This window comes from Pseudomonas sp. Y5-11, assembly GCF_022368695.1.
GTDB classification, from domain to species: domain Bacteria; phylum Pseudomonadota; class Gammaproteobacteria; order Pseudomonadales; family Pseudomonadaceae; genus Aquipseudomonas; species Aquipseudomonas parakoreensis.
In genome coordinates, this window is record NZ_CP058974.1 from 1,058,087 (window position 1) to 1,115,757 (window position 57,671).

The 57,671-nt window shown below is 62.4% G+C and carries 45 protein-coding genes (2 of these 45 running past the window's edge); 38 read left to right on the forward strand and 7 right to left on the reverse strand.

What is annotated here, in order from left to right; all coding sequences use genetic code 11:
* Together HXW87_RS29580 and HXW87_RS29585 are read right to left on the reverse strand one after the other, a co-directional pair.
* Positions 1-335: the 5' portion of an immunoglobulin-like domain-containing protein gene (locus HXW87_RS29580; RefSeq protein ID WP_345773069.1), read on the reverse strand. It extends 31 nt beyond the left edge of the window; 335 of the gene's 366 nt are visible here — the first part of the coding sequence; the start codon lies at positions 333-335; the stop codon falls past the left edge of the window.
* Positions 332-2,959: a retention module-containing protein gene (locus HXW87_RS29585; protein WP_345773070.1), complete on the reverse strand. Its 2,628-nt coding sequence runs from the start codon at positions 2,957-2,959 to the stop codon at positions 332-334. Before HXW87_RS29585 ends, HXW87_RS29580 begins: the two co-directional genes overlap by 4 nt.
* A gap of 357 nt (positions 2,960-3,316) precedes the next feature.
* On the opposite strand from HXW87_RS29585, the gene HXW87_RS04740 reads away from it, so the two are divergent.
* The 15 genes from HXW87_RS04740 (at position 3,317) to HXW87_RS04810 (ending at position 22,567) form a co-directional block, all read left to right on the forward strand.
* The gene (locus HXW87_RS04740; RefSeq protein WP_041070916.1) at positions 3,317-4,669 is read left to right on the forward strand and encodes a TolC family outer membrane protein; all 1,353 of its coding nucleotides are present in this window, start codon (positions 3,317-3,319) and stop codon (positions 4,667-4,669) included.
* Between the two features lie 42 nt (positions 4,670-4,711).
* On the forward strand, positions 4,712-6,868 hold the full coding sequence (locus HXW87_RS04745) for a type I secretion system permease/ATPase (RefSeq protein ID WP_239778489.1): 2,157 nt from the start codon (positions 4,712-4,714) through the stop codon (positions 6,866-6,868).
* Positions 6,858-8,225, forward strand: a complete 1,368-nt coding sequence (locus HXW87_RS04750) for an HlyD family type I secretion periplasmic adaptor subunit (protein ID WP_095667875.1) — start codon at positions 6,858-6,860, stop codon at positions 8,223-8,225. Before HXW87_RS04745 ends, HXW87_RS04750 begins: the two co-directional genes overlap by 11 nt.
* Positions 8,226-8,595: 370 nt before the next feature.
* Positions 8,596-9,492: a TauD/TfdA family dioxygenase gene (locus HXW87_RS04755; protein WP_239778490.1), complete on the forward strand. Its 897-nt coding sequence runs from the start codon at positions 8,596-8,598 to the stop codon at positions 9,490-9,492.
* An 18-nt stretch (positions 9,493-9,510) separates the two neighbouring features.
* Complete coding sequence (locus HXW87_RS04760) at positions 9,511-10,536, forward strand: ABC transporter substrate-binding protein (RefSeq protein ID WP_182403309.1); 1,026 nt, start codon at positions 9,511-9,513, stop codon at positions 10,534-10,536.
* 5 nt (positions 10,537-10,541) lie between these two features.
* Positions 10,542-11,402, forward strand: a complete 861-nt coding sequence (locus HXW87_RS04765; protein WP_239778491.1) for an ABC transporter ATP-binding protein — start codon at positions 10,542-10,544, stop codon at positions 11,400-11,402.
* A 20-nt stretch (positions 11,403-11,422) separates the two neighbouring features.
* On the forward strand, positions 11,423-12,289 hold the full coding sequence (locus HXW87_RS04770; protein ID WP_047290719.1) for an ABC transporter permease: 867 nt from the start codon (positions 11,423-11,425) through the stop codon (positions 12,287-12,289).
* A 197-nt stretch (positions 12,290-12,486) separates the two neighbouring features.
* A complete protein-coding gene (locus HXW87_RS04775) occupies positions 12,487-13,404 on the forward strand; it encodes a LysR family transcriptional regulator (RefSeq protein WP_007961495.1) in 918 nt (305 codons plus the stop codon).
* 189 nt (positions 13,405-13,593) lie between these two features.
* Positions 13,594-15,132: an MFS transporter gene (locus HXW87_RS04780; RefSeq protein WP_131670829.1), complete on the forward strand. Its 1,539-nt coding sequence runs from the start codon at positions 13,594-13,596 to the stop codon at positions 15,130-15,132.
* A gap of 26 nt (positions 15,133-15,158) precedes the next feature.
* A complete protein-coding gene (locus HXW87_RS04785; protein ID WP_239778492.1) occupies positions 15,159-16,229 on the forward strand; it encodes an HlyD family secretion protein in 1,071 nt (356 codons plus the stop codon).
* Positions 16,226-17,785, forward strand: a complete 1,560-nt coding sequence (locus HXW87_RS04790; protein ID WP_239778493.1) for an efflux transporter outer membrane subunit — start codon at positions 16,226-16,228, stop codon at positions 17,783-17,785. The genes HXW87_RS04785 and HXW87_RS04790 overlap by 4 nt, the downstream gene beginning before the upstream one ends.
* 83 nt (positions 17,786-17,868) lie before the next feature.
* Complete coding sequence (locus HXW87_RS04795) at positions 17,869-18,648, forward strand: efflux RND transporter periplasmic adaptor subunit (RefSeq protein WP_047290724.1); 780 nt, start codon at positions 17,869-17,871, stop codon at positions 18,646-18,648.
* Positions 18,645-19,964, forward strand: a complete 1,320-nt coding sequence (locus HXW87_RS04800) for an HlyD family efflux transporter periplasmic adaptor subunit (RefSeq protein WP_239778494.1) — start codon at positions 18,645-18,647, stop codon at positions 19,962-19,964. The genes HXW87_RS04795 and HXW87_RS04800 overlap by 4 nt, the downstream gene beginning before the upstream one ends.
* Complete coding sequence (locus tag HXW87_RS04805) at positions 19,965-22,061, forward strand: biotin/lipoyl-binding protein (RefSeq protein ID WP_239778495.1); 2,097 nt, start codon at positions 19,965-19,967, stop codon at positions 22,059-22,061.
* An 11-nt stretch (positions 22,062-22,072) separates the two neighbouring features.
* A complete protein-coding gene (locus HXW87_RS04810; RefSeq protein ID WP_121183004.1) occupies positions 22,073-22,567 on the forward strand; it encodes a GNAT family N-acetyltransferase in 495 nt (164 codons plus the stop codon).
* Between the two features lie 9 nt (positions 22,568-22,576).
* On the opposite strand, the gene HXW87_RS04815 is transcribed toward HXW87_RS04810, so the two are convergent.
* Together HXW87_RS04815 and HXW87_RS04820 are read right to left on the reverse strand one after the other, a co-directional pair.
* On the reverse strand, positions 22,577-22,888 hold the full coding sequence (locus HXW87_RS04815; RefSeq protein WP_047290728.1) for a hypothetical protein: 312 nt from the start codon (positions 22,886-22,888) through the stop codon (positions 22,577-22,579).
* Positions 22,889-22,944: 56 nt separating this feature from the next.
* Positions 22,945-23,532 (reverse strand): tail fiber protein, encoded by a 588-nt coding sequence (locus HXW87_RS04820; RefSeq protein WP_047290729.1) that lies wholly within the window; start codon positions 23,530-23,532, stop codon positions 22,945-22,947.
* A gap of 241 nt (positions 23,533-23,773) precedes the next feature.
* On the opposite strand from HXW87_RS04820, the gene HXW87_RS04825 reads away from it, so the two are divergent.
* From HXW87_RS04825 to HXW87_RS04855, 7 genes are all read left to right on the forward strand, one after another.
* Positions 23,774-25,369, forward strand: coding sequence for a glycosyltransferase family 39 protein (locus HXW87_RS04825; protein WP_047290730.1), 1,596 nt, complete (start codon positions 23,774-23,776; stop codon positions 25,367-25,369).
* Positions 25,370-25,507: 138 nt separating this feature from the next.
* A complete protein-coding gene (locus HXW87_RS04830; RefSeq protein ID WP_047290731.1) occupies positions 25,508-26,353 on the forward strand; it encodes a sulfotransferase in 846 nt (281 codons plus the stop codon).
* 53 nt (positions 26,354-26,406) lie between these two features.
* Positions 26,407-32,799 carry an Ig-like domain-containing protein gene (locus HXW87_RS04835; protein ID WP_239778496.1) on the forward strand — a complete coding sequence of 2,131 codons (6,393 nt, stop codon included), beginning with the start codon at positions 26,407-26,409 and terminating at the stop codon, positions 32,797-32,799.
* A 47-nt stretch (positions 32,800-32,846) separates the two neighbouring features.
* Positions 32,847-34,364 carry a TolC family protein gene (locus HXW87_RS04840; RefSeq protein WP_047290735.1) on the forward strand — a complete coding sequence of 506 codons (1,518 nt, stop codon included), beginning with the start codon at positions 32,847-32,849 and terminating at the stop codon, positions 34,362-34,364.
* Positions 34,348-34,953 (forward strand): adenylyl-sulfate kinase, encoded by a 606-nt coding sequence (gene cysC / locus HXW87_RS04845; RefSeq protein ID WP_239778497.1) that lies wholly within the window; start codon positions 34,348-34,350, stop codon positions 34,951-34,953. Before HXW87_RS04840 ends, cysC begins: the two co-directional genes overlap by 17 nt.
* A complete protein-coding gene (locus HXW87_RS04850; RefSeq protein WP_239778498.1) occupies positions 34,950-35,735 on the forward strand; it encodes an aspartyl/asparaginyl beta-hydroxylase domain-containing protein in 786 nt (261 codons plus the stop codon). Before cysC ends, HXW87_RS04850 begins: the two co-directional genes overlap by 4 nt.
* Complete coding sequence (locus HXW87_RS04855) at positions 35,723-36,667, forward strand: sulfotransferase family protein (protein ID WP_239778499.1); 945 nt, start codon at positions 35,723-35,725, stop codon at positions 36,665-36,667. Before HXW87_RS04850 ends, HXW87_RS04855 begins: the two co-directional genes overlap by 13 nt.
* Positions 36,668-36,747: 80 nt before the next feature.
* On the opposite strand, the gene HXW87_RS04860 is transcribed toward HXW87_RS04855, so the two are convergent.
* Both HXW87_RS04860 and HXW87_RS04865 read right to left on the reverse strand, forming a co-directional pair.
* The gene (locus tag HXW87_RS04860; RefSeq protein WP_041070974.1) at positions 36,748-37,506 is read right to left on the reverse strand and encodes a slipin family protein; all 759 of its coding nucleotides are present in this window, start codon (positions 37,504-37,506) and stop codon (positions 36,748-36,750) included.
* Positions 37,507-37,508: 2 nt separating this feature from the next.
* Positions 37,509-38,039 (reverse strand): NfeD family protein, encoded by a 531-nt coding sequence (locus tag HXW87_RS04865; protein ID WP_239778500.1) that lies wholly within the window; start codon positions 38,037-38,039, stop codon positions 37,509-37,511.
* Between the two features lie 174 nt (positions 38,040-38,213).
* Between HXW87_RS04865 and HXW87_RS04870 the strand changes: the two genes are divergently transcribed.
* From HXW87_RS04870 to pgaD, 13 genes are all read left to right on the forward strand, one after another.
* Complete coding sequence (locus HXW87_RS04870) at positions 38,214-38,675, forward strand: YbaK/EbsC family protein (RefSeq protein WP_121183014.1); 462 nt, start codon at positions 38,214-38,216, stop codon at positions 38,673-38,675.
* A 113-nt stretch (positions 38,676-38,788) separates the two neighbouring features.
* Entirely contained in the window at positions 38,789-39,034 is a 246-nt protein-coding gene (locus HXW87_RS04875) for a DUF2789 domain-containing protein (RefSeq protein WP_131670839.1), read from the forward strand.
* Positions 39,035-39,171: 137 nt separating this feature from the next.
* Positions 39,172-39,600 (forward strand): MarR family transcriptional regulator, encoded by a 429-nt coding sequence (locus tag HXW87_RS04880; protein WP_047290742.1) that lies wholly within the window; start codon positions 39,172-39,174, stop codon positions 39,598-39,600.
* Positions 39,597-41,660 (forward strand): FUSC family protein, encoded by a 2,064-nt coding sequence (locus tag HXW87_RS04885; protein WP_121183020.1) that lies wholly within the window; start codon positions 39,597-39,599, stop codon positions 41,658-41,660. The genes HXW87_RS04880 and HXW87_RS04885 overlap by 4 nt, the downstream gene beginning before the upstream one ends.
* A complete protein-coding gene (locus tag HXW87_RS04890; protein WP_007957657.1) occupies positions 41,657-41,866 on the forward strand; it encodes a DUF1656 domain-containing protein in 210 nt (69 codons plus the stop codon). Before HXW87_RS04885 ends, HXW87_RS04890 begins: the two co-directional genes overlap by 4 nt.
* Entirely contained in the window at positions 41,863-42,750 is an 888-nt protein-coding gene (locus HXW87_RS04895; protein WP_047290744.1) for an HlyD family secretion protein, read from the forward strand. Before HXW87_RS04890 ends, HXW87_RS04895 begins: the two co-directional genes overlap by 4 nt.
* Entirely contained in the window at positions 42,747-44,189 is a 1,443-nt protein-coding gene (locus HXW87_RS04900) for an efflux transporter outer membrane subunit (RefSeq protein ID WP_239778501.1), read from the forward strand. The genes HXW87_RS04895 and HXW87_RS04900 overlap by 4 nt, the downstream gene beginning before the upstream one ends.
* Before the next feature lie 93 nt (positions 44,190-44,282).
* Positions 44,283-44,918 (forward strand): hypothetical protein, encoded by a 636-nt coding sequence (locus HXW87_RS04905; protein ID WP_025113416.1) that lies wholly within the window; start codon positions 44,283-44,285, stop codon positions 44,916-44,918.
* 247 nt (positions 44,919-45,165) lie between these two features.
* Positions 45,166-46,671: a YdgA family protein gene (locus HXW87_RS04910; RefSeq protein WP_239778502.1), complete on the forward strand. Its 1,506-nt coding sequence runs from the start codon at positions 45,166-45,168 to the stop codon at positions 46,669-46,671.
* A gap of 248 nt (positions 46,672-46,919) precedes the next feature.
* Positions 46,920-49,400 (forward strand): poly-beta-1,6 N-acetyl-D-glucosamine export porin PgaA, encoded by a 2,481-nt coding sequence (pgaA, locus tag HXW87_RS04915; protein ID WP_239778503.1) that lies wholly within the window; start codon positions 46,920-46,922, stop codon positions 49,398-49,400.
* 12 nt (positions 49,401-49,412) lie between these two features.
* Positions 49,413-51,410 carry a poly-beta-1,6-N-acetyl-D-glucosamine N-deacetylase PgaB gene (gene pgaB, locus HXW87_RS04920; protein WP_239778504.1) on the forward strand — a complete coding sequence of 666 codons (1,998 nt, stop codon included), beginning with the start codon at positions 49,413-49,415 and terminating at the stop codon, positions 51,408-51,410.
* A gap of 1 nt (position 51,411) precedes the next feature.
* Positions 51,412-52,767 carry a poly-beta-1,6-N-acetyl-D-glucosamine synthase gene (pgaC, locus tag HXW87_RS04925; RefSeq protein ID WP_095667856.1) on the forward strand — a complete coding sequence of 452 codons (1,356 nt, stop codon included), beginning with the start codon at positions 51,412-51,414 and terminating at the stop codon, positions 52,765-52,767.
* Positions 52,764-53,297, forward strand: coding sequence for a poly-beta-1,6-N-acetyl-D-glucosamine biosynthesis protein PgaD (pgaD, locus tag HXW87_RS04930; RefSeq protein ID WP_047290751.1), 534 nt, complete (start codon positions 52,764-52,766; stop codon positions 53,295-53,297). Before pgaC ends, pgaD begins: the two co-directional genes overlap by 4 nt.
* Positions 53,298-53,435: 138 nt before the next feature.
* On the opposite strand, the gene HXW87_RS04935 is transcribed toward pgaD, so the two are convergent.
* Entirely contained in the window at positions 53,436-54,959 is a 1,524-nt protein-coding gene (locus tag HXW87_RS04935) for an FAD-dependent oxidoreductase (protein WP_182403340.1), read from the reverse strand.
* A gap of 139 nt (positions 54,960-55,098) precedes the next feature.
* On the opposite strand from HXW87_RS04935, the gene HXW87_RS04940 reads away from it, so the two are divergent.
* The 3 genes from HXW87_RS04940 to HXW87_RS04950 all read left to right on the forward strand — a co-directional run.
* The gene (locus HXW87_RS04940) at positions 55,099-55,659 is read left to right on the forward strand and encodes a YbhB/YbcL family Raf kinase inhibitor-like protein (RefSeq protein WP_047290754.1); all 561 of its coding nucleotides are present in this window, start codon (positions 55,099-55,101) and stop codon (positions 55,657-55,659) included.
* Between the two features lie 89 nt (positions 55,660-55,748).
* Positions 55,749-57,434, forward strand: a complete 1,686-nt coding sequence (locus HXW87_RS04945; protein ID WP_239778505.1) for a VWA domain-containing protein — start codon at positions 55,749-55,751, stop codon at positions 57,432-57,434.
* Between the two features lie 29 nt (positions 57,435-57,463).
* On the forward strand, positions 57,464-57,671 hold the start of the coding sequence (locus HXW87_RS04950; RefSeq protein WP_230679351.1) for an RNA polymerase sigma factor. 374 nt of this gene lie beyond the right edge of the window; only the first 208 of its 582 coding nucleotides appear in the window; it begins with the start codon at positions 57,464-57,466; its stop codon lies off the right edge, out of view.

Below are 57,671 nucleotides of genomic sequence, written 5' to 3' on the forward strand. Positions count from 1 at the left end.
TCTTTATAGACGTCATCGGCAGGCGCCGGAACGGTCACGGTACCGGTGGTTTTGCCGGCTTCGATGGTAATGACAGAGCCGTTGCTCAACGTCACGGTCACCGGGGTGCCGGCCGGATTGGTCAACGTTGCGGTGTAAACGATCGAACCGCCTTCAGCGACGGAGCCAGTGGCACTCAGCGACAGGTTGGTGGTGTCAACGGTGTCGGTAACGGTGGTCGAAACCGGGGTTTTGTCGGCGACGAGGTTTTCGTAGTTGCCACCGCTCACGCCAGTGATCGAGTTGCTCAGCGGTGCCTGACCGTTCAACGCATCGTTCGGCGCGGTGGTGGTCACGGTGCCNCAACGGTGTCGGTAACGGTGGTCGAAACCGGGGTTTTGTCGGCGACGAGGTTTTCGTAGTTGCCACCGCTCACGCCAGTGATCGAGTTGCTCAGCGGTGCCTGACCGTTCAACGCATCGTTCGGCGCGGTGGTGGTCACGGTGCCGGTGGTCTTGCCGACTTCGATGGTGATGGACTGACCGTTGGCCAGAGTCACGATAACCGGCGAACCGGTCACGGGTGCACCAACCGTAGCGATGTAAGTCACCGTGCCGCCCTCGGCGACCGAAGTGTCAGCGGACAGTTTGACGGTCGAAGTATCGATGGTGTCGGTCACTTCGGTGACGGCCGGCACGGTGCTCGGAACGAGGTTCTCGAAATTGCCACCGCTGGTTCCGGTAATGCTGACTTCCACTTTGCCTGCGTCTTTATAGACGTCATCGGCAGGCGCCGGAACGGTCACGGTGCCGGTAGTTTTACCGGCCTCGATGGTGATCACGGCGCCGTTGCTCAGGGTCACGGTGACCGGCGAACCGGCAGCGTTGGTCAGGGTCGCGGTGTAGACGATCGAACCACCCTCGGCGACGGTACCGGTGGCGCTCAGCGACAGATTGGTGGTGTCGACGGTATCGGTAACGGTGGTCGAAACCGGAGTTTTGTCGGCGACGAGGTTTTCGTAGTTACCGCCAGTGACGTCGGTGATGGCATTGGTCAGCGGCGGGTTGCCGGTCAGCGCATCGTTCGGTGCGGTGGTGGTCACGGTGCCGGTGGTTTTGCCGACTTCGATGGTGATGGTCTGACCGTTGGTCAGGGTCACGGTCACTGGCGAACCGGTGACCGGTGCGCCGACGGTGGCGGTGTAAGTGACGGTGCCGCCTTCAGCAACCGAGGTGTCGGCGGTCAGTTTGACCGTCGAAGTGTCGATGGTGTCGGTGACTTCGGTGACGGCTGGAACGGTACTTGGTACCAGGTTCTCGAAATTGCCACCGCTGGTGCCGGTGATGCTGACTTCGACTTTGCCGGCATCTTTGTAGACGTCATCCGCAGGGGCTGGAACGGTTACGGTGCCAGTGGTTTTGCCGGCTTCGATGGTGATGATGGAGCCGTTGCTCAGCGTCACGGTCACCGGGGTGCCCGCCGGATTGGTCAGGGTTGCGGTGTAAACGATCGAACCGCCTTCGGCCACGGTGCCAGTGGCACTCAGCGACAGGTTGGTGGTGTCGATGGAGTCAGTGACAGTGGTGGTCGCTGGTGTCGTGTTTGGCACCAGGTTCTCGAAGTTGCCGCCGGTAGCACCGGTAATCGTGGTGCTGACGGTGCCGCCGTTGTTATAGACATCGTTTGGCGCAGTCGGCACGTTGACGGTGCCCGTGGTCTGGCCGGCTTCGATGGTGATGGTCGAGCCATTGGACAGGGTGACGGTGACCGGCGTCTGCGCCGGGTTGGTCAGGGTCGCGGTGTAGGTGATCTGGCCACCTTCAACCACGCTGCCGGTAGCGGTCAGGATCAGGCCGGTGGTGTCGCGCGAATCAACGATGTTCGTCACGGCTGGCGTCGTGTTCGGCACCAGGTTCTCGAAGTTGCCACCAGTGGCACCAGTGATGGTGGTGCTGACGGTGCTGCCGTTGTTGTAGACGTCATTCGGCGCGGTTGGCACGTTGACAGTGCCCGTGGTCTGGCCGGCTTCGATGGTGATGGTCGAACCGTTGGACAGGGTGACGGTGACCGGCGTCTGTGCCGGGTTGGTCAGGGTCGCGGTGTAGGTGATCTGACCACCTTCGGTGACGCTGCTGCCAGCGGTCAGGGTGACGGTGGTGGTGTCGATGGTGTCGGTGACCTGGGTCGTGGCCGGAGTGGTCGGCGGGGTCACGGTGATGCCGTTGCCGCCGGTGGTGCCGGTGACGGTCACGTCGATCTGGGTCGGGTCGTTATAAACGGTGTCGTTCGGCGCCAGCGGCACGTTGACGGTGCCGGTGGTGGAGCCGGCGGGAATCACGATCACCGAGCCGTTGGACAGGGTGATGGTCAGGTCGGTCAGCGGCGCCTGGGTCAGGGTCGCGGTGTACACCAGCACGCCGCCGGCTTCAGTGATGGTCGGCGTGGCGCTGAGGCTCAGGGTCGACTCACGCAGGGCGTTGGCGGTGGTATCGGTGGTCTGGCCACCGGTGATGTTCTGCGCCGCTTGCGCACCGGCGTTGATGCCCGCGGTCGGGAAGCCGATGGTCGGGTCGACGCGGCCAGCAGTGGCGTCGAGCATCACGAAGCTGTGACCGCCGCCTGCCGCGCCGCCAGTCCCTGCGGCGGTCGCGCCGGCAGCGGTGGCTTCAAGAGCGGTGGTCGGGTCGGCGCCGGCGGCGATGGCCTGCTGCAATTCGGCTACAGAAGGTGCGGCCTGCGCGGTGGCTTCGGCCAGGTCCGTACTGGAGTCGGGCGCGTTGGCGCTCCACTGGGTTTCGCGACCCAGGTCCAGGGTGCGGCCATCCGCCAGTTCCAGCGATACAGCGCCGGAGAGGCCAGTATCGATCTGGTCGCCGACGAACAGGCGATCGCCTTCAACGAGCACGCGGCGTACACCCTCGGGGGATACCACGAATACCTGACCGACAATGCTTTTGACGATGGCAACAACACTGCTCATTGAAGACTCTCCGGGTGTTACGTTCAGTTGACTTCCATTGCCTGATGGCTTCGGCGCCGATTCAGTCTGGACGTACTTTTAAAATTTGCGAATCAAGTTTGACGCTTCTTTTCGTCAATATTTTGGCTAGATTCTTTCGCTATTAACTTTATGCCAAACTATTGACCTTCTGGGTGCCATCCTAAACAATCGCCCCACTAATGTCACATTGATATTTCCGCGGCGACCTGTCCCTCAGCGTGTGATCCAGTTCCTATTTTGAACTTTCCGACATACGGTCATTCCGGTTGCCAATCATCCGACGCAGCAGCACGTTTTGCTGTGATTCAAGACAAGAAGTCCTGGGAAATCTTTACCATGCGTTTGCACTTGTTCAAGGCTCTACCCTTCGCTCTGGCCGCCTCTTTCGCCCATGCACAATCCTTACCGGAAGCCATGCAACAGGCACTGGATGTCCATCCGGAAATCCAGGCAGGGGTCAATAGTCGTCTGGCGGCGGATTATCAGTTAAAGGCTGCGAAAGGTGGATACCTGCCCAAGGTCGACCTGCTGGGTGGTTATGGCCGTGAGGGCACCGACAGCGTGACCACGCGCGCCAACGGTGGCGGCAACCACTGGGAGACGCTGAACCGCAGTGAGTCAAGTTTACGTCTCTCGCAAATGGTCTTTGACGGTTTTGCGACGTCGAGCGAAGTCGGGCGTCAACAAGCCACCGTCAACTCCCGCGCCTACTCCCTGCTGGGGACTTCCGAGCGCACCGCGCTGACCGTCGCCCAGGTGTACCTGGACGTGTTGACCCGCCGCGAATTCGTGCGTCTGGCCGAAGAAAACCTCAAGAGCCACCAGCGCATCTACGACCAGATTCAGCTGCGCACCCAGCGCGGCGTCGGCAGTGGTGCCGACCTCGATCAGGCCGAAGCGCGGATGGCCCAGGCGCGCAATAACCTGATCACCGAGCAGACCAACCTCGCCGACTCCGAGACCAACTTCCTCAGTGCCGTCGGCCAGATGCCTGACCAGCTGGAGCGTCCGGCGCCGTTCATGGCGATGATGCCGGCCAACCTCAATGAAGCGCGGCAGCAGATGCTGGAAAACAGCCCGATCCTGCGCTCGGCCGAGTCCGATATCGCTGCTGCCGAGAAGCAGTACGAAACCGCCAAGTCGACCTTCTACCCACGTTTCGACGCCGAGCTGGGTCGCACCGCCGACAACGATCTCGACGGTCAGAACGGCCACAACAACGAGTGGCAGGCCATGCTGCGCATGCGCTTCAACCTGTACTCCGGCGGCAGCAACAAGGCCGATCTGGAATCCAAGTCGTACCTGTCCAACCAGGCGCTGGACATCCGCAACAACGCTCTGCGTCAATTGAATGAAGAACTGGGTCTGGCCTGGAATGCCCTGAACAACGCCAATGCGCAGGTGCCGATCGCTCAGCAGTACGTTGATCACAGTACCGCCGTGCGTACCGCCTACCAGCGTCAGTTCAGCCTCGGCGAGCGCACTCTGCTCGATTTGCTCGACAGCGAAAACGAGTTGTTCACCGCTTCGCGCCGTCTGGCCGAAATCAAGAACATTCAGTTATTTACTCAGTATCGAATCAAGGCGACCATGGGCGAGTTGCTCAAGAGCCAGGGAGTGGTCGCACCGTTGGCATCCGTCGTGCAGAACGATGTGAAGCCGAAGGTCCAACTGCCCGGTATGAATTGAGCAGAACCTTCATTGTTCAATTGTTAGCCAAGAGTGCCGAGCGTGGAATCAGAAGTCAGTCGAGTTCAACTCATTCATGATCCGCGCGCGATGCACGACGATCCGTTGCTGGATGGTCTGCTCGCTCTGTGCATGCTGCACCAGAAACCCGCCAGTGCGGCGATGCTCACCACCGGTCTGCCGCTGCCCAAGCAGCGCCTGAGCGTCGAGTTGCTGCCCCGCGCAGCGGCTCGCGCCGGGCTGCAGGGTCGGGTGCTGCAACGCAAGCTGGAAGAGATTCCGGCGATTGCCATGCCGGCGCTGTTGCTGCTCAAGGATGGCCGCAGCGCGGTCCTGCTCGGCTGGCAAGGTGACAACGAAGCCCGGGTGCTGCTCAGCGAAAGCGACGGCGGCGAATCGGTGGTCAGCCGCGAACTGCTGGCCGACGACTACACCGGCAAAGTGTTCTTCGCCCAGCCGCAGCACAAATTCGACGTCAACCACGGCACGCTGATCCCGCGTGCACGCTCGTGGTTTCGCGACACCCTCAAGCGTTCGCGCTGGCTGTACGCCGATGCGATCGCCGCGAGTTTCCTGATCAACATCATCGCCATGGCCGCGCCGCTGTTCGTGATGAACGTCTACGACCGCGTGGTGCCGAACCAGGCCGAAGCGACCCTGTGGGTGCTGGCGCTGGGCATCACCGGTGCCTACATTTTCGATCTGATTCTCAAGAGCCTGCGCAGTCTGTGCCTGGATCTGGCCGGCAAGAAAACCGACCTGATCATCTCCGCGACGCTGTTCGAGCGCATCGTCGGCATGGCCATGAAGTACCGCCCGGCGCGGGTCGGCAGTTTTGCGCAGAACATCCATGAGTTTCAGAGCCTGCGCGACTTTCTCGCCTCGCTGACCCTGACCAGCCTGATCGACCTGCCGTTCACCCTCCTGATCTTCATCGTTATCGCGATTCTCGGCGGGCATCTGGTGTGGATTCCGGTGCTGGCGTTCCCGATTGCCTTGTTGATCGGTTACGCGCTGCAGAAACCGCTGGTCGCGACCATGGAGCGCACCATGGCCCTCGGCGCCGAGCGGCAGTCGAGCCTGATCGAAACCCTCGCCGGCCTCGACGCGGTCAAGGTCAACAACGCCGAAAGCGAACGCCAGTATCAGTGGGAACAGACCATCGGCACCCTCAGCCGCCTCGAGCTGCGGGTGAAAATGCTCTCCGGTCTGGCGATGAACATCACCCTGCTGATTCAGCAACTGGCCGGGGTGATCATGATCGTCTTCGGGGTGTACCAGATCATCGCCGGCAACCTGAGCATGGGCGGTCTGATTGCCTGCTACATGCTCAGCGGCCGCGCGCTCAGCCCGCTGGCCTCGCTGTCCGGTTTGCTGACGCGTTATCAGCAGGCGCGGGTGACCATGACCTCGGTTGACCAGATGATGGAGCTGCCGCAGGAGCGCAATTTCGAAGAGCGTCCGCTGAGCCGCAAGGTCTTGCAGGGCGCGATCGAGTGCCGTCAGCTGAGCTTCACCTACCCGGAACAGCAGAACCCGGCGCTGAAGAACATCAACCTGGTCATTCGTCCCGGCGAGAAGATCGGCATCATCGGCCGCAGCGGTTCGGGCAAGAGTTCGCTGGCGAAACTGCTGGTCGGCTTGTACCAACCGGATGACGGCGCGCTGCTGGTAGATGGCGTCGACATCCGCCAGATCGACGTCAGCGAGCTGCGCTACAACATCGGCTACGTGCCGCAGGACATCCAGTTACTGGCCGGCACCCTGCGTGACAACCTGATCTCCGGCGCGCGCTACGTCGAAGACGAGCTGGTGCTGCAAGCCGCAGAGCTCGCGGGCGTGCACGAATTCGCTCGCCTGCATCCGCAGGGTTATGAACTGCAAGTCGGTGAACGCGGGCAGAACCTGTCCGGCGGCCAACGGCAGAACGTCGCACTGGCGCGGGCGCTGCTGCTCAACCCACCAATCCTGCTGCTCGACGAACCGACCAGCGCCATGGACAACACCGGCGAAGAACGCCTCAAGCAACGCCTGGCCGCCGTCGTTGAAAACAAGACCGTGGTGCTGGTGACGCACCGGGCCTCGCTGCTGTCGCTGGTCGACCGCCTGCTGGTGGTCGACCGTGGACAGATTCTCGCCGATGGCCCGAAAGCCGCCGTGATGGAAGCGTTGAAGAAGGGGCAGATCAGTGTTGCTTAAGTCGGGTGTCAAAGAGTCGATCCGCCGCTACTTCAAGGGTTCTGCCTCGCTGCAGGGCCAGCCGCTGCCGGAGGTCAACAAAGCGCTGATCGAGGACGCCCCGCGCGTCGTGCGCCTGACTATCTGGGCAATCATCGGCTTCTTCCTGTTCCTGCTGCTGTGGGCCAACTTCGCCGTGATCGACGAAGTGACCAAGGGCGACGGCAAGGCGATTCCGTCGTCGAAGATCCAGAAAATCCAGAACCTTGAGGGCGGGATCGTCTCGGAAATGTTCGTCAAGGAAGGTCAGATCGTCGAGGCCGGCGCACCGCTGATTCGCCTGGACGACACGCGATTTGCTTCCAACGTCGGCGAAACTGAAGCTGATCGCCTGTCGATGCTGTTGCGCGTCGAACGCCTGAGCGCCGAGGTCGAAGACCGTCCGCTGAACTTCCCGGAAGACGTGCTCAAAGCTGTGCCGGGTCAGGCGAAAAGCGAAGAGTCGTTGTACATCAGCCGTCGTCAGCAATTGCATGACGAAATCGGTGGCCTGCAGGAACAACTGATTCAGCGACAACAAGAACTGCGCGAATTCAGCTCCAAGCAAGCGCAATATCGTCAGCAACTGGGCCTGCAGCGCCAGGAAATCAACATGTCCGAACCACTGGTGGCGCAGGGTGCCGTATCGCCGGTGGAAGTGCTGCGCCTCAAGCGTGCCGAAGTCGAAACCCGTGGTCAGCTCGACGCCACCACGCTGGCCATCCCGCGCGCCGAATCGGCGATCAAGGAAGTACAACGCAAGATCGACGAGACGCGCGGCAAATTCCGCAGCGAAGCGCTGACTCAGCTCAACGAAGCCCGAACCGACCTGAACAAGGCCCAGGCCACCGGCAAGGCGCTGGAAGACCGGGTCAGCCGGACGCTGGTCACCTCGCCGGTGCGCGGCATCGTCAACAAGTTGCTGGTCAACACCATTGGCGGCGTGATCCAGCCGGGCAGCGACATGGTGGAAATCGTGCCGCTGGACGACACCTTGCTGGTCGAAGCCAAGATCCGCCCGCAGGACATTGCGTTCCTGCATCCGGGGCAGGAAGCGATCGTCAAATTCACCGCGTACGACTACACCATTTATGGCGGACTCAAAGCCAAGCTGGAGCAGATTGGCGCCGACACCATCACCGACGAAGACAAGAAAACCACCTACTACATGATCAAGGTGCGCACCGAGCGCAGCCACTTGGGCACCGATGAAAAGCCGCTGCTGATCATTCCGGGGATGGTCGCGTCGGTGGATATCATCACCGGCAAGAAGTCGGTGCTGAGCTATCTGCTCAAGCCGATCATCCGCGCGCGGGCCGAGGCGTTGCACGAGCGTTGATGCTCTAGCGGTCTTTATGGCCTCATCGCTGGCAAGCCAGCTCCCACAGAGTTTTCGGTTGGAACACGATTGTGTGCTCGACATCGGAATCTGTGGGAGCTGGCTTGCCAGCGAAGACGCCAGTGAAATTGCCACATTACGCCCAGAAGTGACAAAAACCGTCACTCACCATCCCGTACATTCCTCACCATCCGCCATATCGTTATTCATTAACGGTATTTAATTTCCAGTTCTTATAGCTTTAAAGTCACCCACCTGCGTACCTGCCGACCAATCGGCGCGCCGCACGACCTGAACCGACACGCAATCCAGCGTGAGTGTCTGATCGACGTGCGCGCCCGTGAGCGCGCCGTGCGTGGGAGATTGAAAGATGTCCGCAGCTACTGCCACCCCAAGCGCCGCGACTGCCGCGCCGCAAACCTTCGAGATTCGCCCATTCAGCGGTGCCGTCGGTGCCGAAATCATCGGCCTGGACCTGACCCGGCCAGTCAACGACCATGACTTCGCGCGCATTCATCGCGCGCATCTGGATCACCATGTCGTGGTGTTCCGCGACCAGCGCATCACTCCGCAACAGCAGATCGACTTCAGCCGTCGTTTCGGCGTGCTGCAGATCCACGTGCTCAAGCAGTTCCTGCTGGCCCATCACCCGGAAATCCTCATCGTTTCCAACATCGTCGAGAACGGCCAGAACATCGGCCTCGGCGATGCCGGCAAGTTCTGGCACTCCGACCTTTCCTATAAAGAGCTGCCGAGCCTCGGTTCGATGCTGCATGCGCAGGAATTGCCGTCCGAGGGCGGCGACACCTTGTTTGCCGACATGCACAAAGCCTGGGACAACCTGCCCGAGGCGTTGCGCAAAGCCGTGGAAGGGCGCTCGGCCGCGCATTCCTACACCGCGCGCTACAGCGAAACCAAATTCGAAGGCAACTGGCGTCCGACCCTGACCCCGGAGCAACTGGCGCAGGTTGCCGAAGTGGTGCACCCGATCGTCCGTACCCACCCGGAAAACGGCCGCAAGGCGTTGTTCGTCAGCGAAGGCTTTACCACCCGCATCGTCGGTCTGCCGGAGGACGAGAGCCAACAGCTGCTGGCCGAGCTCTACGCCCACAGCGTGCTGCCGCAAAACATCTACCGCCATCAGTGGCAGCCCCACGACATGGTGTTCTGGGACAACCGTTCGCTGATTCACCTTGCCGCCGGCTGCCCCGCGCACCTGCGCCGCAAGCTGTATCGCACGACCATCCAGGGCGACGCGCCTTTCTGATTTGCCGGAGATTCGATCATGTCCAAACGTCTTCCCTTTGCACCGCTGGCGGCGGCCATCGGCCTGGGTTTCAGCCTGCTTGCCGGCAGCCTGGTGGCGCCAACCGTGGCCCACGCCGAAGGTGAAATCCGCATCGCCGAACAGTTCGGGATTGTCTATTTATTGCTCAACGTTGTGCGCGATCAGGGCCTGATCGAGAAGTACGGCAAGCAGGAAGGCCTCGACATCAAGGTCGACTGGACGCAGCTCTCGGGCGGCGCGGCAGTCAACGATGCGCTCTTGTCCGGTTCCATCGACATTGCCGGCGCCGGGGTCGGCCCGTTGCTGACCATCTGGGATCGCACCCACGGCAAGCAGAACGTCAAGGCCGTCGCCTCGCTCGGCAACTTCCCGTACTACTTGGTGAGCAATAATCCCAAGGTCAAAACCATTGCCGATTTCACCGAGAAGGACCGCATTGCGGTGCCGGCGGTGGGCGTGTCGGTGCAGTCGCGCTTCCTGCAATACGCGGCGGCCAAGCAGTGGGGTGACAAGGAATTCAATCGCCTCGACAAGTACACCATCGCTGTGCCGCACCCGGATGCGACCGCTGCGCTGATCGCCGGCGGCACCGAACTGACCGGGCATTTCTCCAACCCGCCGTTCCAGGATCAGGCGCTGCAGAATCCCAACGTGCACGTGGTGCTCAACTCCTACGACATCCTCGGCCCGAACTCGCCAACCGTGCTGTTCGCCACCGAGAAATTCCGCAATGAGAACCCGAAAACCTACAAAGCTTTCGTCGAGGCGCTGAGCGAAGCCGCGCAATTTGCCCAGAACGATAAGGGCGCGGCGGCGGACACTTACATCCGCGTGACCAAGGCCAGGATCGACCGCGCCGAGCTGCTGAAAATCATCGACAACCCGCAGTTCGAATTCAGCGTCACGCCGAAAAATACTTATCCACTGGCCGAATTTCTTTACCGCGTCGGCGCGATCAAGAACAAACCGGAGTCGTGGAAGGACTATTTCTTCCAGGACGCCAAACCGCTGCAAGGGAGCTGATCGAGATGAACGCCCTCTTGCAAGGCCACGCGGCCAGCAACTCGGTCGCCAGCACGCAAGCGCTGCTGGCGGTGGATAACGTCAGCCTCGAATACCGCACTCCGCAACGGGTGGTGCGGGCCACCCATCAGGTCAGCTTCGAAATCGATCCGGCGGACCGCTTTGTGCTGCTCGGCCCGTCCGGCTGCGGCAAGTCGACCTTGCTCAAGGCGGTCGCCGGTTTCATTGCGCCGAGCGAAGGCGAGATTCGCCTGCAAGGTCAGCGGGTCGAGGGACCGGGTCCGGACCGGATCGTGGTGTTCCAGGAGTTCGATCAACTGCCGCCGTGGAAAACCGTGAAACAGAACGTGATGTTTCCGCTGCTGGCCTCGCGAACCTTGAACAAAAAAGACGCCGAAGAACGCGCGCTGCACTATCTGGAAAAAGTCGGGCTGGCGGCGTTCGCCGATGCCTATCCCCACACCTTGTCCGGCGGCATGAAGGCGCGGGTGGCGATTGCCCGCGCGCTGGCGATGCAGCCGAAAATCCTTTTGATGGACGAGCCGTTCGCTGCGCTGGATGCGCTGACCCGGCGCAAGATGCAGGAAGAATTGCTGCTGCTCTGGGAGGAGGTGCGCTTCACCTTGCTGTTCGTCACCCACTCGATTGAAGAGGCGCTGGTGGTCGGCAATCGCATCTTGCTGCTGTCGCCACATCCGGGGCGGGTACGCGCTGAGGTGCACAGCCATCAATACGATCTGCAAAGCCTTGGCGGCGTGGCGTTTCAAGAGTCGGCGCGACGCATTCACCGTTTGCTGTTCGATGAAGGCCAGTCGCCGGAAACCGAGCGTGACCATGACTTCAACGACATTCGTATCGCTTATTGAGCGTTCTGGAGGATTGCCCGATGAGCCAGCCATCGTCTGTACGACAAGAGTTTGAAACCGTCCTTGAACCATTGACCAGCGTGCCGCTTGAGCGCGAATTGCCGTTGGCGCAGCGCCTGTGGCAACAGGGCTGGCTGCGTAAGAGTGTGATCCTGATTCTGCTGGCGATCCTCTGGGAAGTGATCGCCCGGGTGCAGAACAACGACCTGTTGCTGCCGAGCGTTCTGCAGACCGGCCACGCGCTGTACGACGGCCTGCGCAGCGGTGAGTTGCTGGGCAAGGTGTGGATATCGCTGGTGGTGCTGATCAAGGGTTACCTGATCGGTATCGTGCTGGCATTCGCCCTGACCACGCTGGCGGTGTCGACCCAGCTCGGTCGCGACCTGCTGAGCACCCTGACCTCGATGTTCAACCCGCTGCCGGCGATTGCCTTGCTGCCGCTGGCGTTGCTTTGGTTCGGTCTTGGGCAGAACAGCCTGATTTTCGTGCTGGTGCATTCGGTGCTGTGGGCGCTGGCGTTGAACACCTACGCAGGCTTTCTCGGCGTCTCGGAAACCCTGCGCATGGCCGGGCGTAACTACGGGCTGAAGGGCATGCGTTTTGTGCTGTTCATCCTGATCCCGGCAGCGCTGCCGTCGATCCTCGCCGGGTTGAAAATCGGCTGGGCGTTTGCCTGGCGCACGCTGATCGCCGCCGAGCTGGTGTTCGGCGCCACCAGCGGCAAGGGCGGGTTAGGTTGGTACATCTTCCAGAACCGCAACGAGCTGTACACCGACAAGGTGTTTGCCGGGTTGGCAGTGGTGATCCTGATCGGGTTGCTGGTGGAGAATCTGGTGTTCGATACGCTGGAGCGGGTGACCGTAAAGCGCTGGGGCATGCAGCGCTGATGTGTATTGACTGAGCTGGCCCCATCGCTGGCAAGCCAGCTCCCACAAGGATTGTGGCGTTCACTGATTCTGTGACCGCCGAAAGTCCTGTGGGAGCTGGCTTGCCAGCGATGGCGCCCCTACAGCAGCCGCCAAACTTGAGACATGTTTGCTAGCATTGCGCCTGAATCAATCCAGATCAGCCAAGAGTGCTCAGCATGCAACTCCCGGACATGAACCTTCTGGTCGCCCTCGACGCTCTGCTCGACGAGGGCAGTGTGGTCGGCGCTGCGCGGCGGATGAACCTCAGCCCTGCCGCCATGAGTCGCACCCTGACGCGCATTCGCGAAGCCATTGGCGATCCGATCCTGGTGCGCGCCGGTCGTGGCCTGGTACCGACCCCCAAAGCCCTCGAATTGCGCGAGCAGGTGCGCGATGTCGTCGAGCAGGCGGCGCTGCTGTTTCGCTCCGCCGACAGCGTGGAATTGGGTACCTTGCGGCGGCGTTTCAGCATCCGCGCCAACGACTTTTTCATCGGCGTATATGGCGGCAAGCTGTTCGATACCCTCGACCAGCAGGCGCCGCACTGCGAATTGCGCTTCGTTCCCGAGGGCGATGGCGATGACGAAGCGCTGCGTGAAGGACGGATTGATCTGAGTGTCAGCAACACCCGTCCGGTGACCCCGGAAGTCAAAGTGCAGAACCTGTTTTCCACGCATTTCGTCGGTCTGGTACGTGAGGATCATCCACTGCTCGACGGCGAAATCACTGCCGAGCGCTATGCCGGTTACTCACATATCAGCATGTCGCGCCGTGGCATTGCTCGCGGGCCCATCGACACCGCGCTGAACGCCTTGGGCCTGGAGCGGCGGGTGGCGGTGATTGCGCCAAGCTTCCATGCGGCGATGTTTGCCTTGCCCGATTCCGACCTGATCCTGCCGGTGCCCAAGGAAGCGTTGCTCAGCGTGCGGCGGCTGGGCTTGAAGCTGCGTTCTTTCAACCTGCCGATCCCGTTGCCGACGCTGATGCTGACCCAGGCCTGGCACCCGCGCTTCGACAAAGACCCGGCACATCGCTGGCTGCGCGAAACGCTGAAGGCCTGTTGCGACGAAACCTGGCTGGCCGCGCAGCCCTGAAGGGCCAAAAGATCGCAGCCTTCGGCAGCTCCTACAGGGAAGCGCAGTCTTCAGGAGCTGCCGAAGGCTGCGATTTTTTGCATTAAACAATTGTGTCTGACGCACTTATAACCTGCCGATAAGTCAATTTTCGTCAGCAGTAAGCCCTACTAAAATGCTCCGGTATTTTTCCCTCCGGAGTGTGTATTCATGACATCCCTGACCGTCCCGGCGAACGTCGCTGCGGCCAGTCCGGCGACGGCGGCCACGCCACCGGTGTTCGGCGCGCGGATCATCACCGGCCTGGTCGGCGTGCTGCTGGCGGTGCTGGTCTCGGGCCTCAACGAGATGGTGACCAAAGTCGCTTTGGCCGACATCCGTGGTGCGCTGAACATCGGTTACGACGAAGGCACCTGGCTGGTGTCCTGCTACGCCGCGACTTCGGTGGCGGCGATGGCGTTTGCGCCGTGGTGCTCGGTGACGTTTTCCCTGCGCCGCTTCACCCTCTGCGCGATCAGCCTGTTCACGCTGCTCGGCGTGCTGTGCCCGTTCGCCCCGAACTACGAAAGCCTGTTGCTGATGCGCACCCTGCAAGGCCTGGCCGGCGGCGCGTTGCCGCCGATGCTGATGACCGTTGCCCTGCGCTTTCTGCCGGCCAATTTCAAACTCTATGGCTTGGCCGGTTATGCGCTGACGGCGACTTTCGGCCCCGGGCTGGGCACGCCGCTGGCCGGGTTATGGAGCGAATACGTCGGCTGGCAATGGACGTTCTGGCAAATCGTCGTGCCGTGTCTGATTGCCATGGCGATGGTGGCTTGGGGCATTCCGCAGGATCCGCTGCGCCTGGAACGCCTCAAGACCTTCAACTGGAAAGGCCTGTTGCTGGGTTTTCCGGCGATCTGCATGCTGGTGATTGGCTTGCTCCAGGGCAATCGGCTGGACTGGTTCGAATCGAACCTGATCTGCGCATTGCTCGGCGCCGGCTCGCTGTTGCTGCTGGCGTTTCTGATCCATGAATGGTCGCAGCCGATTCCGTTTTTCAAGCTGCAGATGCTCGGTATTCGCAACCTGGCGTTCGCACTGATGACCCTCGCCGGGGTGCTGGTGGTATTGCAGGCGGTGGTGCTGATTCCGTCGAGCTATCTCGCGCAGGTGCAGGGTTATCGCCCGGTGCAGACCGCGCCGATCATGCTGATCGCCGCGTTGCCGCAGTTGATTGCGCTGCCGCTGGTGGCGGCTTTGTGCAACCTGCGCTGGGTCGATTGTCGCTGGGTGCTGGGCATCGGTTTGAGCATGCTTACTCTGTCTTGCCTGGGCGGCTCGCTGCTGACTTCGGAGTGGATCCGCGACAATTTCTACGTCCTGCAATGGCTGCAGATTTTCGGTCAGCCGATGTCGGTGCTGCCGCTGTTGATGCTCTCCACCGGCAGCATCCAGCCGCAGGACGGCCCGTTCGCTTCGGCGTGGTTCAACACGGTTAAAGGCTTGGCGGCGGTGATCGCCACCGGCGTCATCGAGGCGCTGACCACCGCGCGCCTGCATTTCCACTCGACCATGTTGATCGACAACCTCGGTAATTCACCGTTGGCCGATCGCAGCGATCCGGGCCTTGCCCATCGCCTGCACGAACAGGCCGTGGTGCTGACGTCCTCTGATCTTTATGTGTGCATGGCCGGCGTCGCGGTGGCGCTGATCCTGCTGATTTTCTGGCTGCCGACGCGGATTTTCCCGCCGCGCGCGCCGACCTGACTGCTTCACAGATACCGAAGGTTTTTATGACGACTCAAGCAAAGCAAAAACTCGCGGTGGCCGTGGCCGCCGCACTGGCGGTCGGCGTGTTGCTGTACCTGGCGGTGCCGGGACTGTTCGGCAAGCGCACCCAGCAAAATACCAACGACGCGTTCGTTTCCGCCGACTACACGTTAGTGGTGCCGCGCGTGGCCGGGTTCATCAAGGAAGTGCTGGTGGAAGACAACCAGCAGGTCAAGGCCGGGCAATTGCTGGCGCTGATCGATGATCGCGATTTGCGTGCTGCCGCTGAAGCGGCCGATGCGCAAACCCTGGTCGCCCGCGCCCAGTTGCAAAACGCCAGGGCCACGCTGGAGCGGCAGACCTCGGTGATCGCTCAGGCGCAGGCCTCGGTGGTCTCGGCCAAGGCAGAAATGGCCTTCGCCCAGCAAGAGCTCAATCGCTACAACCACCTCGCTGGCGTCGGCGCCGGCACGGTGCAGAATGCGCAGCAGGCGCGCACTCGCATCGATCAGGCGAGCGCGCGTCTCGATACGGCCAGCGCGAAACTGGCGGCCGAGCGCAAGCAGGTGGAGATCCTCACGGCGCAGCGTGATGCCGCCGAAGGCAATCTGAAGCATGCGCAAGCGGCACTGGAAATCGCCAGTTTCGAGCTGTCCTACACGCGCATCACTGCGCCGCAGGACGGCATGGTCGGCGAGCGTGCGGTGCGCGTCGGCGCCTATGTCACGCCGGGCAGCAAGTTGCTGGCGGTGGTGCCGTTGCAGCAGGCGTATGTGGTTGCCAACTTTCAGGAAACCCAACTCACCGACGTGCAGCCGGGCCAGCAAGTGCAGGTGCACGTCGACAGCCTCGGCGGTGAGGCCTTGAGCGGTCGCGTCGAAAGCATCGCCCCGGCCACTGGCGTGACATTCGCCGCGGTGAAACCGGACAACGCCACGGGCAACTTCACCAAAGTCGTGCAGCGGATTCCGGTGAAGATCGTGCTTGAGCCGGGTCAGCCAATGGCCGAGCGTTTGCGGGTGGGCATGTCGGTGGAGGCGAGTATCGACACTCGCCGTTCGGCGTCGGCGGAGCGCGAGGTGACTCAGCGATGATTCTGGGTAAAAACCTGTGGCGAGGGAGCTTGCTCCCGCTGGATTGCGAAGCGACCGCAAAAATCGCGAGTGCTACGCACTCGAGCGGGAGCAAGCTCCCTCGCCACACAAGTCTGTTTCAGTCACTTGTTGTGGTGAGCTTGTTTGGCCTCAGCGCCTGCACCGTCGGCCCGGACTTCCACAAGCCTGAAGCCCGCCAGATCACCGACTGGGCCAAACCCGCCAAGTCCGCCCCCAGCCAGGCCGTCAGCGAACCGCTGAACCAATGCTGGTGGGAAGTTTTTCACGACCCGCAACTCTCAGCCCTGACCCAGCGGGCGATGAACAGCAACCTCGATCTGCAGCTGGCCGGCAGCCGCTTGCAACAAAGCCGTGCCGCGCGTCAGGTGATCACCGCGGATCGCTACCCGGCCACCGCCGCTAACGGCAGCTACGCGCGCAAACGCAACAGCGGCGAAGGCCTGAATGACCCGTCCGGACACAACGGCGATTCCGCCTTCAACCTGTGGGACGCCGGTTTCTCCGCCTCGTGGGAACTGGATGTCTGGGGCCGCGTGCGCCGCGAGACCGAGGCTGCCGATGCCAACCTCGAAGTCGCCGAAAACGACCGTCGCGGCGTGCTGCTCGCGGTCCTCGCCGACACTGCACAGAACTACATTCAGCTGCGCGGCGTGCAGAACACCCGCGCGGTCACCGAGCAGAACCTCGATGTCGCCCGGCACAGCCTCAAGCTGTCGCAACTGCGCCTGAACGACGGGGTGGCGACCGATCTGGACGTCGCCGAAGCCGCCGCCCAGGTCGCGGCCATCGAATCGCGCCTGCCGGCCCTTGAGCAGCGTCAGTCGCAACTGATCAACGCGATCAGCCTGTTGATGGGCGAAGCGCCCCAAGCGCTGGCCAAGGAGTTATCCACAGATGCCGCGGTGCCGCAGTCACCGCTGCAAGTCGCCATCGGCCTGCCGTCACAGCTGGCCGAACGCCGACCGGACATCCGCCAGGCCGAGGCGCGCCTGCACGCCGCCACTGCCAACATCGGCGTGGCCAAAGGCGACTTCTATCCGCGCATCACCCTGTCCGGCAACCTCGGCTCGCAGGCCATGCAGCTGAGCGATTTCGGTTCCTGGGGCTCGCGGGCTTTTGGTATCGGCCCGCAATTCAGCCTGCCGCTGTTCGACGGCGGACGGCTGCGCGGCATGCTGCAACTGCGCGAAGCCCAGCAACAGGAAGCGGCCATCGCCTACCAGCAGACCGTGCTGCGCGCCTGGCATGAAATCGACGACCAGTTGACCGCCTACAACGCCAGCCAACGCCGCCGCGACAGCCTCGCCGAAGCCGTGCGGCAGAACCAGATCGCCCTGCGCACCGCGCAGCAGCAGTACGTCGAAGGCGTGGTCGATTTCGTCAACGTCCTCACCGTGCAAGGCGCGTTGCTGGCGACTCAGGAGCAGTGGGTGGAAAGCTCGACCGGCGTTTCGCTGGCGATGGTCGGGTTGTACCGGGCGTTGGGCGGGGGCTGGGAGTCGGTGTATCCGGCGGGGGAGATGGCGCAACGTTGATTCTCGCACCCGAATGATGGCCTTTCGCTTGACGCTATTCCCCGCTGTCGTAGACTCCGCTCATCCGTCAGGGAGTAGCGGTTATGCAGCGTTTGCGCGGTTGGGTTATCGGATTGACCTTTGTTACGTGTGCAGTTCAGGCGCAAACGCCCGGGCCAGACGATCCGCTGCTGGATAACGCAACGCCTGCGACAGCCACGGCGAGCAGTGAGGCGCGGGGTGTGTTGCGCGCTCGGGATCAGGCGACGCTGGCCAGTGAGTTGTCGGGGCGGATTGTCGAGTTGCCGTTCAGCGAGGGCGAGTCGTTTAAAAAGGGCGATGTGCTGGCGAAGTTCGATTGCTCGGCGTATCAGGCTCAGCTCAATGCCGCCCAGGCCGCCAGCCGCGGTGCCGGTGAGGAGCTGGCGCACAATCGGCAACTGGCGGCGCTCAATTCCGTCGGGCGTTTCGAAGTGGCGCGGGCCGAGGCCAAGGTCAGCGAGACCCAGGCGCAATCTCAGGTTTATCAGGTTCAGGTCAAACGCTGCAGCGTGGTTGCGCCGTTCGACGGGCAAGTGGTCGAGCGTAAGGTGCAACGCTACGAAAGTGTGCCGGCCGGCGCGCCACTGCTCGATGTGGTCGACAACCGCACCCTGGAGATCCACTTGCTGGTGCCGTCGCGCTGGATGGCCAGACTCAAACCCGGCCAGACCTTCAGCTTTATCCCCGACGAAACCGGCCAGCCGATCGATGCCACGGTCAAACGACTCGGTGCGCGGATTGACGAAGGCAGTCAGACCCTGTTGCTGGTCGCCACACTTCCCGAAGCCAAGGGCTTGCTCGCCGGCATGAGCGGCACGGCGCATTTTGCGGAGCTTAAATGAACGCCCCGGTGGCCGGCGGCGCCGAACAGGTGTTTGCGCGGTTTCTGGATCTCGAACGACAGACACGTGCTGCTCGCGATGCCTCGCAACTGGCCTATAGCCTGGTCAACGACGGCCAGGCGCTGTTCGGGTATCGCCATGCGGCATTACTGATCGCTGGCAAGGTACAGGCGGTGACTGGCGTCAGTACGGTCGAGCCGAATGCACCGTTTGTGGCATTCGTCGAGCAGGCGGTGGCGCAGTTGTTCAAGCAGGATGGATTGAAGATTGCGCGGGTCATCACGCCTGAGCAGGTGGGCGAAGCGATTCAGGCTGACTGGCGCAGTCTGTCTGCCGCTCAAGTGTTCTGGCTGCCACTGATCGACCGCGAGGGCGAGGTGTTCGGCGGTTTGTGGCTGGCCCGCGATGTGCCGTGGAACCCTTCCGAACAAGTGCTGCTGTCACAACTGGGCGACACCTACAGTCATGCGTGGCTGGCGTTGCAGCCGGGCAAGCCGTGGCGGCTGCGCTGGACCCGCAAGCGTCAGGTGGCGCTGGTGGCGGTGCTGTTGCTCGGGTTGTTGATCCCGGTGCGCCAGTCGGTATTGGCGCCGGCGGAAGTCGTGCCGCAGGGCGGTCGCGTGGTGGCGGCGCCGCTGGACGGGGTGATCGCCGAGTTTCTGGTCAAGCCCAATCAACCGGTGAAAGCCGGCGACCTGCTGCTGCGGTTTGAAAGCACCACCCTCAAGGCCCAGGCTGATGTGGCCGAGCGTGCCTTGGGCGTGGCGGAAGCAGAACTGAAATCCAACTCGCAACGTTCGTTTGCCGATGCCGAGTCCAGTGCCAGGGTCGATTTGCTCGCCGCCCGTGCCGAGCAAAAACGCGCCGAGCGCGATTACGCCCGCGAGTTGCTGGCGCGTAGCGAAGTGCGCGCCGAGCGTGACGGGATCGCCGTGTTCGCCGATGCCGAGCGCCTGACCGGCAGACCGGTGCAGACCGGCGAGCGCTTGATGGAAATCGCCGACCCGAATCAGGCCGAACTGCGTATCGAACTGGCGGTGGGCGACGCGATTGCGCTGGAACCGGGCGCCGATATTGCGTTGTTCCTCGACAGCGATCCGCTGCAACGCCACACCGCCAGACTTGAGCGTTCGGCCTATGAAGCGCAGCCCACCGCCGGCGGCCAACTGGCGTATCGACTGGATGCGAATTTTACCGAGGCACCGCCGCGCATCGGCCTGCGCGGTACGGCCAAGATATTCGGCGACCGCGCGCCGCTGGCCTTGTACCTGCTGCGTCGCCCGCTCGCCGGTCTGCGCCAGAGCGTGGGTCTGTAAATGAATCTGCCGAGCTTGCGTGCCGACCTGCAACTGTCGCCCGCGGCGCCGGCACTGGACGGTTCACCGCGCTGGACCCTGGCCGATCCGGTGCGCGGTCGGTATTTCAAACTCGGCGCGGCGGCGATGCGTCTGTTGCGCCACTGGTCGCTGGGCGATCCCGAGCAAGTGCTGCGCGCCGCCAACCGCGAGCCGGGCCTGCCGCTGGACGGTGTCGAGTTGGAGCAACTGCTGACATTTCTGCGCGGGCATGACCTGATCAGCGCCCTCGACGATCAGCAGCGTGCCAGTTACTCGCTCAAGGCTCTCGCGCAACGGCAGAGCCTGTGGAAAATCCTGCTTCACCAATATCTGTTTTTTCGCATTCCATTGTGGCGCCCGGACGCTTTTCTCAATCGCGCGTGGCCGTGGCTTGAGCGCTTCGGACCACGACTGTTGCGCGTCGGTCTGCCGGTAACGCTGGCGCTCGGGGTGTTTCTGGTTTCGCGGGACTGGCAGCGCTTTGTCGGCACCTTTCCGCACCTGTTCAGCCTCGGTGGGGCGCTCTCGTTTGCTGTGGCGCTGTTCTTCGCCAAGCTCTGTCACGAGTTCGGCCACGCATTCATGGCCAAGCGCGCCGGCTGTCGGGTGCAGAGCATGGGCGTGGCGTTCATGGTCTTGCTGCCGATGTTTTACACCGACGTCAGTGACGCCTGGCGGGTCAACGACCGGCGTGCGCGGCTGCTGATCGGCGCCGGCGGGGTGCTGGCGGAGTTGTTGCTGGCGTGCATCGCGTTGCTGGTCTGGTCGCTATTGCCCGACGGCCCGGCCCGGACGGCGGCGTTCATGCTCGCCAGTGCGACCTGGATCACCACGCTGGTGGTCAATCTCAACCCGTTCATGCGTTTCGATGGCTACTTTTTGCTCAGCGATCTGTGGGAGGTCGACAACCTGCAGGGCCGGGCCTTTGCCTTCTGTCGCTGGCGCCTGCGTGAGTGTTTGTTCGGCTATGGCGCCCCGGCGCCGGAGCCTTGGTCGCCGACGATGCAGCGGCGTTTGCTGATCTGGGGGTATGGCTCGTGGTTGTGGCGTGCGGCGTTGTTTTTCGGGATCGCGCTGGCGGTCTATCACCTGTTCTTCAAGGTATTGGGGATTTTCCTGATGCTGGTGGAACTGGTGTGGTTCATCTTTCTGCCGATCATGAATGAGTGGCGTCAGTGGTGGAGCCGCCGCGAACAAGCGCATGGCCCGCGTGTGCTGGTCAGCAGCCTGGCGGTACTCGGCCTGTTGCTGGTGCTGATCGTGCCGTGGCGCAGCGCGGTCGAACTGCCGACGATGCTTGAGGGCGGTCGGGCCAGTGCGTTGCATGCGCCGGTGGCGGCGCGGGTCAAAACAGTCAAGGTCGCGGATGGCCAGACAGTCGCCCAGGGCGATGTACTGATCGAACTGGAGTCGCCGGACCTCGAATCGCAGCAGGCCATCGTTCGCCGGGAAATCCAGATCCAGCAATTGCTGATGCGCCGACAGGCCGGTCGCAGTGAAACCGCGGCCGACGCCGGTATCATCGAGCAACGCCTCGCCGAAGCCGTGGCGCAATACCGTGGTCTGAGCGCTCGCCGCGAACGCCTGCTGCTGCGCGCGCCCCATGCCGGCACTGTGCGTGATGTGCTGCCCAATCTGACGCCGGGGCGCTGGCTGTCGAGCAAGGATGCGCTGGCGCGGGTGGTCGAGGACGGTTCGCGCCTGCGTGGCTATATCGCCGAAGCCGAGTTGTGGCGAGTCAAACCGGGTGCGACCGGGCGGTTCATCGCCGATGATCCGATGCATCCGGCGCTCGCCGTAAAACTGGATGAAATCGATACCAATGGCGTGGCCTATGTCGATCAGGAGGCGCTGACCTCCGATCATCACGGGCCGATTGCCGTGCGTCGCGATCAACAGCAACGAGCCGAGCCTGTACAAGCGCAATATGGCGCGCGATTGACTACGCTGGATCAGCCGCCCACCCCGGTTCAACCGTTGCGCGGTGTGGTGGTGCTGCAGGGCAGCGGCGAGTCGGTACTCGGCGTGGCCTGGCGCCGGTTGGCGGCGCTGGGGGTCAGGGAAAGCGGTTTCTAGGGAGCGTGAACATGGCGAGCAACGCGGGTGTGGCGGCAGACGGATTGGTGGTGCGACCTGCGCGGGCCACCGACGAGCCATTTTTGCACCGCCTCTATCAGTCGGCGCGCCCGGATCTGCAATGGATCGACGGCGAGCAGGAAGTGGTGCAGCAAGTGATCGCCCAGCAATTTCAGGTGCAGGAACAGGGCGTGGCTGAAAACCATCCCAACGCCCTGCACTACGTCGTGGAAAAACTCGGCACGGCCATCGGGGCGCTGAGCACCGACTTCGGCCCCAATGAAATCCGCGTGTTGTACATCGCCTTCATTCCCCAGGCGCGGGGCAAGGGGTACGGCCGCGCGGTGTTGCAAGGCGTGCAAAAGGCCGCGCAGCAGGTTCGTTGCCCGGTGGCAACGGTGGTCTGGGCCAACAACCCCCACGCACGGCAACACTATCTGGCGTTGGGATTTGCGGTGGAAGAACGCAATCCGGCGGCGGAACGGCTGGTGTGGTATCCGCAGTGAGGCGGGATTTCAGTTGAAGGACATGCAGAAGTAACCCAGTTGCGGATCCCGCCCCATCGCCGGCACTCGCGACACGAAAATATCTTCCACTCGCCCGAGTTCCGGCAGCTCCAGTGCGCACAGGCCGTCGACGAACCCGGTCGGCACCAGGCTGTTGAATTCGAGGCAGAACGGCATGCGCTCGCTGTAGCGGGTTTTCGCCGCTGGAACCTCATCAAGATGCTCGATCTGAATCGGCAATGCCGTGCCATCTGGCAGGTGCAGCGTGCTTTGCTGTCCGAGCAACGGCTGGACGTGTTGGATCTGAACCGCTTGCAGCATGATCTGACTCCGTTGAAAAAAGAACGGCCGGGGGCCGTGAGGCCCCCGACGCATGATCAGTTGCGCGAAGGGAATATCCCGTTCAGGGCAACGCTGAAGTTGACGACCAGAGAGGGGTTGACGATGGATAACGGCTGACTGCCGCCCGTGGAGGAAATGTCCCCGGTGACCGTGGTGGTCAGGCCTTTGATGGGAACCGGTGTGGCACCTTGGGCATCGGAATAGATGTTCGCCGAGCCAGGGCCGCCGCCGGAAGCGCCGATGTACGAATTGGTCGCGGTGGGCACGGTCGCCGGATTGCTTGCAGGCACCGCCAGTTGCAGGGCGGTGTTGGCGGAAAGGCCGGTCATCGCGTGGGTGTGGTTGGGCATGTTGGCGATCGTGGCGGTGACGTTTTCCGTGCCATACACCTCACCGATGACACGCGGCGTCAGGCCCTGTCCGGTACCCTGTGCCACGGGCACCCGACCTTGCAGGTTGGGCAACTGAAAATTGGTCGTGCCGTTGCCGCCGTAGAAGGTGCCCAGCAAGGCGAACAATGCCTGGTATTGCGAGATGCCCAGGATTTGTCCGTTGCACAAGGCCCAGCCACTGGGGGCGAAGTTGAAGGCGAACGGTTGAATCGTACCCATAAAGACTTCCATGGTTCCTCATCCTTCTGTTATGTGGTCGGCGCGCCGCGCGGTAGCCTGGTTGCAGGGCAGGTCCACAGGCTGTGCTGACGCCTTGCATTTGCGCGGGCAGGTCACGCCACGCCGTAGCGTAGACCCGGATCAGCGGACTTGCCGGACGTCGTCATGGCCGCGCGTCGACTTCGCCTCTGGCCTACAGTGTGCGCAATGAGTGATGCTGGTTGTGACTCGGTAAATCTGTAAGGGAAGGTTGATGGAAGCGCGTCGCGAGACTCCGCTGGGGGATACCCAGGACCCGTTTGCCGCACCGAACGCCGGTGTCCGGCGTCTATGGCGCTGGGCTCGCCAGCAGTGGCTGATACCGATTCTGTTGCTGGCGACGGTGGTGCGTTTTTATGACCTGACCGCTGCCGCGATCTGGGGCGACGAAGGCTCAAGCCTGCTGCTGGCGAACTATTCGCTCAGTGGTATCTGGGAACACGCGGCGTTCGACGTGCATCCGCCGTTGTATTTCATGCTGCTGCACGGCTGGATCGGGTTATTCGGTGAAGGCATCCTGTCGATTCGCAGCCTCAGCGCTGTGGCCGGCATCGCCACGGTCGGGCTGGGTGTCTGCCTGGTCGATCGCCTGGCCACCCGCCGCGCCGCGATCATCGCCGGGGTGCTGCTGGCGTTGCTGCCGACGGCGGTGCGCTACAGCCAGGAAGTGCGCATGTACTCGCTGCTCGGCCTGCTCCTGATCGCTACCACACTGGCGCTGATCTGCTGGGTCAGGCGCCCGCAGCGCCGCCGGTATCTGCTGATCTATGCATTGCTGATGAGCGCCGCGTTGTACACCCACTACTTTGCAGTGCTGGCCGCGCTGAGCCATTGGCTGTATCTGGGGCTGATTCGCCTGCTGCCGGGTTATCGCCTGCGGCATATCCAGCGCAAGGACTGGTGGCTGGCCAATCTGGCCATCGTCGTGCTCTACCTGCCGTGGTTGCCGAACCTGCTTGATCTGACGCAACACATGGAAGAACTCAAGGTCGGTGGCGATGTGGGTTGGGAAGATCCGGTGACCCTGTCCTCGCTGCCGTCGATGATCTGGCTCTGGTTGATCCAGGACGACGGCGAGCATCTCCCGTTGCTGCTGTTCTGCGGCGTACCGCTGGCCCTGCTGGCGCTGGCGGGCGTGGCCGTGGCCCGCGACCGCAGCGTGAACCATGGCAGCGTCTTGCTGGCGCTTTACACCGGTATGCCGTTGTTGCTGGTGTTCGCGGTGTCGTTCATCAGCCCGGTGTTCATCGAACGTTACCTGACAGCCTATGCGCTGGGGTTGCCGATGCTGGCGGCGCTGGCCATTGACCGGTTGTACCGCCGCACTCGTGTGCTGGCAGTGACGATCCTGGTGGCATGGGTCGGGGTTGAGTTGGTGGGTGTGAACACCAACGCCACGGTCGACCCGCACGATCAGTTCAACGTCATGGTCGATTACATCAACCGGCATTTCGTCAGCGGTGACCGGATCGTCACCAGCGACATGCTCTGGTACCTCAGTTACGTCTACTACAACCGCACTGACGCTCAGGTGCGGCTGTATACCCCGCCCGCTGCCGATGGCCGTTCGACGCGTCCGAATCACTACGGTTTCGGCACCCTGGTGTCCGAGGAGGTCTACCTGGACCGACTCGATGACCTGCCCAAGGGCAGTGCCCGGGTCTGGTTGATCGGCGATCTGGACGTGGACGTGCCTGACCCATTCCGACCCTTGCCGACGACTTGGCAACTGCGTGATCAGACCCATGCCGGTGGCGCAAATGCGCGACTTTTTTCGTTGACCACTGATAACGGGACGACGGAGAAATGACTTAAACGCTTCACCATTTTTTTCGCGATTAAAACGGGCTTTCATAGTCCGTTTTGCTCTATTTTGATATCAAAACACTACTAGTCGAAAGGGTATTGTTGGACTACGCTCGTCGGACAAAAGGACTTACAAAGTAGGGTGAAGGGATTGCAGCAGTTCCACTTTATCTCCGGCTTGCCGCGCTCAGGTTCCACCCTGCTTTCTGCGATTCTTCTGCAGAACCCGCGCTTTCATGCCGGCATGACCAGCCCGGTCGGCGCGCTGTTTTCCGGTGTCCTTGAACAATGCAGCGCCGGCAGCGAATTCGGCGCGGTGATCGACACCGACATGCGCCGGCGCCTGCTGCGCGGACTGTTCGATGCCTACTACGCCGACAAGGCTGACAAACCGGTGGTGTTCGACACCAACCGGCAGTGGAGTTCGCGCCTGCCGGCCATCAGCGATCTGTTCCCCAAAGCCAAAGTCATTGCCTGCGTGCGCAACGTCGCCTGGGTGATGGACAGCCTGGAACGGTTGTACCGCGCCAACCCTTATGAAAACACCAAGCTGTTCGGCGATGCTGTCGAGCGCAACACCGTCTACAGCCGCTGCGAAACCCTGGCCCAGCGCAATCGTCTGGTCGGTTTTGCCTGGGCGGCACTCAAGGAAGCCTATTACGGCGAGCACGCCGATTCGCTGCTGATCGTCGATTACGACTTGTTGACCCAGGCCCCGGAGCGCGTGCTGCGGCTGGTCTACGACTTCATTGGCGAGCCCTGGTTCGAGCACGATTTCGAACACCTGGCCTATGACGCGCCGGCGTTCGACCAGGCGCTGGGTGTGGCCGGCTTGCACAAGGTCAAACCCAAGGTTGCCCTGCAGTCCCGGCGCACGATTCTGCCGCCGGACCTGTTCAAGCAATACGCCGATCTGTCCTTTTGGCTCGATGGCTCAGCCAGTGCTGCCAATGTGATTCGTATGAAGTCCGACGCCGCGATCAGTTGATCGCGGCGTTTTTCATTGATGCGTTTACAACTGTTCGAGTCCGGGTGAGCAACATGTGGTGGAGCAAACAAAAGTCGCGGGTAACCGAAGGCCAACGGACGCTGGCTGCGCCGCTGATCATGTCGCTGGAACCGCGCATGCTGTTCGACGGTGCCGTCGCGGCCACGGTCGCTGACGCCGCCGCCCAGGCCGACAGCCATCCTGCAGCCGATGCGGCCAAGGCGCCGACGGCCGATCATCCGGTGGCCAGCAAAGACACCCACGGCCAGGCCGATGCCACGCCGGCTGCCAGCCCTGTTGCCGTACCGGGCCAGAGCGTGGTGTTCGTCGATGCCCGGGTCAAGGATGCCGACAGCCTGCTCAAAGGCGTCGCCCCCGGCGCGCAAGTGGTCAAGCTCGATGCAAGCAAAGACGGTTTGCAGCAGATCGCCGATTATCTCGACCAGCATTCGGGCGTCAGCTCGGTGCAGATCATCGCTCACGGCAACGCCGGTGACCTGTGGCTCGGCAACAGCTATCTGTCGGCCGACAACGTTGCGCAGCGCAGTGTGCTGCTGGCGGACATCGGCAAGGACATGAACGTTGGCGGCGACATCCTCATTTACGGCTGCTACACCGCCGAGGGCGACCGCGGCCTGAGCTTCGTCGACTCGCTGGCACAATTGACCGGCCGCGATGTAGCCGCCTCGAACAACCGCACCGGCGTGGGCGGCGACTGGGATCTGGAAATCGCCACGGGCAAGATCGAGAGCGCCAACGTGCTGTCGACCCTGTCGATGAGTGAGTATCAGTGGGGCCTCGCCACGTGGACCGCCACCAACAACGCGAACACCGGGGTCGGCTCGCTGCGCGCAGCGCTGGCGTCGGCGCAGAACGGCGACATCGTGACCTTCAGCAGCGGCATGACGGTGCAGCTCACCTCGGAATTGCTGATCAACAAGAACATCACCGTTGATGGCGACCTGAACAACGACGGGGTGGCGGACGTCACCCTCGATGGCCAGTACCGGACCCGGGTGGTGGAAATCACCTCTAGCAGTACGGTGACACTCGATGGTCTGGTCATTACTCGCGGACTGGTCTCGGGCAACGGCGGCAATGGCGGCTACGGCGCAACCGGCGCCATGGGCGGGGGGATTTTCAACGCCGGCATCCTGACCCTGAATAACGTTTCGGTAACGGGTAACGCGGCGGCCGGCGGTGGCGGTGGCGGTGGGGTCACCGGGACATACTACGGCGGTGGCGGCGGCGGTGGCGGTGGCCTCGGTGGTCAGGGCGGCGGTCATGGCGGCACGGCCGGGCCGGGCACCGGCACCCTCGGCGGGCAGGCCGGCAGCGGCGGCGTCGGCGGTTACGGCGGCGGCTACGATGCGACGCACATGGGCGGTCGCGGTGGCAGCAGCACCGGTGGTGCCGGCGGGTTGGGCGTTTCCTACTACAGCAACGGTGGCAATGGCGGCACGGCCAACAACGGCACGATTTCCATCGGCGGCGGCGGTGGCGGGGCCGGTTGGGACAAGGTCGGCGGCGCAGGCGGCAATGCTGCTGGCGGTATTTACAACGCCTCGACCGGGACTCTTAAAATCGTCGGGACGTCGGTCATCAGCAACAACATCGGCGCGGGCGGCGGTGGCGGCGGCGGTAGCGGCCAGGGCAGCAATAACCTCAATGGCGGCGACGGCGGACGAGGTGTCGGCGCGATCTGGAACCAGGGCGGTACGGTGCTGATCACCGCCGCCAACTTCAGCGCCATCAGCGGCAACGCGGCCGGCAGCGGCGCCGGCGGCGCAGAACTGGGCGGCGGCGTGACGGGCTCTGTACCATTGGCTTTCGCGGCGATCTACAACAATGGCGGCACACTCAATACCGCTTATGTGGAACCACCCACCGCAACCATCGTGATGTCGGATACGGCGTTGAAAATCGGCGAAACCTCGCTGGTGACCATTACCTTCAGCCGGGCGGTGAGCGGTTTCACCAACGCCGACCTGACCATTGCCAACGGCACGCTGACAGCGGTGAGCAGCAGCGACGGCGGCCTGACCTGGACCGCGACCTTCACCCCGACCAATAACATCACCGACGCCACCAACCTGATCACCCTCGACAACACCGGGGTGACTGCGATCAGCGACGGCGTGGCGGGCGTCGGCACCACCAGCTCCGTCAACTACGCGATTGATACCGCGCGCCCGACCGTGACCATCGTGATGTCCGATACGGCGTTGAAGATCGGCGATACCTCGCTGGTGACTTTCACCTTCAGTGAAGCCGTGACCGGTTTCACCAACGCCGACCTGACCATCGCCAACGGTACGCTGAGCGCGGTGAGCAGCAGCGACGGTGGCATCACCTGGACAGGAACCTTCACTCCGACCGCCAGCATCACCGACACCACCAACCTGATCACCCTGGACAACACCGGTATCGCCGACCTCGCTGGCAACGCCGGCAGCGGCACGACGGATTCGGCCAACTACGTGATCGATACCCAGCGCCCGACCGCGACCATTGTGGTGGCCGACACCAATTTGGCGGCCGGTGAAACCTCGCTGGTGACCATCACCTTCAGCGAAGCGGTCAGCGGCTTCACCACCGCCGACCTTACCGTAGCCAACGGCACCCTGAGTGGTCTGAGCAGCAGTGACGGCGGCATCACCTGGACCGCCACGCTCACCCCGACCAGCAACATCACCGACACCACTAACCTGCTCACCCTGGATAACACCGGGGTCGTCGATCTGGCTGGCAATGCCGGCAGCGGCACCACCAATTCCAATAACTACGCCATCGACACTGCGCGGCCGACCGCGACCATTGTGGTGGCCGACAACAACCTGCGGATCGGTGAAACCTCGCTGGTGACCATCACCTTCAGCGAAGCGGTCACCGGTTTCACCAACGCCGACCTGACGATTGCCAACGGCACCTTGACAGCGGTCAGCAGCAGCGACGGCGGCATTACCTGGACGGCGACCTTCACGCCGACCGCCAGCATCACCGACGCGACCAACCTGATCACCCTGAACAACACCGGCATCGCGGATCAGAACGGCAACGCCGGCAGCGGGACCACTGACTCCAACAACTACGCCATCGATACTGTGCGCCCGACCGCGACCATCGTGATGGCCGACAACAACCTGCGAATCGGCGAAACCTCGCTGGTGACCATCACCTTCAGCGAAGCGGTGACCGGCTTCACCAACGCCGACCTGACCATTGCCAACGGCACGCTGAGTGCGGTGAGCAGCAGCGATGGCGGCATCACCTGGACCGCGACGTTCACCCCGAGCGCCAGCATCACCGACATCACCAACCTGATCACTCTGGACAACACCGGCATTGCCGACCTGGCGGGCAACGCTGGCAGCGGCACCACCGATTCCAACAACTACGCCATTGACACCCAGCGCCCGACCGCGACCATCGTGGTCGCCGACAGCAACCTTACGGCCGGCGAAACCTCGCTGGTGACCATCACGTTCAGCGAAGCGGTGAGCGGTTTCACCAACGCCGACCTGACCATCGCCAACGGTACGTTGACGGCGGTGAGCAGCAGCGATGGCGGCATCACCTGGACGGCGACGTTCACCCCGAACGTGGGCGTCAACGACGCGAGCAACCTGATCACGCTGGCCAACACCGGCATCGCCGACCTCGCGGGTAACGCCGGCAGCGGCACCACCAACTCCAACAATTACACCATCGACACCGTGCTGCCGACCGCGACCATCATCGTTGCCGACAACTCGCTGAAAGTCGGCGAAACCTCGCTGGTAACCATCACCTTCAGCGAAGCGGTGACCGGTTTCACCAATGCCGATCTGACCATCGCCAACGGCACGTTATCGGCGGTGGGCAGCAGCGACGGCGGCATTACCTGGACGGCAACGTTCACACCGACCACCAACATCACCGACGCCACCAACCTGATTACGCTGGACAATTCCGGTGTTCAAAACCTGTCGGGCAATGCCGGCAGCGGCACCACCGATTCCAACAATTACTCGATCGACACCCTGCGCCCGACCGCCACTGTCGTGGTCGCCGACACCGCGCTCGGCGTCGGCCAGACCAGTCTGGTGACCATCACCTTCAGCGAAGCGGTCTCCGGTTTCACCAACGCCGACCTGACCATCGCCAACGGTACGCTGAGCGCGGTGAGCAGCAGCGATGGCGGTATCACCTGGACGGCTACTTTTACTCCGGCGGCAGGCATCACCGACACCACCAACCTGATCACGCTGGACAATACCGGCATCGCCGATCTGGCGGGCAACGCCGGCAGCGGCACCACCGATTCCAACAACTATGCGGTCGACAGTCAGCGTCCGACGGCGACCATTGTCATGACTGACAGTGACCTGCGTCCCGGAGAAACCGCACTGGTGACCATCACCTTCAGCGAGGCCGTGACCGGATTCGACAATTCCGACCTGAGCGTTGCCAACGGCACACTGAGCAACGTTTTGTCGAGCGACGGCGGCATTACATGGACGGCCACGTTCACGCCGAATATCGGCATCACCGACCTCACCAACCTGATTGTCCTGAACAACACCGGTATTACCGACCTGGCCGGCAACACCGGCACCGGCACCACCAGCTCCGCCAACTATCAGGTGCAGACTCAGGTGCCGACTGCCACCATCGTGGTTGCCGACACTTCGCTCAAGGCCGGGGAAACCTCGCTGGTGACCATCACCTTCAGCGAAGCGGTCAGCGGTTTCGACAACAGCGACCTGACCATCGCCAACGGCACGCTGAGCAATGTCAGCAGCAGCGACGGCGGTGTCACCTGGACGGCGACCTTCACCCCGACCGCCAATGTCACTGACGCGACCAACCTGATCAGCCTGAGCAATGCCGGAGTGACCAACGTCTCAGGCAATAGCGGTATCGGCATCACCGACTCCAACAACTTCGCCATCGACACCGCGCTGCCGACCGCCACCATCGTGGTCGCCGACAATCGCCTGGGCATCGGTGAAACCACCACCGTGACCATCACGTTCAGCGAAGCGGTGATCGGGTTCGATCTGGGGGATATCAGCGTCGCCAACGGTGCGCTGTCGAACCTGACCAGCAGCGACGGCGGTGTGACCTGGACCGCGACCTTCACGCCAACGGCTAACGTCAACGACCCGACCAACCTGATCCTGATCGACACCGCCGGCGTCCAGGATCTGGCCGGCAACCTCGGCGCGAGCATCGCCATCTCCAACAACTACATCCTCGATGCAACCCGGCCGACGGTTGACATTGTGGTTGCCAATCCGCATCTGGGCATCGGCCAGACCACCACGGTGACCTTCACCTTCAGCGAGGCGGTGAGTAATTTCGACCTGTCCGACCTGAGCGTGACCAATGGCGACCTGAGCAACCTGAGCAGCAGCGATGGCGGCAAGACCTGGACCGCGACCTTCACCCCGACCGCGAACGTGACCGACCCGAGCAACTTCATCGCGCTGGACACCAGCAACGTCACCGACCTGGCGGGCAACGCCGGCAGCACCGTGGCGGTGTCGAACAACTACGCCCTCGACAGCGAGCGCCCGACCGCCACGGTCGTGGTTGCCAACCCGAATCTGGGTGTCGGCCAGACTTCACAGGTGATCATCACCTTCAACGAAGCGGTCAGCGGTTTTGATCTGGCGGACCTCAGCGTGGCCAATGCCACCCTGTCCAACCTGAGCAGCAGCGACGGTGGCAAGACCTGGACGGCGACCTTGACGCCGACCGCCAACGTCAACAGCGCCAGCAATGCAATCAGCATCAACACGGCCGGGGTCAGTGACCAGTCGGGCAACAGCGGCAGCGGGATCACTCAGTCCGGGAACTACGTGATCAATACGGTGCCGGTGGTCGTACCGCCGGTGACACCGACCTCGCCGTTGGTGGTGGTGCCGCCGGATCCGGAGTTCCGCAGCAGCGACCCCGTCGTGCCACCACCGGCGCCGAACGTCCCGCTGCAACCGCTCATCTTCACACCGCCCACCGGCGACCTCGGCTCACCGCTGACCTTCGCGCCGTTGTTCGAACAACGGGTGATCGGCAACGGCATCCGTCCGCTGGGTGACATTTTCATCAACCACGGCGCCCTGAGCCCGAGCTTCATCGCCCAGGTTTTCACCAGCAGCGACAGCGGCGGCGATGGTTCCGGCCATGGCTTCCTCGGGTTTGGCGGTGGCGATGGCGGGGTGTTCGGCAGCAGTACGCTGTCGAGCCTGTTCCATCAGGACAGCGCCGCAGAGCGCGATTCGCTGAATGCCTTCGACCGTCATTCGATCACGGGCGGCGATATTTCCCAGGGCCTGCGCGGTGTGTTCGGCGCACCGACCCTGGGCCAGCAACTGCAACAGATCAAGGACAGCGAGCAGCACCGGGTCGACAACCTGGCGGCGGCTCTGCAACAGGTCGGTATCAGCGAAATGCAGGCCTGATAACACACAACAACTCAATATGCGCAGCACCCAGGGGCGATGCAGGGATGAAGAAAAGTCAAAAATTGTTCGGCGCCAGCCTGCTGGCGCTGGCAATCAGCGGATGTGCAGTCACCAGTGAACCGATCGAACGCAGTGTCAGCGAACAACGGGCCAAAGCCGACCTGCAAAGCATGTACAAGGGTCAGGAACCGCTGAGCGGTCCGCTGACCCTGCACCAGGCCATGGCCCGCGCGGTGAAATACAACCTCGAAGGGCGCTTGAAAATCATGGAGGAAGCGCTGGCCAAGCGGCAGCTCGACCTCGCCAGCTTCGACATGCTGCCACGCATGGCGCTGGATGCCGGTTACGTCGGACGCAACAATGTCAGCGCCTCCAGCAGCCAGAGCGTACGCACCGGCACCCAGTCCCTGGAACCGTCGACCTCCCAGGACCGCGACCGCAACGTCGCCGACCTGACCATGGTCTGGAACGTCCTCGATTTCGGCGTCAGCTACATCAACGCCAAGCAACAGGGCGACCAGCGCCTGATCGTTCAGGAACGCCGGCGCAAAGTGATCAACACCATCGTTCAGGACGTGCGCTCGGCTTATTGGCGGGCGATGGCGGCCGAACGTCTGCTCAAACAGATCGACAGCCTGATGGCCCGGGTCGACACCGCCCGGCGCAACAGCGAAAGCATGAGCGAGCAGCGCATCGGTGATCCGGTGCAGTCCCTCGGTTACCAGCGTTCGTTGATCGAAGCGACCCGGCAACTGGAAGAGCAACGCCGGGCGTTGTCGCTGGCGAAAACCGAACTGGCGACCCTGATCAATCTGCCGCTGGGCACCAACCTGACGCTGGCCACTGACGACGGTTATCAGATCCCGGAACTCAAGGTCGATATTTCCAGGCTGGAGCAGGAAGCCCTGACCAGCCGTCCGGAACTGCGCGAGCAGGATTACCAGACCCGGATCAGTGCTGCTGAAACCCGCAAGGCGATGTTGCGCATGTTGCCGGGCCTGGAGTTTTCCGCCGGCGGACACTACGACAGCAACTCGTTTCTGGTGAACGATCGCTGGGCCGACTATGGGGTGAAAGTCACCTGGAACCTGTTCAATGTGATCTCTGCCCCGGCAGCCATCGATGTGGCCAAGGCCGGCGAAGAAGTCGCCACCGCACGCCGTCAGGCGATGTCGATCGCGGTGCTGGCGCAGCTGTATGTGGCCAATGCCAACTATCAAGAGGCGCTGCGTCAGTTCAAGACCAACCAGCAACTGTCGGACATCGACGGGCAGATCGTCGGTCAGTTGCGCAATCGGCACCAGGCCGCCGGCATCGGCGAGCTGGAGTTGATTCAGGGCGAACTGAACAACCTGCAAGCGGATCTGCGCCGTGATCTGTCGTATGCCGATCTGCGCAATGCCTATGGGCAGATCTTCGCCAGCGCCGGCCTCGATCCGCTTCCGGATCAAGTGCAATCCACCGAAGTGCAGTCGATCGCCACGGCGTTGGCTAACCGGGAATCGGCGTGGGCGTCGGGGGATATTTCGGTGCCAGTGGTGGCGCATGCTGCTGCCAAATAATCTGCAGGCGCCCGTCGCCAGCATCAGTCGCAGGCAACGCGAGGCCCGCAACGGCCATCGCGGTGCGGCGATTTTGCTCACCGGTCTGCCGGCGGCGGGCAAATCGACGCTGGCCCAAGCGCTGCACGCCGAGTTGTTTGCCCGTGGAGTGCAGAGCGTGGTGCTCGATGGCGACGGCTTGCGGGTCGGGCTCAACCGCGATCTGGGATTTGGCGACGCCGATCGCCTGGAGAACATCCGCCGTGCCAGCGAGCTGGCAGCGCTGCTGGTGGAAAACGGGCAGATCGTGATTCTGGCGATGATCGCGCCGTTGCTGGAACTGCGAGAGGTGTTCGCCCAGCGTTTGGTTGCGGACTATCGGGAGGTCTGGTGCAGCGCATCGCTGACGGTGTGCGAACAGCGTGATCCGAAGGGTCATTACGCCCGCGCACGGCGTGGCGAGATGGCCGGTTTCACCGGGGTTTCGGCACCGTACGAGCCGCCCGCGCAGGCCTCGCTGGTGCTCGACACCGGCGTGCAGACCGTGGATGCCTGTCTGGACCGGCTGCTGAGCTGGCTTGGCGAATGCGCGGTGTTGCCCAAGGCATGAGCCGCCCGGTCTGTTCACGTCTGCCGGTGGCGGTGGACTTGCCGCTGCTGTTGCAGGCGCTGCAGGCGATTGCCGAAGAGGCTTGGCGCGGACACTTCAACACCGATTACTTCACGGGCGACTGGAGCGGCGTGGCACTGATTTCGGCCGCCGATGCCCCGACCGAGTTATCGCCCGGACGCGGTGAAACAGTGCAGCGCACGCCCTGGCTGCGCGATGAACGCTGGCGGTTGGGGCTACGTGAGCTGGCGCTGGATATCGTCAGCGCACGCCTGCTGCGACTGGGGCCGGGCGGGCGGATTCATGAGCACCGTGATTACGATCTGGAGGGCCCGGAAGCCGATCTGCGCCTGCACATTCCACTGCTCAGCCCGCCCGCCGTGGACTTCTGGCTCGAGGGTCAACGCGTGCCGATGTCGGCGGGGGAGTGCTGGTTTCTCGATCTTGCTCGTGCGCATCGGGTGGATAACTTCGATACCTGCGCGCGGATTCATCTGGTGCTCGACTGCCGGCCCGGGGCCTGGCTCACGCAGAAGATCGCCGAAGGTTTGCGCGACACCCCTGCACCGCAATCGGCCGATTCGGCGTTACAGCGATTCCAGCGACTGGTTGCAGGTGATGCAGCGTTGGCGGCGACTCTGCAGCACATGACGGACCCCGAAATATTCATCGAGCGCACTCTGGAGCTGGCCGCCGAACACGGCTTGCGATTCTCCCGCGAAGAACTGCGCGCCGCGATGCGCAACGGTCGTCGGCAATGGAACGAACAATGGAAAGGCTGAACTTCGACGGCTGGCTGCCGATCCGGATCTGGCCGCTGGCGGAGCAATGGCAAGTGGACTGGTGCTGGTTTGCTGACACACCACTGCATCAGCCTTTTTTTCGTGACGCCGTCGAAGAAGCGCTGCGGTTGCCGTTCAATCAGGCTTTTCGCCGGCAGACGCCGCTATCGGTGCTGACCGAGTGGCAAGCGCAAAGCCCGGGGTTGGCCCCGAGTGCCTTTATCCTGCACGCCTCGCGTTGCGGTTCGACATTGATCAGCCAGATGCTCGCGCGGCTCGATGACCACATCGTAGTCTCGGAGCCACCGCCGCTTGATGCACTTTTGCGCGGTGAGCTGCCCGAAGCCGAGCGGCGGGCAGCGATCAGTGGACTGCTCTCGGCCTACGGTCAACGTCGACGCGGTATCGAGCGGCGACTGGTGATCAAGCTCGATGCCTGGAACATCGGCGAATGGCCGCTGTTGCAGGCATGCTTTCCCGACACGCCGTGGCTGTTCGTGTATCGCGATCCGCTGGAAATCGCCGTATCGCACGTGCGTCGTCCGGGGATGCACATGGTGCCGGGGATGCTTGGTGATTGTGTGCTCGACGATGGTTTGCCGTTTACCGGTAGTGAAGACTTCATCGCACGACGGCTTGGACACTTGCTGGCGTCGGCGTATCTGCACTGCCGTGAGGGTGACGGACTGCTGGTGAACTACAGCGAGTTACCCGAGGCCATGGCCGGACGATTGGCGAAGTTTTTTCGTTTGAATGTTGAGCAGCGGCAGCAGGTGTTGGCGGCGACGATGCAGCATGCCAAGCAGCCGTCCCAGCGCTTTGTTGCCGATGGCGAAGACAAGCGTCGCGAGGCTTCGCCGTGGTTGCGCGAACGGGTTCGGCAATGTGCCCAGGATGCCTTTCTGAATCTTGAATTGCTGCGTAACGCTTGAAAGATCGCAGCCTTCGGCAGCTCCTACAGGGTGTACGCATAACCGATGCAGGAACTGCCGCAGGCTGCGATCTTTTGCTGTCAGGTTTTTCCCGACAGATCCGCCATCCCCTTGAGCAGCTCGATGGGTAGGGGAAAGACAATCGTCGAGCTCTTGTCGCCGGCAATCGAACTCAAGGTCTGCATGTAGCGCAACTGCATGGCGCCGGGCTGACGGCCGAGCATTTCGGCGGCCTGCATGAGTTTTTCCGAGGCCTGCAGTTCGCCTTCGGCGTGGATCACCTTGGCCCGGCGTTCACGTTCGGCTTCGGCCTGTTTGGCGATGGCACGGACCATCGATTCGTTGAGGTCAACGTGCTTGATCTCGACGTTGGCGACCTTGATGCCCCAGGCGTCGGTCTGGGCGTCGAGCACCTGCTGGATGTCGATATTCAGTTGCTCGCGTTCGGCCAGCAGTTCATCCAGTTCATGTTTGCCGAGCACCGCGCGCAGGGTGGTCTGCGCCAGTTGGCTGGTGGCCGAAAGAAAGTCTTCGACCTGAATGATCGCCTTCTGCGGGTCAAGCACGCGGAAGTACAGCACCGCATTGACCTTCACCGAGACGTTGTCGCGGGTGATCACATCCTGCGGCGGTACGTCGAGCACCACGGTGCGCAGATCGACCCGGACCATTTGCTGCACCACCGGTATCAACAGGATCAGCCCCGGCCCTTTGACCTGCCAGAAGCGCCCGAGCTGGAACACCACGCCGCGCTCGTACTCGCGCAGGATGCGGAAGGTCGAGCCGGCGAGTGCAATCACCAACAGCAGCAGTGCAACAAAACCGATTTGCAGACCCATGATCACTCTCCGTGTCGCACCGCGTCAGTCGCGGCGACTTTCAGCAACAAGCCCTTACGCCCGACCACGCGCACCGATTGCCCGGTGTGCAAGGGTGTGGCGCTGTGCACTTGCCAGTGTTCACCCTGCAAATGCACCCAGCCGTTGTGGGCGTTTTGCGCTTGCACGGTGGTCACCGCCGTCACGCTGCCGACCAGCCCGGCATCGCCGCTGACAGTATGGCGGGGGCGGGTTTTCAAGGCGCGGACGATCAAGGCGATCAGCAGCAGGGCGCTAAGCAGGCCGAGGCCGATGATCATCGGTACCGGCACCTCGGCGTTGCTCAGGATCAGCGCGCCGATGACGAACATCATGATCCCGCCAAGGCCGATGACCCCGTAGTTGGGCAGCGCGGCTTCGGCAATCAGAAAGGCAATGCCGAGGGTGATCAGCCACAGGCCGACCGGATTGACCGCCGTCAGCGGGACGTCAGCCGCGAGGGCCGGGCCGCTGGCCAGCAGTATCAGAAAAAACAGACAACATCGGCTGTTCACGTGACCCTCCGGGAGAGTCAGGGGGTGTTTCCTTAAGTCTAGTTGAGCCTGGCGCTGAATGAATTCTGCTCAATGAGCAGATGTGTCCAGTGAGCGGATTTCCCTTCGCCTGAGCCTCGCCGAACTAGACTCAACAGAACAGGCACAACGTTCCGCGTGACACCGAGGTGCAGCATGCGTATGGCAAAAAAAGTGCAAAGCAGCCTGAACCGGGCGCATTGCGAATATGACGTCGTGGCCCACCGCCACTCCGCCAGCAGTCTGGAAACCGCACGGGTTTCCGGGGTGCCCGCCGAGCGCGTGGCCAAGTCGGTGATTCTCGACGACCACCACGGGCATTACCTGATGGCCGTGCTGCCGGCCAGCCGGCACCTGGATTTGAGCAAAGTGCGCAGCCGCGGCGAATGGCAGATCACCCGGGAAAGCAACCTGGCGCACATCTTCGATGACTGCGAACGCGGCGCGGTGCCGCCGCTGGGTGATTCCTACGGCCTGGACATGGTCATCGACCCGCTGCTGACCCGGCAGAAAGACATTTACCTGGAAGCCGGCAACCACAACTACCTGCTGCACATGAGCATGCCCGAGTTTCTGAAAATGGTGCCGCATGCCGAGGTGCGGGAGTTGAGTCAGTAGGACTTGTAGCGTTTTTGCCGATGCCTTCGCGAGCAGGTTGATCGAGTTCCCCCTGTGGGAGCGTGCCTGCTCGCGAATAATCTCCACCCACCGAATTCTTGAAGGAGTCCTCCATGGAGCAGCCCACCCACAGCCTGCCGTCCCTGTTCAAACAACTGGGACTGGGCGACGACCCGACCAGCATCGACCAATTCATCGCCACCCATTCACCGCTCAAACCCGAGCTGCACCTGGCGGACGCGTTTTTCTGGAGTAAAAGTCAGGCGGATTTCTTGCGCGGCGAGATTCTTGATGATGCGGATTGGGCGGAGGTGGTGGATCAGCTGGATGTGTTGTTGCGCAAGGGGCGGGTTTTGTAGGACTGAGTAAAACCCAAATTCTCTGCAGAGAAGATTTGTTTCAAAACTTGACTGAAATTCACCGCCAATGCGATATTGATAGTTAGCAAACTAACAGTGTGCATTTTCCCGTGCCGAATTCCCTCGACGCTCTCCAGATGAACATCAGCAGTGCCATGGTGGTGGCCGCCAGGCATTGGCGGAAGATCTGCCAGACCACGCTGGTCAACTATGGAATCTCCGAAGCCTGCGCCGTGCCGTTGTTGATGATCGGGCGGTTGGGCGAGGGTGTACGTCAGGTGCAAGTGGCGCAGGCAGCCGGGATGGAAAGTCCGTCGCTGGTACGCCTGCTCGACCAGTTGTGCCACGCCGGCTACGTCTGCCGCACCGAAGATGCGCAGGATCGTCGGGCCAAGTGCCTGAGCCTGACCGACACCGGCCGTGAACTGGTGCAAGCGGTGGAAAGCGAACTGGTGCGTCTGCGTCATGAAGTGCTCGAAGGCATCGACCAGAGTGATCTGGAAGCTACGCTTCGGGTACTGCGAGCTTTTGAGGCGGCCAATCCGCCTGTGGTGATTAATTCTTGAACGGTTTTTTCTCTGGCATCCCGCCTGCCCGTGACTGGTTCTACGGGGTCCGCACCTTTGCAGCGTCGATGATTGCGCTGTACATCGCCTTGCTCATGCAAATGCCGCGTCCGTATTGGGCGATGGCCACGGTGTACATCGTCTCCAGCCCGTTTCTCGGCCCGACCAGTTCCAAGGCGCTGTACCGCGCCATCGGCACCTTTCTCGGGGCGGCGGCGGCGGTGCTGTTCGTGCCGATGTTCGTACAGAGTCCGTACGTGTTGGTGGTGGTGATTGCCTTGTGGACGGGGATTTTGCTGTTCCTGTCGCTGCACCTGCGTACCGCCAACAACTACGCGTTGATGCTGGCCGGTTACACCCTGCCGTTGATTGCCTTGCCGACCGTGGATAATCCGCTGGCGGTGTGGGACGTGGCGGAAGCGCGGACCGAAGAGATTTTTCTCGGTATCGCCGTGGCGGCAGTGGTCGGCGCGATGTTCTGGCCGCGTCGCTTGGCGCCGGTGTTCAACGACGCAGTGGGTAAATGGTTCGCCGACGCCACCACCTACAGCCTGAAGTTTCTCAGCCGCGACGTGCAGCCTGAACAGATCGCCACGCTGCGCATGGCCATGGTCGCCAATTTCAATAGCCTCGAATTGATGATCGGCCAGTTGCCCCACGAAGGCGCTCGTCCGCAAACCGTGCGCAACACCAAGGAACTGCGCGGGCGGATGATCCACCTGCTGCCGGTAATCGACGCTCTGGAAGACTCGCTCTACGCCCTTGAGCGACGCACGCCGGAACTGGTGGAAAAGTTTGCCCCGCTGCTGACCGCGACCCAGGAATGGCTCGGTCACAAAGACGCCGATCTGGATCGCTGGCAGGCGCTCAAGGATCAACTCCAGGCCCTGCAGCCAAACTGCGAGGCCTTGGAAGATCGCAAGCAATTGCTGTTCTCCAACGCGATTTATCGCCTCGGTGAATTCATCGATCTGTGGCAGGACTGCCGCAGTTTGCAGGACGCGATTCTCTGCGAGCGCCAGGACAGCTGGCGCGCGGTTTACCGGCACTGGCGCCTCGGGCGGCTGACGCCATTTCTCGACCGCGGGATGATGCTGTATTCGGTGGCCTCGACCGTTCTGGCGATCATCGTCGCTTCGGTGCTGTGGATTCTGCTGGGTTGGCCGGACGGCGGCAGTGCGGTGATTCTGGCGGCGGTAGCGTGCAGTTTCTTCGCCTCGATGGACGACCCGGCGCCACAGATCTACCGGTTCTTTTTCTGGACCGGGATGTCGGTGCTGTTCGCCAGTCTCTATCTGTTCCTGATTCTGCCGAACCTGCACGATTTCCCGATGCTGGTACTGGCGTTTGCGGTTCCGTTCATCTGTGTCGGCACCCTGACGGTGCAGCCACGCTTCTTCCTCGGCATGCTCCTGACGCTGGTCAACACCTCGTCGTTCATCAGCATTCAGGGCGCGTACGACGCGGACTTCTTCGCCTTTGTGAACTCCAACCTGGCCGGCCCTCTGGGCCTGTTGTTCGCGTTTATCTGGACCCTGATCGCCCGCCCGTTCGGCGTCGAGCTGGCCGCCAAACGTCTGACCCGCTTCAGCTGGAAAGACATCGTGCGCATGACCGAGCCGGCCAATCTGGCCGAACATCGGCATCTGGGCGTGCAGTTGCTCGATCGTCTGATGCAGCACTTGCCGCGTCTGGCCATGACCGGACAGGACACCGGGATTGCCATGCGTGAAGTGCGTGTCGGCCTGAACCTGCTCGATCTGCTGGCTTACACGCCACGAGTCAGCGGCGCGCCGAAGGCCCTGCTGCAGCAAGTGGTGGCCGAGGTCGGCGAGTATTTCCGCGCTTGCCTCAAGGCCGGCGAACGCTTGCCGGCACCGAGCCCGCTGCTGATGACCATGGATCGCGCCCGCCGCGCGCTCAAAGGCCACGGCGACGAAGAAACCCGGCTAAACCTGTTGCATGCCCTGAGCGGTTTGCGCCTGGCGCTGTTGCCCGGCGTGGAATTTGTCAGCACGGGCGATGCCGAAGAACCGCTGCCCGATGGAGCGCCCCTATGATTGGTGATCTGGATATCAGCGGCATTTTCCTGCCGACCCTGCTGGTGTTGATGGGCATCACCTATGTGTTGTTTGTGCTGGTGCATGGCGTGCTCACGCGCCTGCACTTTTACCGTCTGGTCTGGCACCGGGCATTGTTCAACGTGGCCCTCTACGCCGTGATGCTGTACGGCGTGGACTCACTCAGTCGATACCTGATGACATGAAAAAACCGTTTCTGACTATCGGTCGCGTGGTCCTGACCCTGCTGATCGTGACTTTTGCCGTCGTCCTCGTCTGGCGCATGGTGATGTATTACATGTTTGCGCCATGGACCCGTGACGGCCACATTCGCGCCGACATTATTCAGATCGCCCCGGACGTGTCCGGGCTGATCCAGCAGGTCGAGGTCAAGGACAACCAGTTGATCAAACGCGGCCAGGTGCTGTTCAGCATCGACCAGGACCGCTTCAAACTGGCCCTGCGTCAGGCTAAAGCGGCGGTCGCCGATCGCGAAGAAACCCTGGCCCAGGCGCAGCGTGAAGCCAAGCGTAACCGTGGTCTGGGCAATCTGGTGCCGGCCGAACAACTGGAAGAAAGCCAGTCGAAAGTCGCCCGGGCGCAATCGGCGCTGGCCGAAGCGCTGGTGACGGTGGACAGCGCGCAGCTCAATCTGGATCGTTCGGTGATCCGCAGCCCGGTGGACGGTTACGTCAACGACCGTGCGCCGCGAGTGCAGGAATTCGTCACCGCCGGGCGTCCGGTATTGTCGGTGGTCGACAGCAACTCGTTCCACATCGACGGCTATTTCGAAGAAACCAAACTTGACGGTATTCATGTCGGCCAGTCGGTGGATATCCGTGTGATCGGCGACAAGGCCAGGCTGCGCGGGCATGTCGAAAGCATCGTCGCCGGTATCGAAGACCGCGACCGCACCAGCGGCAACAACCTGCTGCCCAACGTCAACCCGGCGTTCAGCTGGGTGCGCCTGGCACAACGGATTCCGGTGCGCATCGCCTTTGACGAGGTGCCGGCAGATTTCCGCATGATCGCCGGGCGGACCGCGACCGTGTCGATCATCGACGACAAAACCCAGGAGCCCGCGCAATGAACAGGGCCCTGATGATCGCCGGGTTGGGCCTGATGCTCTCGGCCTGTCAGATGGTCGGACCGGACTATCATCTGCCCGCTGACGCGGCGGTGCAGCGCAAGGATTTTCAGGGCGAGCTGGCGGTGGACGGCAAACCAGTGGTGTCGGCGCCGGTGCCGGCGGACTGGTGGCGGCTGTATCAAGACCCGCGTCTGGATCAACTGGTGCAGCAGGCCATGGCTTCCAATACGGATTTGCGCGTGGCGGCGGCCAACCTGTCGCGGGCCCGTGCCCAGGTCGATGAAGCCGAAGCGGCCGGTGGCTGGAGCGGCGGCGTGAAGATGGGCGCGCAGCGCTTGCAGGAATCCGGACAGGCGTTCCTGCTGCCGGAAAAAGTCCCGGTGGCCAACGTCGCTGACATCGGTATCAGCGCGTCTTACCAGTTCGATCTGTGGGGCACGCTGCAACGCGGGATCGAAGCGGCGAAAGCCAACGCCGATGCCACGCAAGCGGCGGCCGACACCGCGCGCATCACCCTGGTGGCGGACGTGGTTCGCGCCTACACCCAAGTGTGTGCCGCCAACGAAGAACGGGAAATCGCTCAGCATTCCCTCGACCTGCAATCGCAGAGCACCACGCTGATCCAGCGCTTGCGCGATGCCGGGCGTGGTGACGAGACCCAGGTCACCCGTTCGCAAACCCAATTCAAATCCTTGCGGGCTGACCTGCCGCGTTACGAAGCGGCGCGTCAGGCCGGATTGTTCCGCCTGTCGATGCTGCTGGCCAAACCGGTCGACCAGTTGCCTGCCGGTACCGCGACCTGTGCCGAACTGCCGAAAATCGCCCAACAGTTGCCGGTGGGCGACGGTGCAGCGCTGCTCAAGCGTCGGCCTGATGTGCGGCAGGCCGAGCGTCGTCTGGCCGCCGCGACCGCCGGCATCGGCATTGCAACCGGTGAGCTGTACCCGGACATCAGCATCGGCGCGACCATCGGCACCGTCGGCTTCGTTTCCGATCTTGGCGATCCATCGACCAACCGCTGGGGCTTTGGCCCGTCGCTGAGCTGGAAGGTGCCGACCAACGGCGCCCGCGCACGTATCCGTGAAGCCGAAGCCAACACTCAGGGCGCGCTGGCGCATTTCGACGGCGTGGTGCTCAACGCCATCCGCGAAACCCAGACCGGTCTGGCCCAGTACAGCGCACTGCTGCAACGCCGCGACGCCCTGGCCGATGCCGAGCAGTCGGCGAAACTGGCAGCGGACCAGACCCATCGCTTCTTCCAGGCCGGGCGCGAGTCGTTCCTCGCCGACCTGCAGGCGACCCGCACCTACACCGATGTCACCGCGCAACTGGCCGCTGCCAACACCCAGGTTGCCATGAGCCAGATCGATTTGTTCCTCGCCCTGGGTGGCGGCTGGGAAAGCGGACGAACGCAAGCCTCAAGCACCAGCAAACCCTGAAGCCGTTGCTATGCTTTGAAGTGTTGAAAGGGTGCCCCGTGCAACGCACCCTTTCAGCGCACATCGCTAGCGCTGGTCTAGGGGAAACCAATAATGAAAAACCCTTACGCTCTCGGCTTCTGGTGCGCCCTGGTAGCGCTGGTGCTGCTGTCGGCCACCTATTTCTACGGCATCATGCTGGCCCATCAGATCGACAAGGCCATGGTCTTCCTCGACAGCGCCACGGCGTTGATCGCGGTGATGGCAATTGTCGTCGTGGCCTGGGCGTCGATCCAGGTGCAGCGGGTCAAGAAACGCCAACTTGAACAAGGCAAGACCCTGGTGCTGATCTGGGACACCAAAGTCGCCCTGCGCCGGGTCGAAACCGTGTTCGATCGCTACTTCTGGGGCAGCTACTGGCAACCGGGACGCACCTTCGCCGAAGTCATGGGCGAACTGACCGGCACGCCGCTGGAAAAAAGCCTCGAAGCCTTGAAAAAACAGTGTCTGGAACTCGACAAGCAGATCGCCGATGAAGGCTGGCACTGGCTCAACAATGCCCGCGAACTGTCGGATGTCGCCACGGCCATGGCCCGCGAACGCTATCAGCTGGATTTCTGCGACCCCCGAGCCGACGGGCCGGGCGGGGCGGTGATCGACCGCGACTTTGAAGTGCTGGTGTATACCTGGACGGCGCGGTTGAAGAGCTTTGATCATCAACTGGATGAGATCGAGGTCCAGTATTCCTGAAAAGCAAAAGATCGCAGCCTTCGGCAGCTCCTACAAAGGAATGCGTTCCCTGTAGGAGCTGCCGAAGGCTGCGATCTTTTTGCTTTTGCGCGTGTCCATAGACACTCTTTAACCTTTAAACATTGGGCCGCTTCGCGCTGCCAGTGCTAATCTCCACCGCTAATTTCAGCGGAGTCGAGCCGCGACCCGGTCACGGGTTCAGGGAAGACGACCACACTTTCAGCCACGGACATTGATCAGGTCATTCATGAATAAATCAGCAGGCGTGCTTCTCGGAATTGTTGTTGCCATCGGTGCGATCAGCGCCGGCGGGGCCTGGTACACCGGGACCAAGATCGAAGGCGTACTGAACAACGCCGTCAGCAACGCCAACAAAGAGCTGCAGACCGCGATGGCCGGCTCCAATGGCAGCGCGTCGCTGGAGCTGGTGTCGCTGGAGCGCCACACCTTTACCAGCACCGCGCACTACCGCCTCAAGGGCGAAGGCGAGATGTTCGGTGACCAGCCGGTCGAGCTGCTGTTCGTCGATCACATCGAACACGGCCCGCTGCCGTTCTCGCGCCTGGTGTCGCTGAAGTGGTTGCCGGTCATGGCCACCAGCAATTACGAGCTGGAAAAGAGCCCGGCCACCGAAAAATGGTTTGCCGCCACCAAGGGCGCCGCGCCGCTCAAAGGGGTGACCAACATCGGCTACGACGAATCCACCACCAGCAGCCTGGAACTGCTGCCGCTGGAAACCGCGCTGGACGAGCAGTCGAGCCTGAAGTTTTCCGGCCTGACCATGAACATCTCCGCCAGTGCCCAGGCGCAGAAGGTCAAGGCTGACGGCTACATGGACAGCCTGAAACTGGTCACCGTGTCGCAGGATCAGGCACCGGTGCAGGTCGAACTCAACGGTCTGACCCTGGCCAGCAACCTCACCAAGAGCAGCTACGGCTACTACACCGGGGAAAACACCCTGGAGCTGACCAACAGCAAAACCACCTTCGGTCCCAAGCAGTCGGTACTCGGTGTGAAGAACTTCGAAATGAAGAACCTCACCGAAGAGAGCGGCAGCAATGCCTCGGGCCGCGCTGACTACAAGGTCGGTGAAGTCACCCTCAACGACAAGAAAATCGGTTCGGCCAACATGGCCATGAGCCTGAAAAATCTCGACATCCCGTCGACGATGTCGCTGATGCAGATCTACCAGACCAAATTGCAGCCGTACGAGAAGGAAGCGGCGGCGGCTGCCGAGGCCGGTCTGCCGGCACCGGAACTGAACCTGACCGAAGCCGAATCGGCACAGGTCAAGGCTGACCTGCAGAAACTGCTGGCCGCCAGCCCACAGATCGCGCTGGAAAACCTGTCGCTGAAAACCGCCAACGGTGAAAGCCGCGCCAGTCTGGTGATCGACCTGACCAAGCCGCAGTCGATGGACCTGCCGCCGGATCAACTGGGCAAGCAATTGATCGCGCTGCTGGACCTGAACATTCAGGTGTCCAAGCCGATGCTGATTGATCTGCTCAGCGTGCAGGCACAGCTCGACGGTCAGACTGACGCCAAAGCCATCGTCGACCAGGCCAGCGCCGGTGCCGACATGTTCTCCGGCATGGCAGTCGGTTCGCAATTGGCGACCGTCGACGGCACCAATGTCGTGACCAAGCTGCATTACGCCGCCAACCAGGTGGAATTCAACGGCCAGAAAATGACCGTCGAGCAGTTCGTCGGCTTCCTGATGAGCAAGTTCGCTGGCGTCACGCAAGTGCAGTAATCCTGCGCTCTAAATAGCAACGCCCGGCCTCTGGATTCGCGGACGCCGGGCGTTTTGCTGTCTGGCGTTCGGGTTTTGCACTGAACCGGCGGCACGATTCTGAACAATTATTGTGTTCTGAATATTCGACTACGCTTGCATGCAAGACTGCCTGACTAAGCTTGGCTGGGTCTTTATTGGCTCAGCCTCCGTTACGAATGGGCAAGGGGGGCATTGCGACCCGGCTGGCCATGTAAGGATGCTGACGAATGCCGCGTATTGATGTGCCTGTTCTACATCGTGGTTTACGCCCGTTGTTTCGTGTTGCGCTGTGCAGCCAGTTGCTCTGGCCGGCACTGGCGTTTGCCGATACGCCCTATGATCAGATGGTGCGTGATGCCCGTGCCGGCCAGACCACGCCTGCGCTGAACGTGCTGCGCCAGGTGCCGCCGGGGCAGTCGACCACTGGCCAGATCAGCGATCACCTGCAGATCGCCAGTTGGGCCGGCCTCGATGCCGAGGTGGTGCAGGTCTATGAAACCCAGGGCCGTGACCGGGTGCTGCCGGTGCAGGCACTGACTGCCACCGCCCGCGCCTACCGCAACCTCAAGCGTTGGGATCAGGCGACCCAGGTCTACAACAAGGCCCTGGCGCTGGAGCCGGACAATGCCGACCTGCAACTGGGCCTGGCCCTGACTCAGGCGGACTCGGGCAAACCCGACGAAGCCGTGACCCGCGCCAAGGCGCTGGTCGCCGCCAAACCTGACGACCCCTCGCGCCGCCTTGCCCTGGGCTATGCCCTGACCCGCGCCGGCAAGCAGTACGACGCGTTGTTTGAATACGATCAAGCATTTATCCGTGCCGGCAGCAAGCCGGAAGTCGCCCGCGAATACGTGGTCGCCCTGCAAAAGGCGCGGCTGCCGGAACCGGCGCTGCGTCTGGCCAATCAACGTCCGGGGCTGATCGACCCGGTCACTCTGCGCCGCCTCGAAGGTGATCTGGCCGCCGAACGCGTGCGTCTGGCCGAACTCGCCACCCGCAGTGAACAAGAACGCTACGTGATCGCCGACCGCGCGCTGGCCGATTACGACAAATTGCTCGCCACCTGGACCCCGGACGCCAGCGCCCACGATGACGTGATTCGCTGGCGCATCGACCGCATGGGTGCACTCAAGGCCCGGGCGCGCACCGCTGACGTGATCAATGAATACCAGAAGCTGCAAAGCCAAGGCGTGAAGATTCCGACCTACGCCTTGCGCTGGGTCGCCGCGTCGTATCTGGATCAGCGCCAGCCAGAAGTCTCTACCGACCTGTATCGCCAGGTGCTGTCGGCCCCGGACGCCGATGTCGGTGATCGCCTCGAAGACACCACCGCGTTGTATTACTCGTTGCTGGAAAGCGATCGCGCCGATGAAGCGCGCAACGTCGCCGAGGACCTGGCCAAGACCCAGAAGCCGCGCGTCGAACTCAAGGGCTTGCCGATCGGCAACCCCAACGACGAATGGATGGACGCGCAGCAACTCGCGGCGCAGGCCGGCACCTACGGCTCCGACCTGCCGCACGGCGAGGAACGTCTGCAAACCCTGGTCGATCAGGCCCCGGGCAACATCGGCCTGCGCCTGGCGCAGGCCGATCTGTACCTGGCCCGGCAATGGCCACGCCGCGCGGAAACCCAGCTCAAGGAAACCGAGAGCATGGTCCCGCGCGACATGGGCCTGGAGCTCGCTCAGGCGCGCACCGCGATGACCCTGCAAGAATGGCGGCAGATGGATGCGCTGACCGATGACGTGGTCGCGCGTTTTCCCGACAACCGTCAGGTGCAGCGTGCGGCCCGCGAGCGCGAAGTGCACGACATGTCCGAACTGCGCGTTGAAGCCTACGGCGGCAAGGCCAACGGAGGCGGCGGCAGTGGTGCGGGCGCGGTCAGTGGCAGCCGCGATTTCGGCATCCAGAGCACTTTGTACAGCCCGCCGATCGATGAAGACTGGCGGGTGTTCGTCGGCGCCGGGTATGCCACCGGCGACTTCGCCGAAGGCACCGGTACCGACCGCTTCCAGCGCGTGGGCCTGGAGCGTCGTACCCGCGACATGAGCCTGGAAGCCGAGGTCTCCAACCACGATTACGGTTACGGCGCCAAACAGGGCGCGCGCATCGCGATTGCCCGCGACATCAACGACCACTGGCAGTACGGCGGCAGCTTCGCCTATCTGTCGGCCGAGACGCCGTTGCGGGCGCTCAACAGTGACATCAAGGCCAACGGCGGCAACGCGTTCATTCGCTGGCGCGCCAACGAAAGTCGCGAGTGGCGGCTGTCGGTCAGTCCGTCGCACTTCAGCGACGGCAATAACCGCGTCGAAGCTTTGCTCACCGGGCGCGAGGGCGTCTACAGCGCGCCGAACGTGCAGGTCGATGCCGGTCTGGAAGTCGGTACCAGCCACAACTCCAAGTCCGAGGATGTGCCGTACTTCAACCCGAAATCGGACTTCAGCGTCATGCCGACGGTCAACGTCAACCATGTGCTCTACCACCGTTACGAAACCTCGTGGAGCCAGCAGTTCCAGGCCGGTGCAGGCACCTACAGCCAGCGTGATCACGGCACTGGCGGCATGGCAATGCTCGGCTACGGCCAGCGTTATGCCTGGAACGACGTGTTCGAGGTGGGCGGTTTGTTCAGTGTGATCAACCGGCCCTACGACGGTGATCGGGAGACCGATCTGCGTCTGCTCGTCGACCTCACTTTCCGCTTCTAGAAGAGTTTGAAGATGCCTTTGATGACGCGTTTCATCCTTCTGCTGGGAGTGCTGCTGATCAGCGCCTGCGCCCAGCAAGCCCCGGCCTTCGCGCCGCCGTCGCAACGTCCGGTGGCGGCCAATGAAAAACCCTGGCCGAAAAACCACGTGCTGGGCATCGCCTATCACGATATCGAAGACCGCGACCCCGATCAGGCGGTGGTGGCGGTGCGCACCGAACGCATGATCGAGCAGCTCGCGTGGCTGCGGGAGAACGGCTACCAACCGGTCACCGTCGATCAGATCATGGCGGCGCGCAAGGGCGGCCCGGAACTGCCGGCCAAAGCGATCCTGCTCAGCTTCGACGATGGGTATTCAAGCTTCTACACCCGCGTGCTGCCGGTGCTGCGCGCCTACAACTGGCACGCTCTGCTGGCGCCGGTCGGCGTGTGGATCGACACGCCGCTCAATCAACCGGTGGATTTTGCCGGTGCACCCCGCGCACGTTCGGACTTTCTGACCTGGGATCAGGTGCGGGAAATCTCGCAGTCAGGGCTGGTGGAAATCGCCGCGCACACCGACGCCAGCCACAAAGGCATCCTCGCCAACCCGCAAGGCAACATGCAGCCGGCGGCGGCCACCCGACGCTACGATCCGCTCACCAAGCGCTATGAGTCCGAAGAACAGTTCCGCGCTCGAATCAGCAATGACGTGGCGACCATCTCGGAAAAAATCCGCAAAGTCACCGGCAAGAAACCGCGCATCTGGGTCTGGCCGTACGGCACGGCGGACGGCACTTCGCTGGCCGTGGTCGGCGAGCAGGGCTACGAAATGGCCCTGACCCTGGACGACGGTCTCGACGCCCTCGACAACCTGATGAGCAGTCCGCGCTTCCTGGTGGCCTCGGATCCTGACGGCGAGCATTTCGCCAACAGCATCGTCGGCGTGCAAGCGGATTTCGCCATGCGTGTGGTGCACGTCGATCTGGACAACGTTTACGACCCGGACCCGGCGCAGCAGGAAATTAACCTCGGCAAGCTGATCCAGCGCATGGCCGACATGGGTGCCAACACCGTGTTCCTGCAGGCCTTCGCCGATCCGAAGGGCGACGGACTGGTGCACTCGCTGTACTTCCCCAACCGTCACCTGCCGGTGCGCGCCGACATTTTCGACCGCGTTGCCTGGCAACTGCGCACTCGGGCGCACGTGAAAGTCTTCGCCTGGATGCCGGTGCTGAGTTTTGGCCTCGATGCGAAACTGCCGCGTGTCACGCGCTGGGATCCGAAGACCGGCAGCACCGCGGTCGATCCGGACCAGTATCAGCGCCTGTCGCCGTTCGATCCGCAAGTACGGCGGATCATCGGTGAAATCTACGAAGACGTGGCGCGCCTGACCTCGGTCGACGGCATTCTGTACCACGACGACGCGGTGCTGTCGGACTTCGAAGACGCCAGCCCTGAGGCCCTGAAAGCTTATGCCGCGCACGGCTTGCCGGGGTCCATTGCTGCGCTTCGAGATGATCCGGCGGCGATGCAGCGCTGGACGCGCTTCAAGAGTAAATACCTGATCGACTTCACCAACGAACTGACCGCCAAAGTCCGCGCAATCCGTGGCCCGCAGGTGCTGACCGCACGCAACATCTTCGCCGAGCCGGTGCTCAATCCGCAGAGCGAAGCCTGGTTTGCGCAGAACCTCGACGACTTCCTCGTGACCTACGACTGGACGGCGCCGATGGCCATGCCGCTGATGGAAAAACAGACCCAGGCGCAATCCGGCCCGTGGCTCGAAGACCTGGTGGCGAAGATCAAGCAGCGCCCCGGCGCTCTGGACCGCACGGTGTTCGAACTGCAAGCCCGCGACTGGACGAAAAAGGATCAGGCCGACATCGACGGCGCGCAACTGGCCGACTGGATGGGCCGGCTCAAGCGTCAGGGGGCGACCAGTTTTGGTTACTACCCGGACAACTTCCTCGACAACCTGCCGGACCTGAAAACCGTAAGGCCTGCGCTCTCCAACAAATGGAACCCATGACATGCTGGATAGACTGTTAGCCCTGCTTGTTCTGGCGCTCGTCCTCGGCGTGCCGCTGGGGTTGATCTTCCTGGTCACCGGGCAGTTCCTGATGGACTTCGTGTTCTTCTACCCGTTGTTCATGTCCGGCCTGTGGATTTCCGGTGGCCTGTATTTCTGGCTGCACTGGGAACGCCACTGGCCGTGGAAGGACGACACCCTGCCGCCGCCACTGGAAGGCGAACCACTGATCTCGATCCTGATCCCTTGCTACAACGAAGGCGAAAACGCCGCCGATACCATTCACGCGGCGCTGGCCCAGCATTACCCGAACATCGAAGTCATCGCGATCAACGACGGTTCCAAGGACAACACCGCCGAAGTGCTCGACCGGCTCGCCCAAGAAGACCCACGCCTGCGGGTGCTGCACCTGGCGGAAAACCAGGGCAAGGCTGTGGCCCTGCGCATGGGCGCCATTGCTGCGCGCAGCGAATATCTGGTGTGCATCGACGGCGACGCGCTGCTGGCACCGAACACGGCGGCCTATCTGGTGGCGCCGATGCTCGACAACGCGCGCCTCGGCGCGGTGACCGGCAACCCGCGTATCCGTACACGTTCGACATTGGTCGGGCGGGTGCAGGTCGGTGAGTTCTCCTCGATCATCGGCCTGATCAAGCGCACGCAACGGGTGTTCGGGCGGATCTTCACCGTGTCCGGGGTGATCGTCGCCTTCCGCCGTACCGCGTTGAACCGCGTCGGCTACTGGAGCCCGGACATGATCACCGAAGACATCGACATCAGCTGGAAGCTGCAACTCGATCACTGGAGCATCTTTTACGAGCCGCGCGCGCTGTGCTGGATCCTCATGCCGGAAACCCTGCGTGGTCTGTGGAAGCAGCGCCTGCGCTGGGCCCAGGGCGGTGCCGAGGTGCTGTTCAAGAACATCCGCGGCATCTGGCAGTACCGCCATCGTTACCTGTGGCCGCTGCTGTTCGAGTATTGCCTTTCGACCGGTTGGGCCTTCACCTTTCTGCTGTCGGTAATCTTCTGGGCCGTTGGCAAGTTCGTCGTCATGCCGGAGTCGATTGCCGTGCATCACCTGATGCCCCCGGCGTTCACTGGATTGCTGCTGGCCTTCGTCTGTCTGGTGCAGTTCGCCGTCAGCATCATTATCGACCGGCGCTATGAGCCGGGTCTGGGCCGAACCATGTTCTGGGTCGTCTGGTACCCGATCGCTTTCTGGCTGGTCAGTCTGCTCACCACCTTGGTCAGCTTCCCCAAGGTCTTGTTTGGCCAACATCAGAAGCGTGCGCGCTGGGTCAGTCCTGATCGGGGCATCAAACCGGTCGGCGACGACGAAGAGGAGGTCATCAAATGAAAATCATCCGGACCCGCCAGCGACCGTTCCTGGTCGTGATCGACGTGATTCTCACCGTGCTGGCCTGGGTCGGCCTGCTGTTCCTGCTGATACGCGGGCTGTGGCCGCTGATCGAAACCCACGCCGGTGGGCCACGCATCGACAACTCGGCATTCGAGGCGCTGGGTACGTTGCAGATCTACCTGTGGGTGGCGCTGGTCAACGCGGTGATCCTGATTGGTTGGGCGCGTTATCAACAGCGCAAAAGCCGAAGCTTCGCCCAGCGTCGATTGCCGGCACCGGTGGTCGATGATGAAGGGCTGAGCAAGAGCTTCCGCCTGTGCGATGAGCGCTTGCAGAAACTGCGCACGCCGGGGGTGATGACCATCCACAACGATCAGGAAGGTGACATCAGCCATGTGGTGCTGAACTTTCGGCCACTGGAGCCTGCGGAGCTGCCGCCACCGCTGGCGCCGCTGGAGCATCCGCGGGTGATCTTTCTGCACGCCGAGGATGACGATAATCGCGACCCGGTAAATCGCCCCACCTGAAAGATGCCCCCCCTGTAGGAGCTGCCGAAGGCTGCGATCTTTTGATCTTTAAAATCAAGATCAAAAGATCGCAGCCTTCGGCAGCTCCTACATTGTTCAGCATTCAGCATTCAGCATTCAGCATTCAGCATTCAGCATTCAGCCGCGAATCAGCTCCCAAGCTTCTTCCATCGCCAGTGGTTGTTTCATCCGCTCCGCGAGCATCGCCATGGCCCGTTCCTCCTCGCAGGCCACCGCGGCGACCACCACGCCGTTATGGCCGAACAGGCCGATGAAGGGCGGATGCTCGGGTTCGCCCCTGAACTCGATTTCATCCCACTGGCTGGCGTGGCCAAGGTAGTCGTAGTTCCTGCCGAAGTGCCAGGTCCAGAAAAACGGCACATCCAGATAATGCTCATCGGCGCCCAACATGTTGGCGGCAGCAATGCGCGCATGCTGCTGGGCCAGGCGCCAGTGTTCAATGCGTTGCGGCTGGCCGCTCAGGGGGAACGTGGCGATATCGCCAATTGCCCACAGCCCGTCGCAAACACGCAGGCCGGCGTCGACTCGCAGTGACTGGTCTTTCTCCCTCGGCAGCGACGCATAAGCCTCGGTGGCCGGATGCACGCCGACCCCCGCCAGCACCAGATCCGCCGAGACGCGCAAACCGTTGTCCAGCAGTACCGCTTCGACTTTGCCGTCGCCAATGACTTCCCGGACTTCGTGATCGGTGATGAATTTCACCCCGTGTTGTTCGTGGAGCGCACGGATCGCTTTACCCACGGCTGTGCCGAATTGTGCGGCAAACGGAATGGCGTGGCGGGCGCTGACCGTGACGTCGAGCCCAAGCTGGCGCAGGGCCGAGGCGCATTCCAGAGCGATAAAGCTGTCGCCGATGATCAACGCCCGCTGTTCGGGTCTGGCGGTGCGCATGATCTGTTCAGCCTGGGCTTTCGAACGCAGGACGAACACCTGCGGCAGATCAGCGCCGGGCAGTTGTAGCGGATTGGGCTCGCCGCCGGTGGCGAGCACCGCGGCGTCGTAGCGCAGGGATTGGCCATCGTGCAAATGCAGGGTTTTCGCTGAGGCGTCGAGGGCGGTGATTTCGCCTTGTCGGCGTTCGATGCGCTGCTCTTTATAAAAGCCTTCATCGCGCAGCGGCGGGGTTTCCTGCGCCGACATTTCGCCGGCGAGGACAAATTTGCTCAGCACCGTGCGGTCGTAGCCGGCATCCGCTTCGCGGTCGAGCATGATGATCCGGCCACCGAAACCTTTCTCCCGCAGTGCCGCCGCACATGCCGTGCCCGCTGCACCTGCGCCGACTATCACGAAGGTGCGCGAATCATCGGCCGGCGGCGTGTGCCCATCCGGCAGCGGTTGGTCATCGACCCAGACCTCATCGCCACGTAACTCCAGCGGATAACGCTTGAGACTGTCGAGGGCAGGCGGCTCGCACAACGCGCCGTCTTCGACGCGAAACGCGGCCTTGTGCCACGGGCAGATCAGTCGTCCGTTGCACAAGGCGCCGTCCGCCAGCGGCGCGCCGGCGTGTGGGCATTCACCCTGAAACGCGCGCAGTTGGCCATTGGCGTGGAGCAGGACAATCTTGCGCTCACCGATTTCGACTTGCAGGCCACGGTCTTCGGGAACATCGGCGAAACGGGCGACACGGTGCAGGCTCATGTTCGTGCTCCTGGCAGGCATTTCTCTTACGAGTTTGCGCCGCAGGGCGAGGTTCAGCCAATTGCCACTGCCAAGGTACGAACGGTACGGCTATAGTTTGCAGGCCGACGAAGGCCCAACTGCACAAGGTACTCCCGGAATGACCCGATTGACCTCTCTCAACCCTTGGCTGGCGGCCGTCGCCGTCGCCCTTTGCGTGCAGTTTTCGGCGCAGGCGGCCGAGCGCTTTACCCTCGATATACCCGGTGTCTCGGACAACCGCCTGTTCACCTCCGCCGCCGCGAGCGATGCCACCGGTTGCGGTGGCAAGAACCAGTCTCCGGCACTGGCCTGGAACGCAGGGCCTGCCGGCACCCAGAGCTATGCGATCGTCATGCACGACCCGGACGGCCAGAAAGGGGCTGGCGTCGATCACTGGATTCATTACGGCATCAAGGCCACCACCCGGCAGATCCCGGCCGGTGTCGGCGCCAAATCCAGTCTCGAAGGCGTAGGCGGCACCAACAGCAAAGGCACGACCCATTACATCGGGCCATGCCCACCGGTTGGCGACAGTGCACACCACTACATCATTCAGATCTACGCCCTGGATCTGGCCCCGGACGCCTTGCCCGCCGGCCTGACCCGCGCCGAGCTGATGGACAAGATCAAAGGCCACGTACTGCGTAACAGCAGCGTGGTACGGCGTTATCACCGCTAAAAAAATTTTTTGGCGGGGTTTAACCCGATCTGAAGGGGCTGCCCGTCTCAGTGGATGAATGGATCACTTTCATCCCGAGGTCAGCCCCCATGTCCCGTTCTCTGCCTTTCCTGCGACCTGTTGCGGTCGGTGTGTTGTTGGCCGTCGCCGGTTGCGGCGTGTCTTCCGATCCGGAGTCGGCTGCCGTCCCGGCGCCCGCCCAGCCGCAAGCTTCAATTGAGCATGAAGTGCTCAGGGCCGATGACACCATGGCCAAGCGCAGCGCGCGTGCGGCGCCGATCGCCAGTTTTGCCGCGATGCCGGCCCCGGACAGTTATCCACAGGGCTACCGCGACGAACAGCGCGAGCAGTATCAGGCGCTGGCCGATAACCCGATCCACAGCGTCGCCGAAGCCCCGGTCTCGACCTTCAGCGCAGACGTCGATACCGGCGCCTACGCCAACGTCCGGCGGTTGCTCAATCAGGGACGCCTGCCTCCGGAAGGCGCCGTGCGGCTGGAAGAGATGGTCAATTACTTTCCCTACAACGATGCGCTGCCCAGCGATGGCTCGCCCTTCGGCGTGACCACCGAACTGGCCGTCACCCCGTGGAATCCGCACACCCGTCTGCTGCGGATCGGCATCAAGGCCTCCGACCGGGCCATGGCGGAACTGGCCCCGGCCAATCTGGTGTTTCTGGTGGATGTGTCCGGTTCGATGGATCGCCGTGAAGGGCTGCCGTTGGTCAAAAGCACATTGAAACTGCTGGTCGAGCAGTTGCGCGAGCAGGATCGGGTGTCGCTGGTGGTGTATGCCGGCGAATCCCGGGTGGTGCTGGAGCCAACGTCTGGCCGGGAAAAAGCCAAAATTCGCACAGCCATCGAGCAATTGACCGCTGGCGGCTCAACTGCAGGTGCGTCGGGCATCGAACTGGCCTATCAAATGGCACAACAGGCGTTCATTCCCAAAGGCATCAACCGCATCCTGCTGGCCACTGACGGTGACTTCAACGTCGGCATCAGCGACTTCGACAGCCTCAAGCAAATGGCTGTGGATAAACGCAAGACCGGGATTTCCTTGACCACTTTGGGTTTCGGTGTGGATAACTACAATGAACACTTGATGGAACAACTGGCCGACGCTGGCGACGGCAACTACGCCTACATCGACAACCTGCGCGAGGCGCGCAAAGTGCTGGTGGATCAACTCGGTTCGACCCTTGCCGTGGTGGCGAAAAACGTCAAATTGCAGGTGGAATTCAACCCGGCGCAGGTCAGTGAATATCGCCTGCTCGGCTACGAAAACCGCGCTCTGAAGCGTGAGGATTTTAGCAACGACAAAGTCGATGCCGGTGAAGTCGGCGCAGGACACACGGTGACCGCGCTGTATGAAATTGTCCCGGCAGGTGAGCAGGGCTGGCTGGAACCGCTGCGTTACGGTAAATCGCAGGCGCCAGTGGCTACGAACAGCGGGGAATTGGCGATGCTGCGTGTGCGTTATCAACAGCCCGAAGGTGGGAAAAGTCTGCTGATCGAGCGGCCGATTACCGATCAAGTCGCACCGGCCAGTGACGATCTGCGTTTCGCAGCGGCGGTGGCGGCGTTTTCCCAGCAGCTCAAGGATGCTCGCTACACCGGCGACTTCAGCCTGAAAGACACCGAAGCGCTGGCCCGTGGCGCTCGCGGCGACGACCGCTTCGGTTTGCGCAACGAGTTCGTGCAACTGGTGGAACTGGCGCAAAGCCTGCGCAGCTCAACCGCATCGAATACGCTGCCCATTGAGCGACGGATCGAATAGTGAGCCGATTCAAAGGCTTCATCAGTCAGCTGTTTGCTACGCCAGACGGCCCGACCGCCAGCAGCGATGAAACGCTGCTGGCGCGTTATCGCGAAGGCGACGGCGCGGCGTTCGAGATTTTGTACGCCCGTCATCGGCAAAGTCTGTATCGCTTTCTGCTCGGGTTGAGCGGCAAACCGGAACTGGCTGACGAGGTGTTTCAGGACACTTGGCTGAGCCTGATCCGCAGCACCAGTC

Bases quoted from the DNA above. Each gene is read 5' to 3' on its own strand.
- HXW87_RS04740 (WP_041070916.1), top strand. From the start codon at position 3,317: ATGCGTTTGCACTTGTTCAAGGCTCTACCCTTCGCTCTGGCCGCCTCT.
- HXW87_RS04755 (WP_239778490.1), top strand. From the start codon at position 8,596: ATGTCCGCAGCTACTGCCACCCCAAGCGCCGCGACTGCCGCGCCGCAA.
- HXW87_RS04760 (WP_182403309.1), top strand. From the start codon at position 9,511: ATGTCCAAACGTCTTCCCTTTGCACCGCTGGCGGCGGCCATCGGCCTG.
- HXW87_RS04765 (WP_239778491.1), top strand. From the start codon at position 10,542: ATGAACGCCCTCTTGCAAGGCCACGCGGCCAGCAACTCGGTCGCCAGC.
- HXW87_RS04770 (WP_047290719.1), top strand. From the start codon at position 11,423: ATGAGCCAGCCATCGTCTGTACGACAAGAGTTTGAAACCGTCCTTGAA.
- HXW87_RS04775 (WP_007961495.1), top strand. From the start codon at position 12,487: ATGCAACTCCCGGACATGAACCTTCTGGTCGCCCTCGACGCTCTGCTC.
- HXW87_RS04780 (WP_131670829.1), top strand. From the start codon at position 13,594: ATGACATCCCTGACCGTCCCGGCGAACGTCGCTGCGGCCAGTCCGGCG.
- HXW87_RS04785 (WP_239778492.1), top strand. From the start codon at position 15,159: ATGACGACTCAAGCAAAGCAAAAACTCGCGGTGGCCGTGGCCGCCGCA.
- HXW87_RS04790 (WP_239778493.1), top strand. From the start codon at position 16,226: ATGATTCTGGGTAAAAACCTGTGGCGAGGGAGCTTGCTCCCGCTGGAT.
- HXW87_RS04795 (WP_047290724.1), top strand. From the start codon at position 17,869: ATGCAGCGTTTGCGCGGTTGGGTTATCGGATTGACCTTTGTTACGTGT.
- HXW87_RS04800 (WP_239778494.1), top strand. From the start codon at position 18,645: ATGAACGCCCCGGTGGCCGGCGGCGCCGAACAGGTGTTTGCGCGGTTT.
- HXW87_RS04805 (WP_239778495.1), top strand. From the start codon at position 19,965: ATGAATCTGCCGAGCTTGCGTGCCGACCTGCAACTGTCGCCCGCGGCG.
- HXW87_RS04810 (WP_121183004.1), top strand. From the start codon at position 22,073: ATGGCGAGCAACGCGGGTGTGGCGGCAGACGGATTGGTGGTGCGACCT.
- HXW87_RS04815 (WP_047290728.1), bottom strand. From the start codon at position 22,888: ATGCTGCAAGCGGTTCAGATCCAACACGTCCAGCCGTTGCTCGGACAG.
- HXW87_RS04820 (WP_047290729.1), bottom strand. From the start codon at position 23,532: ATGGAAGTCTTTATGGGTACGATTCAACCGTTCGCCTTCAACTTCGCC.
- HXW87_RS04825 (WP_047290730.1), top strand. From the start codon at position 23,774: ATGGAAGCGCGTCGCGAGACTCCGCTGGGGGATACCCAGGACCCGTTT.
- HXW87_RS04835 (WP_239778496.1), top strand. From the start codon at position 26,407: ATGTGGTGGAGCAAACAAAAGTCGCGGGTAACCGAAGGCCAACGGACG.
- HXW87_RS04840 (WP_047290735.1), top strand. From the start codon at position 32,847: ATGAAGAAAAGTCAAAAATTGTTCGGCGCCAGCCTGCTGGCGCTGGCA.
- cysC (WP_239778497.1), top strand. From the start codon at position 34,348: ATGCTGCTGCCAAATAATCTGCAGGCGCCCGTCGCCAGCATCAGTCGC.
- HXW87_RS04850 (WP_239778498.1), top strand. From the start codon at position 34,950: ATGAGCCGCCCGGTCTGTTCACGTCTGCCGGTGGCGGTGGACTTGCCG.
- HXW87_RS04855 (WP_239778499.1), top strand. From the start codon at position 35,723: ATGGAAAGGCTGAACTTCGACGGCTGGCTGCCGATCCGGATCTGGCCG.
- HXW87_RS04860 (WP_041070974.1), bottom strand. From the start codon at position 37,506: ATGGGTCTGCAAATCGGTTTTGTTGCACTGCTGCTGTTGGTGATTGCA.
- HXW87_RS04870 (WP_121183014.1), top strand. From the start codon at position 38,214: ATGCGTATGGCAAAAAAAGTGCAAAGCAGCCTGAACCGGGCGCATTGC.
- HXW87_RS04875 (WP_131670839.1), top strand. From the start codon at position 38,789: ATGGAGCAGCCCACCCACAGCCTGCCGTCCCTGTTCAAACAACTGGGA.
- HXW87_RS04880 (WP_047290742.1), top strand. From the start codon at position 39,172: ATGAACATCAGCAGTGCCATGGTGGTGGCCGCCAGGCATTGGCGGAAG.
- HXW87_RS04890 (WP_007957657.1), top strand. From the start codon at position 41,657: ATGATTGGTGATCTGGATATCAGCGGCATTTTCCTGCCGACCCTGCTG.
- HXW87_RS04895 (WP_047290744.1), top strand. From the start codon at position 41,863: ATGAAAAAACCGTTTCTGACTATCGGTCGCGTGGTCCTGACCCTGCTG.
- HXW87_RS04900 (WP_239778501.1), top strand. From the start codon at position 42,747: ATGAACAGGGCCCTGATGATCGCCGGGTTGGGCCTGATGCTCTCGGCC.
- HXW87_RS04905 (WP_025113416.1), top strand. From the start codon at position 44,283: ATGAAAAACCCTTACGCTCTCGGCTTCTGGTGCGCCCTGGTAGCGCTG.
- HXW87_RS04910 (WP_239778502.1), top strand. From the start codon at position 45,166: ATGAATAAATCAGCAGGCGTGCTTCTCGGAATTGTTGTTGCCATCGGT.
- pgaA (WP_239778503.1), top strand. From the start codon at position 46,920: ATGCCGCGTATTGATGTGCCTGTTCTACATCGTGGTTTACGCCCGTTG.
- pgaB (WP_239778504.1), top strand. From the start codon at position 49,413: ATGCCTTTGATGACGCGTTTCATCCTTCTGCTGGGAGTGCTGCTGATC.
- pgaC (WP_095667856.1), top strand. From the start codon at position 51,412: ATGCTGGATAGACTGTTAGCCCTGCTTGTTCTGGCGCTCGTCCTCGGC.
- pgaD (WP_047290751.1), top strand. From the start codon at position 52,764: ATGAAAATCATCCGGACCCGCCAGCGACCGTTCCTGGTCGTGATCGAC.
- HXW87_RS04935 (WP_182403340.1), bottom strand. From the start codon at position 54,959: ATGAGCCTGCACCGTGTCGCCCGTTTCGCCGATGTTCCCGAAGACCGT.
- HXW87_RS04940 (WP_047290754.1), top strand. From the start codon at position 55,099: ATGACCCGATTGACCTCTCTCAACCCTTGGCTGGCGGCCGTCGCCGTC.
- HXW87_RS04945 (WP_239778505.1), top strand. From the start codon at position 55,749: ATGTCCCGTTCTCTGCCTTTCCTGCGACCTGTTGCGGTCGGTGTGTTG.